Source organism: Novosphingobium guangzhouense (assembly GCF_002896965.1).
Classification (GTDB): domain Bacteria; phylum Pseudomonadota; class Alphaproteobacteria; order Sphingomonadales; family Sphingomonadaceae; genus Novosphingobium; species Novosphingobium guangzhouense.
The window spans coordinates 227,212-281,431 of record NZ_LYMM01000002.1 but is presented as its reverse complement, the minus strand read 5'-3'; the positions used below and the strand labels follow the sequence as shown (position 1 = coordinate 281,431).

At 62.1% G+C, this 54,220-nt stretch carries 70 protein-coding genes and 1 tRNA gene (2 of these 71 running past the window's edge); 51 read left to right on the top strand and 20 right to left on the bottom strand.

All coding sequences use genetic code 11. The features are described 5' to 3' along the window. The 8 genes from bamA to A8V01_RS02850 all read right to left on the bottom strand — a co-directional run. Window positions 1–1,750: the 5' portion of an outer membrane protein assembly factor BamA gene (bamA, locus tag A8V01_RS02885; protein ID WP_245892283.1), read on the bottom strand. 881 nt of this gene lie to the left of the window's left edge; 1,750 of the gene's 2,631 nt are visible here — the first part of the coding sequence; the start codon lies at window positions 1,748–1,750; its stop codon lies beyond the left edge, outside the window. A gap of 160 nt (window positions 1,751–1,910) precedes the next feature. Then, a complete protein-coding gene (rseP, locus tag A8V01_RS02880) occupies window positions 1,911–3,290 on the bottom strand; it encodes an RIP metalloprotease RseP (protein WP_103094442.1) in 1,380 nt (459 codons plus the stop codon). 13 nt (window positions 3,291–3,303) lie between these two features. Then, complete coding sequence (locus A8V01_RS02875) at window positions 3,304–4,455, bottom strand: 1-deoxy-D-xylulose-5-phosphate reductoisomerase (protein WP_103094552.1); 1,152 nt, start codon at window positions 4,453–4,455, stop codon at window positions 3,304–3,306. Window positions 4,456–4,463: 8 nt separating this feature from the next. Continuing rightward, window positions 4,464–5,237: a phosphatidate cytidylyltransferase gene (locus A8V01_RS02870; RefSeq protein WP_103094441.1), complete on the bottom strand. Its 774-nt coding sequence runs from the start codon at window positions 5,235–5,237 to the stop codon at window positions 4,464–4,466. Next, entirely contained in the window at window positions 5,224–5,928 is a 705-nt protein-coding gene (uppS, locus tag A8V01_RS02865) for a polyprenyl diphosphate synthase (protein WP_103094440.1), read from the bottom strand. The genes A8V01_RS02870 and uppS overlap by 14 nt, the downstream gene beginning before the upstream one ends. Window positions 5,929–5,959: 31 nt before the next feature. Beyond that, entirely contained in the window at window positions 5,960–6,517 is a 558-nt protein-coding gene (frr, locus tag A8V01_RS02860) for a ribosome recycling factor (RefSeq protein WP_103094439.1), read from the bottom strand. A 3-nt stretch (window positions 6,518–6,520) separates the two neighbouring features. Beyond that, window positions 6,521–7,240, bottom strand: coding sequence for a UMP kinase (gene pyrH, locus A8V01_RS02855; RefSeq protein ID WP_103094438.1), 720 nt, complete (start codon window positions 7,238–7,240; stop codon window positions 6,521–6,523). A 105-nt stretch (window positions 7,241–7,345) separates the two neighbouring features. Next, window positions 7,346–7,774: a winged helix-turn-helix transcriptional regulator gene (locus tag A8V01_RS02850; RefSeq protein WP_103094551.1), complete on the bottom strand. Its 429-nt coding sequence runs from the start codon at window positions 7,772–7,774 to the stop codon at window positions 7,346–7,348. Window positions 7,775–7,828: 54 nt separating this feature from the next. On the opposite strand from A8V01_RS02850, the gene A8V01_RS02845 reads away from it, so the two are divergent. Then, window positions 7,829–8,437: an NAD(P)-dependent oxidoreductase gene (locus tag A8V01_RS02845; RefSeq protein ID WP_103094437.1), complete on the top strand. Its 609-nt coding sequence runs from the start codon at window positions 7,829–7,831 to the stop codon at window positions 8,435–8,437. Between the two features lie 86 nt (window positions 8,438–8,523). Here A8V01_RS02845 and A8V01_RS02840 read toward each other — a convergent pair whose 3' ends face one another. The 5 genes from A8V01_RS02840 to A8V01_RS02820 all read right to left on the bottom strand — a co-directional run bounded on the left by A8V01_RS02840 (window position 8,524) and on the right by A8V01_RS02820 (window position 13,465). After that, complete coding sequence (locus tag A8V01_RS02840) at window positions 8,524–8,925, bottom strand: carboxymuconolactone decarboxylase family protein (protein WP_245892281.1); 402 nt, start codon at window positions 8,923–8,925, stop codon at window positions 8,524–8,526. 125 nt (window positions 8,926–9,050) lie between these two features. After that, a complete protein-coding gene (gene tsf / locus A8V01_RS02835) occupies window positions 9,051–9,974 on the bottom strand; it encodes a translation elongation factor Ts (protein ID WP_103094436.1) in 924 nt (307 codons plus the stop codon). Window positions 9,975–10,093: 119 nt separating this feature from the next. After that, on the bottom strand, window positions 10,094–10,849 hold the full coding sequence (gene rpsB / locus A8V01_RS02830; RefSeq protein ID WP_103094435.1) for a 30S ribosomal protein S2: 756 nt from the start codon (window positions 10,847–10,849) through the stop codon (window positions 10,094–10,096). Between the two features lie 1,012 nt (window positions 10,850–11,861). Continuing rightward, window positions 11,862–12,698, bottom strand: coding sequence for a CDP-diacylglycerol--serine O-phosphatidyltransferase (gene pssA, locus A8V01_RS02825; protein ID WP_103094434.1), 837 nt, complete (start codon window positions 12,696–12,698; stop codon window positions 11,862–11,864). Between the two features lie 17 nt (window positions 12,699–12,715). Continuing rightward, complete coding sequence (locus A8V01_RS02820; RefSeq protein WP_103094433.1) at window positions 12,716–13,465, bottom strand: phosphatidylserine decarboxylase; 750 nt, start codon at window positions 13,463–13,465, stop codon at window positions 12,716–12,718. A 357-nt stretch (window positions 13,466–13,822) separates the two neighbouring features. On the opposite strand from A8V01_RS02820, the gene A8V01_RS02815 reads away from it, so the two are divergent. From A8V01_RS02815 to A8V01_RS02805, 3 genes are all read left to right on the top strand, one after another. After that, entirely contained in the window at window positions 13,823–14,182 is a 360-nt protein-coding gene (locus tag A8V01_RS02815; RefSeq protein ID WP_103094432.1) for a thermonuclease family protein, read from the top strand. Next, entirely contained in the window at window positions 14,173–14,424 is a 252-nt protein-coding gene (locus A8V01_RS02810) for a hypothetical protein (protein WP_103094431.1), read from the top strand. Before A8V01_RS02815 ends, A8V01_RS02810 begins: the two co-directional genes overlap by 10 nt. 568 nt (window positions 14,425–14,992) lie before the next feature. Continuing rightward, entirely contained in the window at window positions 14,993–16,519 is a 1,527-nt protein-coding gene (locus A8V01_RS02805) for a KAP family P-loop NTPase fold protein (protein WP_103094430.1), read from the top strand. Between the two features lie 143 nt (window positions 16,520–16,662). Here A8V01_RS02805 and A8V01_RS02800 read toward each other — a convergent pair whose 3' ends face one another. From A8V01_RS02800 to A8V01_RS02790, 3 genes are all read right to left on the bottom strand, one after another. Then, window positions 16,663–17,478, bottom strand: coding sequence for a DNA adenine methylase (locus A8V01_RS02800; RefSeq protein WP_103094429.1), 816 nt, complete (start codon window positions 17,476–17,478; stop codon window positions 16,663–16,665). 140 nt (window positions 17,479–17,618) lie between these two features. Beyond that, the gene (locus tag A8V01_RS02795; RefSeq protein ID WP_103094428.1) at window positions 17,619–18,707 is read right to left on the bottom strand and encodes a phage portal protein; all 1,089 of its coding nucleotides are present in this window, start codon (window positions 18,705–18,707) and stop codon (window positions 17,619–17,621) included. A 14-nt stretch (window positions 18,708–18,721) separates the two neighbouring features. Continuing rightward, complete coding sequence (locus A8V01_RS02790) at window positions 18,722–20,743, bottom strand: terminase large subunit domain-containing protein (protein ID WP_211294942.1); 2,022 nt, start codon at window positions 20,741–20,743, stop codon at window positions 18,722–18,724. Window positions 20,744–20,827: 84 nt separating this feature from the next. Here A8V01_RS02790 and A8V01_RS02785 point away from each other — a divergent pair, with 84 nt between their 5' ends. The 27 genes from A8V01_RS02785 to A8V01_RS02660 all read left to right on the top strand — a co-directional run bounded on the left by A8V01_RS02785 (window position 20,828) and on the right by A8V01_RS02660 (window position 41,308). Next, window positions 20,828–21,670 carry a GPO family capsid scaffolding protein gene (locus A8V01_RS02785; RefSeq protein ID WP_170065815.1) on the top strand — a complete coding sequence of 281 codons (843 nt, stop codon included), beginning with the start codon at window positions 20,828–20,830 and terminating at the stop codon, window positions 21,668–21,670. A 52-nt stretch (window positions 21,671–21,722) separates the two neighbouring features. Continuing rightward, window positions 21,723–22,820 (top strand): phage major capsid protein, P2 family, encoded by a 1,098-nt coding sequence (locus A8V01_RS02780; protein WP_170065814.1) that lies wholly within the window; start codon window positions 21,723–21,725, stop codon window positions 22,818–22,820. 135 nt (window positions 22,821–22,955) lie between these two features. Next, window positions 22,956–23,720 carry a phage terminase small subunit gene (gene gpM / locus A8V01_RS02775; RefSeq protein ID WP_103094424.1) on the top strand — a complete coding sequence of 255 codons (765 nt, stop codon included), beginning with the start codon at window positions 22,956–22,958 and terminating at the stop codon, window positions 23,718–23,720. A gap of 108 nt (window positions 23,721–23,828) precedes the next feature. Further along, window positions 23,829–24,326 (top strand): head completion/stabilization protein, encoded by a 498-nt coding sequence (locus tag A8V01_RS02770; protein ID WP_103094423.1) that lies wholly within the window; start codon window positions 23,829–23,831, stop codon window positions 24,324–24,326. Then, window positions 24,326–24,544 (top strand): hypothetical protein, encoded by a 219-nt coding sequence (locus tag A8V01_RS28440; protein WP_103094422.1) that lies wholly within the window; start codon window positions 24,326–24,328, stop codon window positions 24,542–24,544. The genes A8V01_RS02770 and A8V01_RS28440 overlap by 1 nt, the downstream gene beginning before the upstream one ends. Further along, window positions 24,537–24,752 (top strand): tail protein X, encoded by a 216-nt coding sequence (locus tag A8V01_RS02760; protein WP_245892279.1) that lies wholly within the window; start codon window positions 24,537–24,539, stop codon window positions 24,750–24,752. The genes A8V01_RS28440 and A8V01_RS02760 overlap by 8 nt, the downstream gene beginning before the upstream one ends. A gap of 4 nt (window positions 24,753–24,756) precedes the next feature. Then, on the top strand, window positions 24,757–25,245 hold the full coding sequence (locus tag A8V01_RS02755) for a phage tail protein (protein WP_170065813.1): 489 nt from the start codon (window positions 24,757–24,759) through the stop codon (window positions 25,243–25,245). Between the two features lie 4 nt (window positions 25,246–25,249). Then, the gene (locus tag A8V01_RS02750) at window positions 25,250–25,732 is read left to right on the top strand and encodes a phage virion morphogenesis protein (RefSeq protein WP_103094419.1); all 483 of its coding nucleotides are present in this window, start codon (window positions 25,250–25,252) and stop codon (window positions 25,730–25,732) included. Between the two features lie 57 nt (window positions 25,733–25,789). Beyond that, entirely contained in the window at window positions 25,790–26,797 is a 1,008-nt protein-coding gene (locus A8V01_RS02745) for a baseplate assembly protein (protein WP_103094418.1), read from the top strand. Further along, window positions 26,794–27,417 (top strand): phage tail protein I, encoded by a 624-nt coding sequence (locus A8V01_RS02740; protein WP_146037164.1) that lies wholly within the window; start codon window positions 26,794–26,796, stop codon window positions 27,415–27,417. The genes A8V01_RS02745 and A8V01_RS02740 overlap by 4 nt, the downstream gene beginning before the upstream one ends. After that, window positions 27,417–28,484, top strand: a complete 1,068-nt coding sequence (locus A8V01_RS29090; RefSeq protein ID WP_103094416.1) for a phage tail protein — start codon at window positions 27,417–27,419, stop codon at window positions 28,482–28,484. The genes A8V01_RS02740 and A8V01_RS29090 overlap by 1 nt, the downstream gene beginning before the upstream one ends. 10 nt (window positions 28,485–28,494) lie before the next feature. Beyond that, window positions 28,495–30,654, top strand: coding sequence for an FAD-dependent oxidoreductase (locus A8V01_RS02730; RefSeq protein WP_103094415.1), 2,160 nt, complete (start codon window positions 28,495–28,497; stop codon window positions 30,652–30,654). 92 nt (window positions 30,655–30,746) lie between these two features. Next, window positions 30,747–31,799: a hypothetical protein gene (locus tag A8V01_RS02725; protein ID WP_146037163.1), complete on the top strand. Its 1,053-nt coding sequence runs from the start codon at window positions 30,747–30,749 to the stop codon at window positions 31,797–31,799. 21 nt (window positions 31,800–31,820) lie between these two features. After that, window positions 31,821–32,516, top strand: coding sequence for a glycoside hydrolase family protein (locus A8V01_RS02720; protein WP_103094413.1), 696 nt, complete (start codon window positions 31,821–31,823; stop codon window positions 32,514–32,516). 16 nt (window positions 32,517–32,532) lie between these two features. Further along, window positions 32,533–32,898 carry a phage holin family protein gene (locus A8V01_RS02715; RefSeq protein WP_103094412.1) on the top strand — a complete coding sequence of 122 codons (366 nt, stop codon included), beginning with the start codon at window positions 32,533–32,535 and terminating at the stop codon, window positions 32,896–32,898. Continuing rightward, the gene (locus tag A8V01_RS02710) at window positions 32,895–33,287 is read left to right on the top strand and encodes a hypothetical protein (protein ID WP_103094411.1); all 393 of its coding nucleotides are present in this window, start codon (window positions 32,895–32,897) and stop codon (window positions 33,285–33,287) included. Before A8V01_RS02715 ends, A8V01_RS02710 begins: the two co-directional genes overlap by 4 nt. Continuing rightward, complete coding sequence (gene lysC, locus A8V01_RS28030; protein WP_146037162.1) at window positions 33,214–33,492, top strand: Rz1-like lysis system protein LysC; 279 nt, start codon at window positions 33,214–33,216, stop codon at window positions 33,490–33,492. The genes A8V01_RS02710 and lysC overlap by 74 nt, the downstream gene beginning before the upstream one ends. Continuing rightward, complete coding sequence (locus tag A8V01_RS02705; protein ID WP_103094410.1) at window positions 33,489–34,043, top strand: phage baseplate assembly protein V; 555 nt, start codon at window positions 33,489–33,491, stop codon at window positions 34,041–34,043. The genes lysC and A8V01_RS02705 overlap by 4 nt, the downstream gene beginning before the upstream one ends. 197 nt (window positions 34,044–34,240) lie before the next feature. Then, on the top strand, window positions 34,241–34,582 hold the full coding sequence (locus A8V01_RS02700) for a GPW/gp25 family protein (protein WP_245892277.1): 342 nt from the start codon (window positions 34,241–34,243) through the stop codon (window positions 34,580–34,582). A 9-nt stretch (window positions 34,583–34,591) separates the two neighbouring features. Then, complete coding sequence (locus A8V01_RS02695) at window positions 34,592–35,746, top strand: phage tail sheath subtilisin-like domain-containing protein (protein ID WP_103094408.1); 1,155 nt, start codon at window positions 34,592–34,594, stop codon at window positions 35,744–35,746. 35 nt (window positions 35,747–35,781) lie between these two features. Further along, window positions 35,782–36,291, top strand: a complete 510-nt coding sequence (locus tag A8V01_RS02690) for a phage major tail tube protein (protein WP_103094407.1) — start codon at window positions 35,782–35,784, stop codon at window positions 36,289–36,291. Window positions 36,292–36,422: 131 nt separating this feature from the next. Then, entirely contained in the window at window positions 36,423–36,815 is a 393-nt protein-coding gene (locus A8V01_RS02685) for a phage tail assembly protein (RefSeq protein WP_103094406.1), read from the top strand. After that, window positions 36,779–36,916: a GpE family phage tail protein gene (locus A8V01_RS29665; protein ID WP_103094550.1), complete on the top strand. Its 138-nt coding sequence runs from the start codon at window positions 36,779–36,781 to the stop codon at window positions 36,914–36,916. The genes A8V01_RS02685 and A8V01_RS29665 overlap by 37 nt, the downstream gene beginning before the upstream one ends. Next, window positions 36,913–39,159, top strand: coding sequence for a phage tail tape measure protein (locus tag A8V01_RS02675; protein ID WP_103094405.1), 2,247 nt, complete (start codon window positions 36,913–36,915; stop codon window positions 39,157–39,159). The genes A8V01_RS29665 and A8V01_RS02675 overlap by 4 nt, the downstream gene beginning before the upstream one ends. Then, a complete protein-coding gene (locus tag A8V01_RS02670) occupies window positions 39,159–39,563 on the top strand; it encodes a phage tail protein (RefSeq protein WP_103094404.1) in 405 nt (134 codons plus the stop codon). Before A8V01_RS02675 ends, A8V01_RS02670 begins: the two co-directional genes overlap by 1 nt. Then, window positions 39,563–40,558, top strand: a complete 996-nt coding sequence (locus tag A8V01_RS02665) for a contractile injection system protein, VgrG/Pvc8 family (protein ID WP_103094403.1) — start codon at window positions 39,563–39,565, stop codon at window positions 40,556–40,558. Before A8V01_RS02670 ends, A8V01_RS02665 begins: the two co-directional genes overlap by 1 nt. 42 nt (window positions 40,559–40,600) lie before the next feature. Continuing rightward, on the top strand, window positions 40,601–41,308 hold the full coding sequence (locus A8V01_RS02660) for a hypothetical protein (protein ID WP_103094402.1): 708 nt from the start codon (window positions 40,601–40,603) through the stop codon (window positions 41,306–41,308). 139 nt (window positions 41,309–41,447) lie between these two features. Here the strand turns inward: A8V01_RS02660 and A8V01_RS02655 are convergent, their stop codons facing one another. From A8V01_RS02655 to A8V01_RS02645, 3 genes are read right to left on the bottom strand one after another with little or no spacing between them, the layout of a single operon-like run. After that, window positions 41,448–41,960: an Ltp family lipoprotein gene (locus A8V01_RS02655; protein ID WP_211294941.1), complete on the bottom strand. Its 513-nt coding sequence runs from the start codon at window positions 41,958–41,960 to the stop codon at window positions 41,448–41,450. 32 nt (window positions 41,961–41,992) lie between these two features. Then, the gene (locus tag A8V01_RS02650; RefSeq protein WP_103094401.1) at window positions 41,993–42,421 is read right to left on the bottom strand and encodes an HIRAN domain-containing protein; all 429 of its coding nucleotides are present in this window, start codon (window positions 42,419–42,421) and stop codon (window positions 41,993–41,995) included. Beyond that, window positions 42,418–43,092 carry an XRE family transcriptional regulator gene (locus tag A8V01_RS02645; protein WP_103094400.1) on the bottom strand — a complete coding sequence of 225 codons (675 nt, stop codon included), beginning with the start codon at window positions 43,090–43,092 and terminating at the stop codon, window positions 42,418–42,420. The genes A8V01_RS02650 and A8V01_RS02645 overlap by 4 nt, the downstream gene beginning before the upstream one ends. 118 nt (window positions 43,093–43,210) lie before the next feature. On the opposite strand from A8V01_RS02645, the gene A8V01_RS02640 reads away from it, so the two are divergent. From A8V01_RS02640 to A8V01_RS02550, 19 genes are all read left to right on the top strand, one after another. Then, complete coding sequence (locus A8V01_RS02640) at window positions 43,211–43,522, top strand: transcriptional regulator (RefSeq protein WP_245892275.1); 312 nt, start codon at window positions 43,211–43,213, stop codon at window positions 43,520–43,522. Next, window positions 43,519–43,980, top strand: coding sequence for a hypothetical protein (locus tag A8V01_RS02635; RefSeq protein ID WP_103094398.1), 462 nt, complete (start codon window positions 43,519–43,521; stop codon window positions 43,978–43,980). Before A8V01_RS02640 ends, A8V01_RS02635 begins: the two co-directional genes overlap by 4 nt. Further along, a complete protein-coding gene (locus A8V01_RS02630) occupies window positions 43,977–44,351 on the top strand; it encodes an ogr/Delta-like zinc finger family protein (RefSeq protein WP_103094397.1) in 375 nt (124 codons plus the stop codon). Before A8V01_RS02635 ends, A8V01_RS02630 begins: the two co-directional genes overlap by 4 nt. Before the next feature lie 67 nt (window positions 44,352–44,418). Then, window positions 44,419–44,571 carry a hypothetical protein gene (locus A8V01_RS28435; RefSeq protein ID WP_170065812.1) on the top strand — a complete coding sequence of 51 codons (153 nt, stop codon included), beginning with the start codon at window positions 44,419–44,421 and terminating at the stop codon, window positions 44,569–44,571. Further along, a complete protein-coding gene (locus tag A8V01_RS02620; protein WP_103094395.1) occupies window positions 44,568–47,225 on the top strand; it encodes a toprim domain-containing protein in 2,658 nt (885 codons plus the stop codon). The genes A8V01_RS28435 and A8V01_RS02620 overlap by 4 nt, the downstream gene beginning before the upstream one ends. Then, window positions 47,222–47,749: a hypothetical protein gene (locus A8V01_RS02615; protein ID WP_103094394.1), complete on the top strand. Its 528-nt coding sequence runs from the start codon at window positions 47,222–47,224 to the stop codon at window positions 47,747–47,749. Before A8V01_RS02620 ends, A8V01_RS02615 begins: the two co-directional genes overlap by 4 nt. Then, on the top strand, window positions 47,749–47,934 hold the full coding sequence (locus A8V01_RS28025) for a hypothetical protein (RefSeq protein WP_146037160.1): 186 nt from the start codon (window positions 47,749–47,751) through the stop codon (window positions 47,932–47,934). Before A8V01_RS02615 ends, A8V01_RS28025 begins: the two co-directional genes overlap by 1 nt. A 14-nt stretch (window positions 47,935–47,948) precedes the next feature. Then, window positions 47,949–48,134, top strand: coding sequence for a hypothetical protein (locus A8V01_RS02610; protein WP_146037159.1), 186 nt, complete (start codon window positions 47,949–47,951; stop codon window positions 48,132–48,134). Then, the gene (locus tag A8V01_RS02605) at window positions 48,131–48,310 is read left to right on the top strand and encodes a hypothetical protein (protein ID WP_103094392.1); all 180 of its coding nucleotides are present in this window, start codon (window positions 48,131–48,133) and stop codon (window positions 48,308–48,310) included. Before A8V01_RS02610 ends, A8V01_RS02605 begins: the two co-directional genes overlap by 4 nt. 2 nt (window positions 48,311–48,312) lie before the next feature. Beyond that, a complete protein-coding gene (locus A8V01_RS02600) occupies window positions 48,313–48,591 on the top strand; it encodes a LexA family protein (protein ID WP_103094391.1) in 279 nt (92 codons plus the stop codon). 2 nt (window positions 48,592–48,593) lie between these two features. Further along, entirely contained in the window at window positions 48,594–48,905 is a 312-nt protein-coding gene (locus A8V01_RS02595; protein WP_103094390.1) for a hypothetical protein, read from the top strand. Next, window positions 48,898–49,167: a hypothetical protein gene (locus A8V01_RS02590; RefSeq protein WP_103094389.1), complete on the top strand. Its 270-nt coding sequence runs from the start codon at window positions 48,898–48,900 to the stop codon at window positions 49,165–49,167. The genes A8V01_RS02595 and A8V01_RS02590 overlap by 8 nt, the downstream gene beginning before the upstream one ends. 26 nt (window positions 49,168–49,193) lie before the next feature. Further along, window positions 49,194–49,445, top strand: coding sequence for a hypothetical protein (locus A8V01_RS02585; RefSeq protein ID WP_103094388.1), 252 nt, complete (start codon window positions 49,194–49,196; stop codon window positions 49,443–49,445). Continuing rightward, window positions 49,442–49,951, top strand: a complete 510-nt coding sequence (locus A8V01_RS02580) for an ASCH domain-containing protein (RefSeq protein ID WP_103094387.1) — start codon at window positions 49,442–49,444, stop codon at window positions 49,949–49,951. The genes A8V01_RS02585 and A8V01_RS02580 overlap by 4 nt, the downstream gene beginning before the upstream one ends. Continuing rightward, complete coding sequence (locus tag A8V01_RS02575) at window positions 49,951–51,162, top strand: hypothetical protein (protein ID WP_103094386.1); 1,212 nt, start codon at window positions 49,951–49,953, stop codon at window positions 51,160–51,162. The genes A8V01_RS02580 and A8V01_RS02575 overlap by 1 nt, the downstream gene beginning before the upstream one ends. Next, a complete protein-coding gene (locus tag A8V01_RS02570; protein WP_103094385.1) occupies window positions 51,159–51,437 on the top strand; it encodes a hypothetical protein in 279 nt (92 codons plus the stop codon). Before A8V01_RS02575 ends, A8V01_RS02570 begins: the two co-directional genes overlap by 4 nt. Further along, window positions 51,434–51,664, top strand: coding sequence for a hypothetical protein (locus A8V01_RS02565; protein ID WP_103094384.1), 231 nt, complete (start codon window positions 51,434–51,436; stop codon window positions 51,662–51,664). The genes A8V01_RS02570 and A8V01_RS02565 overlap by 4 nt, the downstream gene beginning before the upstream one ends. A 64-nt stretch (window positions 51,665–51,728) precedes the next feature. Continuing rightward, complete coding sequence (locus A8V01_RS02560; protein ID WP_245892273.1) at window positions 51,729–52,550, top strand: DNA methyltransferase; 822 nt, start codon at window positions 51,729–51,731, stop codon at window positions 52,548–52,550. Window positions 52,551–52,745: 195 nt separating this feature from the next. Continuing rightward, entirely contained in the window at window positions 52,746–53,831 is a 1,086-nt protein-coding gene (locus A8V01_RS02550; RefSeq protein ID WP_103094381.1) for a tyrosine-type recombinase/integrase, read from the top strand. A 23-nt stretch (window positions 53,832–53,854) separates the two neighbouring features. Here the strand turns inward: A8V01_RS02550 and A8V01_RS02545 are convergent. Continuing rightward, window positions 53,855–53,940: transfer RNA gene (locus tag A8V01_RS02545), tRNA-Tyr, on the bottom strand. Window positions 53,941–54,129: 189 nt separating this feature from the next. Here A8V01_RS02545 and rlmB point away from each other — a divergent pair. Beyond that, on the top strand, window positions 54,130–54,220 hold the 5' end (the start) of the coding sequence (gene rlmB, locus A8V01_RS02540) for a 23S rRNA (guanosine(2251)-2'-O)-methyltransferase RlmB (protein ID WP_103094380.1). 749 nt of this gene lie beyond the right edge of the window; 91 of the gene's 840 nt are visible here — the first part of the coding sequence; the start codon lies at window positions 54,130–54,132; the stop codon falls past the right edge of the window.

The following is a 54,220-nucleotide window of genomic DNA, read 5'->3' as shown; positions in this document are numbered from 1 at the left end:
TTGCCTTGTCCAAGCTGACATCATCGTAGTTCAGCGTGTAGCTGGCCACGGCAGTCAGGTATTCGGTCAGCGGCACACCCGCACGGACCTGGAAGCCGGTAGTCGACTGTTCGTAGGTCGTGTTGCGATCGGAGTTGTAGTAGTTGAAGCTGTTGTAGTCGCGGCGATAGATGTTCACGCCCAGTGACACGTTCTTGTCGAACAGGTAGGGTTCGACGAAGCTGGCCTCGACGCTCTTCGAATAGCGCGAGATGCTGCCCGACAGGCCCACCGTCTGGCCACGGCCACGGAAGTTGCGCTGACGGATCGACGCCTGGAAGATGAAGCTTTCAAGGCTGGAGAAACCGGCGGAAAGCTGCAGTTCGCCGGTCGGCTTCTCTTCGACGTTGGCTTCCAGCAGAATGCGGTCATCAGCACTGCCGGGCTTCTGCTCGACCTCGAACTTTTCCTGGAAGTAGCCGAGCGACTTGATGCGGTTCGTCGAACGCTTGACCTGCAGCGAGTTGAACGCGTCGCCTTCAGCCAGACGGAACTCGCGGCGGATGACCTTGTCCTGCGTCAGCGTGTTGCCGTTAATGTCGATCTTCTCGACGTAGACGCGCGGCGCTTCCTGAATCACGAAGGTCAACCCCATGGTGAGGTTTTCCTTGTCGCGATCGTACTGCGGGCGCACGTCCGCGAAGGCGTAACCGAACGCGCCCGCAGTCTCGTTCAGGCTGTCGATCGTGTCTTCGACCTGCTTCGCGTTATACCAGTCACCCTTGTGCATCGGCAGGCGCGAAGCCATCTTTTCGCCGTCGAAATCGCGCAGCTGGCTTTCGACTTTCACATCGCCGAACTTGTAGCGTTTCCCTTCCTCCACCACGTAAGTGATGATGAAGTCCTTCTTGTCCGGCGTCAGTTCGGCCACAGCCGAAACCACGCGGAAATCGGCATAACCCTGCGTCAGATAGAACTGGCGCAGCTTCTGCTGGTCGAAGGCCATGCGATCGGGATCGTAGCTGGTGCCCGAACTGAAGATACGGGTGAAGCGCGCTTGCTTAGTCACCATCTGGCCGCGCAACTCCCCGTCAGAGAAGTTGTCGTTGCCGATGATGTTGATCTGGCGGACCTTCGACTTGTCGCCTTCGGTGATCTCGAAGACGATGTCGACGCGGTTCTGGTCGAGCGACACCATCTTGGGCTCGACGGTCGCCGCGTAGCGGCCCTGCCGCTTGTACAGTTCAATGATTCGCGCAACGTCGGCGCGGATCTTGGAGCGCGTGAAGATCTGGCGCGGAGCGACCTTGATCTCCGGCAGGATCTTGTCGTCCTTGATGCGCTTGTTGCCTTCAAGGATGATGCGGTTGACGACCGGGTTCTCCTGGACCGTGATCGTCACCACGCCGTTGTCGAACGCGACCTGCGCATCCTTGAACAGTTCGGTCCCGTACAGGTCCTTGAGCGCAGCGTCGGCGGAAACCTTGGTGTAGTTCTGACCGACGCGCATCTTGATGTAGGACAGCACCGTCTGCGGCTCGAGGCGCTCCGCACCCTTCACCACGATTGTCTGGATCGGCTGACCTTCTTCCACCGGCGCCACGACGGCCGGGGCAGGAGCGGCAGGCGCCGCCGGTACCGGCGCACGCTTTGCGCCCTGCGCGGAAGCCTCCATCGGCATTCCCGCAAGAATGGTGGTCCCGAGGAGCACCGCTGCCACGTGCGAACCCAAACGTGCTCCAGTGCCGCGAACCATTTCCCGTCCGATCATTCTACGCAAAATCCCGTATTCGCTTTCGCGATGAAAAACAGACCACCCGGCGAGGGCGCACCCAGCCTCGCAGGCAATCGCAGCCATCTGCCCGATGGAGCCGGCCCAATCAAGCAGACAAAACCCGGCAATATTGTGATCGCTTGAAAATCCCTTCAGGCTATCCCCCGAAAATAGGGAGAGAGGCGAGGTCATTGACCGTGACGAACACCATCAGCGCCAGCACCAGCGCCACGCCCGTCCTTATGGCCCATTCCTGACTGCGTACACCCAGAGGCCTGCGTCGGACCAGTTCAGCCGCGTAGAAAGCCAGATGTCCGCCGTCGAGGCCAGGAATTGGCAGGAGGTTGATGAATGCCAAGTTAATCGAAATCAGCGCCGCGAACTCCACGAAGGCTTCCCAGCCCAGCGTAAAGGATTGCCCGGAATACTGCGCGATCTTGATCGGGCCGCCCAGTTCGCGCACCGAACGGTCGCCTGTGAATATCTGCGTGATCCCCGTGACCATATTGGCCATGGCGCGCCAGCTTTGCTCGAAACCCAGAGCCACGGCGCTTATCGGACCGACATCTTCGAAGCGGCCGGCGCGCACACCAATCTGGCCGACCTTCTGCATCTTGCCTTGCGCATCCGGCACAGAGCCTTCGGTCACCTTGACCGCGAAGGTGCGCACGTCATTGCCGCGCCGCACGGAAAGGTCGACCGTGCGTCCGGCCTGCGGGCGGATAAGGTCGGGTATATCCTCGAAGCTGGTAATGGCAGTGCCGTTCACCGCGACGATACGGTCACCCACTTCGAGCCCGGCCGCTTCTGCCGGCGAATCGCCATAAAAACCGCCCACGACCGGCGGCATCATCCGCACGCCGAGGTCCCCGATCTTCGCCTTGTTGCCGAACTGGTCGCTGAATTCCTGCGTCGTCAACTTGACCGGCAACGTGATCGTGCGCCCTTCCCGCTCCACGGCGATCGGCAGCGTCTTGCCGGGGAAGTAGGCGACCCGCGCAGGAACTTCCGCGGCGCCGTCGACCTTGTCGCCATCGATCGCGATGATGCGGTCGCCCACCTGCATACCGGCCGCCTGCGCAGGCGAATTATCGGCAAAGCCGCTGATCTCCGCGTCATTCACGACGCGCCCGTAGATAGAGAAGAAGCCCGCGAAGATCGCCACGCACAACAGCAGGTTAGTCAGCGGTCCGGCGAAGACGATCAGGGCACGTTGCCACAGCGGCTTGGAATGAAATGTCTGCGACCGCTCTCGGGGGGAAAGGCGCGCGTCGTCCGGATTGGGCGCGCTTGTCGGATTCATGTCGCCCGCAAACTGCACATATCCGCCCAGAGGTAGTGCAGAGAGCTTCCAGCGGGTACCCCGCTTGTCGGTCCAGCCCGCAAGTTCCTTGCCGAAGCCTATGGAAAAGGCATCCGCCTTCACGCCGAACAGACGACCGACCAGATAGTGGCCCAGTTCATGGATCAGGACCAGCGGCCCCAGCACCAGGAGGAAGGCGAAAATCGTCGTCAGAATTCCTGGTGAACCGGTCAAGCTTTGCCTCTCTTCAGGTGCTGGTCACAAGTACGCGCGCCCTCGCCCGCGCTTCCATGTCCACATCAAGGACGTCGGAAAGGCTGCCCGGCGGAGGCGGTGCGTAGGAACCTAGCACGTCTTCCACTTGTGCAGAGATACGGGTGAACGAAATCTGACCGCCAAGGAACGCGGCAACCGCGATTTCGTTCGCGGCGTTGAGCACGGCCGGGATCGCCCCGCCCGCCTGGGCGGCCTCACGCGCCAGACGGGTGGCGGGAAAGCGCACTTCATCGGGCTTGCGGAAGGTCAGTTCACCGATCTCCGCAAGGTCGAGCGGCGCACACGGTGTATCCATCCGCGCAGGCCATGCCAGCGCGGAGGCGATCGGCACGCGCATATCCGAGGGGCCAAGCTGCGCCAGCGTCGAACCGTCGCGGTACTCCACCATAGAATGGACCACCGACTGCGGATGCACGATGATCCGCAGTCGATCGAGGCCGACGGGAAACAGGTAATGCGCCTCGATCAGTTCAAGGCCCTTGTTGAACATCGTTGCCGAATCGACGCTGATCTTTGCGCCCATGTCCCAGTTGGGATGGCGGATCGCCTCGGCCGGGGTGGCTGCACTCAGGCGCTCCCACGACCAGTCGCGGAACGGGCCGCCGCTGGCGGTCAGCGTGATCCAACGTACATGCGCGCGTTCGTTGCCCGTCAGGCACTGGAAAATGGCATTATGTTCCGAATCAATGGGCAGCAGCGTGGCGCCATACCGCTCGACAGCGGCCATCATCACCTCGCCTGCGGAGACCAGCGCCTCCTTGTTGGCCAAAGCGATGATACCGCCCTGCTCGATCGCCGCCATCGTCGGAGCAAGGCCCGCGCAGCCCACGATAGCCGCGACCGTCACGTCAGCGCCGCGCGCCGCCGCCTCGATCAGCGCCGCAGGGCCACCTGCCGCCTCGATCCCGGAACCGGCAAGCGCATCGCGCAGCGCAGGCAAGTGCGCCTCATCGGCAACAACCGCGATCTCCACGCCGAATTCACGTGCCAGCCCGGCAAGGTCGGCGGCGTTGGAATGCGCAGTCAATGCCACCACACGCCATTCGTCGCGATTGCGCCGGATCAGGTCGAGCGTCGATGCGCCGATGGAGCCGGTAGCGCCAAGCACCGTAAGGGAACGCACAGCACCCGTCATGACAACACCACGATACCCACTGCGAGCAGGAACAGCACCGCCAGCAATCCGTCAACCCGATCGAAAAACCCGCCGTGCCCCGGAATAAGGTTGCCCGAATCCTTCAAGCCCGCGCGCCGCTTCATCCAGCTTTCAAAGAAGTCACCCGCCTGCGCGCAGACGGCGACCAGCAGCCCCGCAATGAGACATGTGACGAAGAGCGGGGTCACTGCCGCCGTGGCGTACCAGCAGGGCTGCGTGCCGAAGCACGACACCGCGTTCGCCGCCGACACATCAGGCGTCAGCCGAATCGCGCCTTCCTGCCACAACCGTGCCGCAGTGAAGAGCGCCAGCGTTGCGCCCAGCGCCGCCCCCATCAGCCCCGACCAGGTCTTGGATGGGCTGATCGACGGGGCGATCTTGGGGCCGCGTAAGGTACGGCCAGTGAAATAGGCCCCCACATCCACCGCGATAACCGTCGCAAGCAGCGTCAGAATCGGCGCAGCAGTGAAAGCGTCGTTGTGCAAGAACAGCAGCATGGCCGCGCCGATTCCGACATAGAGCATGCCCACAAAGTTCCAGGCCGCGCGCGCGCCCGGCCCCGGCGTGATGCGGCGCGCGAGGCGGATCCATTCCCACAGCACGCCCACCGAAACGGCGCAGACGAAGGCGATCCACACCGGCCCGCCCAGCCACAATGCGACTCCTGCCACGGCGACCATCACGATCGCCGACAGTGTCCGCACCTTGAGATCGGACGTGCCCTTCGCAGGAGGCTCAGCGCCCGCCATAACGTCGCTCGCGGGTAGTGAAGGCGCTCAGGGCATCACGCAGGTGATCGGCAGTGAAGTCCGGCCACAGAACGTCAGTAAACAGCATTTCGGCATAAGCCGCCTGCCACAGCAGGAAGTTCGAAAGGCGCACTTCGCCTGACGTGCGGATCAGCAGGTCGAGCGGCGGCAGGTCCGCCGTGTCGAGTTCAGCAGCAATCGTCTCGGGCGTAATCGGCCCCTTGGCCGCCGCTCTCGTCGCCGCGCGGGCGATCTCGTCCTGTGAACCGTAATTCAACGCCACTGCCAGCGTCGTCCCGGTGTTGTGCGCGGTCTTTGCCATCGCACCTTCAACCAGTTCCACCAGTTCGGGCTTGAACGCCTTGTAATCGCCGATGATCTTGAGGCGCACGCCGGCCGCAGCGAATTCGTCGAGATCGGAAAGGATGAAGCGCTTCATCAGGCTCATCAGGTCCGATATCTCGTCCTCGGGCCGCCGCCAGTTCTCGGTCGAGAAGGCGTAAAGCGTCAGCGCTTCCAGCCCGAGTTCGCGTGCACCGCGCACCACCCGGCGCACAGCCTCTACGCCGCGCTGGTGCCCCACCGCGCGGGGAAGCAGGCGCTTCTTGGCCCAGCGCCCGTTACCGTCCATGATGATGGCAACGTGACGGGCGCGAAGCTCTCCCTCACCGGCTTTGACGTCCTTGGCCATCAGGCTCCCTTCTCGACGAAGCACAGTGGCCTCACTTGCCGAGGATTTCCTTTTCCTTGGCCGCGAAGACCTCGTCGAGCCCCTTCACCATTTCGTCGGTCAGCTTCTGGACTTCGGTTTCGCCGCGCTTGCGGTCGTCTTCCGAAATTTCCTTCTTCTTCTCGTCGGTCTTCAGCGCCTCGATACCGTCACGACGCACGTTGCGCACGGCAACACGGGCCTTTTCGGCGTAGGAGCTTGCCAGCTTTGCCAGTTCCTTGCGACGTTCTTCGGTAAGGTCGGGGATCGGCAGACGCAGGGTGTTGCCGTCATTGATCGGGTTGAGGCCCAGACCTGCCGAACGGATCGCCTTCTCGACGGGGCCGATGTTGGACTTGTCCCACACCTGCACCGAAAGCATGCGCGGTTCCGGCGCGGAAATCGTTGCGACCGAAGTGATCGGCATCGCGCTGCCATAGACAGTCACGGTGATCGGTTCCAAAAGCGCGGTGTTCGCGCGGCCGGTGCGCAGACCCGAAAGGTCATGCTTGAGCGCGTCGATCGCGCCCTTCATGCGGCGTTCAAGATCCGCCTTATCGTACTTTGCCATGGCTCAGGCTCCTTTCTGAACGACCGTCTTGGTGCCGCCACCGGCAAGAACAGTGGCAAGGTTGCCCTTCTCGCGGATAGAGAACACGACGATCGGAATTGCATTGTCGCGGCACAACGCCACGGCGGAAGCGTCCATCACCTGCAGATTGTCGGCGAGGACAGTGTCGTAATCGACGGTATCGTAACGCTTGGCGTCGGGATTGCGCTTGGGGTCGCTGTCGTAAACGCCGTCAACGCTGGTGCCTTTCAAAAGAGCATCGCAGCGCATCTCTGCTGCACGCAGCGCCGCACCGGAATCGGTGGTAAAATAGGGAGCACCGACGCCTGCGGCGAAGATGACCACGCGGCCCTTCTCAAGGTGCCGCTCGGCGCGGCGACGGATCACCGGCTCGCAGACCTGGTCCATCTGTACGGCCGACTGCACCCGGGTTTCCACGCCCAGCTGCTCAAGCGCGTTCTGCATCGCCAACGCGTTCATCACGGTCGCCAGCATGCCCATGTAGTCGGCCTGCGCCCGGTCCATACCGCGAGCGGCCCCTGCCATGCCGCGGAAGATGTTGCCGCCGCCGATCACAAGGCAAATCTCAAGGCCCGTTTCCTTGGCTGCCTTAACTTCCTTGGCAAGCTCCGCCACGAAATCAGGATCAATCCCGAACTGCTGGCTCCCCATCAGCACTTCGCCCGAGAGTTTCAGCAGGACGCGCTTATAGGGGGATGACATGCCGCTGGGTCTCCTGTTGGGGGCCGGAAATACTGGAACGGCCCCGGCTTTAGGAGGGCAAGCGCGAATTGCCAAGGGGCTTGGACTGTGGATGAGCGCGGTTCATCACGCGATCAAGGACAGTTCCTCCTCACGCCGGTCATAAGCGACTTGCGCCGACGCCACCGTTCCCATCCGCCGCTCCGCCCAGTCGATCATTGCCTGCAACGCGTCAAGCAGTTCGCGACCCAGCGGCGTGACGGCATAAGTGACCGACACCGGCACCGTGGGCACCACATCGCGCTGCACCAACCCGTCACGTTCAAGCGAGCGGAGCGTCTGGCTCAGCATCTTCTGCGAAATTCCATCGATATGGCGCTTGAGCCCATTGAAGCGCCTCTCTCCAGGTCCAAGCGTCGTCAGGATCAATACACTCCACTTGTCGGCGATGCGATCGAGCAGCAGGCGCGTCGGGCAATCGGCGGCATAGACGTTCGGCGCCGGGCGGGCGGTTTCTCCGGAGTAACCCGGTGCGGTAAAAGTGCCTTCTTGCATGACCACAACCGATATCACATCTGGTCACTATTAGATACCTGATGGAGAACGGGAATGAAGATCACAGTCCTCGGCGCCAGTGGACGGGCAGGATCGGAGATCACCAAAGAAGCTGCCGCCCGTGGCCATGAAGTCGTCGCGATCGCGCGCAACCCCGCCAAGATTCCCAGCATCCTCGGCGTCTCGGCCACCGCAGGCGATGCTTCAGACCCGGACGCCCTCGCCCCGCTGATCGCAGGCAGCGAAGCCGTCATCAGCGCCATGCATTTCGATGTTAGCGCCGAAACCCTGCTCGCCGCGATCCGCAAGGCCGGCATTGCGCGCCTGCTGGTCACCGGCGGCGCTGCCAGCCTCCGGGTCGGCCCCGACAAACGCCTGATTGACACCCCGGACTTCCCCGAGGAATGGAAACCCTTCGCCATGGGCGGCATCACATTCCTCGACGCATTGCGCCAGGTGAACGACGTCGACTGGACGTTCTTCTCTCCCGCTGCCCTGATCTTTGAAGGACCACGCATCGGAAACTACCGCTTAGGCGGCGATGAACTGGTTACGGACGAGGCCGGCGAAAGCAGAATCAGCTTCGCCGACTACGCAACCGCGATGATCGATGAACTGGAAGCCCACAAGCATTCACGGGCACGGTTTACGGCAGCATATTGAACTAGGGCCGGAAGGCCCGGTGCTTCAGGCCGCCTCCGCCAGCGCCCCGCCGATTGAACACACACCATCGACGCCGAGCACGTGGGCTACTCTGCCCAGAACGTTTCACCCTCAGGCAGCCCGCGCGGATCGGTGCCCATCTTTTGCGAATACCGGACGGCAAGCCGCTCCTTTTCCGTCAGCCCACTCAGATCACCGCCAAGTACGGCCTGATACATTGCCTCGCCCGGAGATTCAGCCTGTGCGATCACGCCACCTTCGTAACCCAAAATGCGCAAGTCCCGCTGCGCACGCCAGTTCATGCATACCGTACAGCCATTGATAACGGCCGTCGCGATGCGGACCGCCTCGAACAGTCGCAGCGACAGCCTGGAATACTGGTAAGGCGCCATGGTGAAAGCCCCGGCCGTCTGCACAATCTCCGGCGAATACTCACGCGACAGGTCTGGAATCGGATTGTGCGGCTGGGGAGCGAGTTCGACACGCATAAGGCCTCTCCGGTTGCGCGCGAATCTCGCCGGGCCGGTACGAGGCGATAGTGCGGAAACGAAACGGGCCGCAGAAGCTGATGCTTCTGCGGCCCACGCGTTTCTTCAGCAAGGAAGGGCTGAAATCAGCCAGCCACCGCAGCAGCCACTTCGGCTGCAAAGTCGGTGACTTCCTTCTCGATGCCTTCGCCCAGCTGGAAGCGGACGTAGTCCTTGAGGACGATCTTCGCGCCGGCTTCCTTGCCTGCCTGGTCGACGACCTGCTGGATCGGGGTCTTATTGTCCATGACGAAGATCTGCGACAGCAGCGCGTTTTCCTTGGCGTACTTGGCGACTGCACCTTCGACCATCTTGGCCTGCACGGCTTCGGGCTTGCCCGACTCGGCTGCCTTTTCCTGCGCGATCTTGCGCTCACGCTCAATCAGATCGGCGTCGAGGTCGTCCGCGTTGAGGGCCAGCGGGAAGGCAGCAGCGATGTGCATCGCGATCTGCTTGCCAAGTGCTTCGAGAACGTCGGCCGAAGCTTCCGATTCGAGAGCGACGAGCACGCCGATCTTGCCGAGGTTCGGAGCAGCCGCATTGTGCATGTAGGGAACGACGACGCCCTGGGCGACTTCGACAGTCTTCATGCGGCGAACCTGCTGGTTCTCACCGATGGTCGCGACATTGTTGGTCAGCGCGTCAGCAACAGTGGTGCCGCCCGGGTAGGCAGCGGCCTTGAGCGCTTCAACGTCGTCACCTGCAACGCCGAGGGCAGCTTCGGTGGTCTTGCGGACGAAGTCCTGGAACTGATCGTTCTTGGCGACGAAGTCCGTTTCCGAATTGACTTCGACCGCGACGCCCTTGGTGCCGGTCACGGCAACGCCGACCAGACCTTCAGCGGCGGTGCGGCTGGACTTCTTGGCTGCAGCAGCCAGACCCTTGGCGCGCAGCGCGTCGATCGCAGCTTCGATGTCGCCACCGGTTTCGTCGAGAGCCTTCTTGCAGTCCATCATGCCGGCGCCCGAGCGCTCGCGCAGGTTCTTCACGTCAGCGGCGGTGTAAGCCATCGCTCAAATCCTCTTGTTGAGTGGGGAGCCTTGTTCGGGCTCCTTGAAACAGGTGCGCGCCGGGCCACATGGACCCGGCGCGCGACAATTCCGTGACGAAAGTGTCGTCGGCCGGGCTATTAAGCCTCGACTGCCTCTTCGGCGACCGGCTCGTCGAACGAACCGATATCAGCACCGCTGTCGACCACGGCGGCACGACCACCCTTGGTCGCGGCCTGAGCGATCGCTTCGCAGTACAGACGAACGGCGCGGCTTGCGTCGTCGTTGCCGGGGATCGGGAACGCGATGCCCTGCGGGTTTACGTTGGTGTCGAGCACGGCGACAACCGGGATGCCAAGTACGTTGGCTTCCTTGATGGCCAGCTCTTCCTTGTTGGCGTCGATCACGAACATCACGTCCGGGATGCCGCCCATGTCGCGGATACCACCGAGCGACAGTTCCAGCTTGTCACGCTCACGGGTCAGCTGAAGGACTTCCTTCTTGGTCAGACCGGCGGTGTCGCCAGCCAGCTGCTCTTCAAGAGCCTTGAAGCGCTTGATCGAACCCGAGATGGTCTTCCAGTTGGTCAGCATGCCGCCCAGCCAGCGGTGGTTGACGTAGTGCTGGCCGCAAGCGCGAGCAGCCTGCGCGATCGGCTCCTGCGCCTGGCGCTTGGTGCCGACGAAAAGAACCTTGCCACCGGCCTGGACGGTCGACTGAACGAATTCGAGAGCGCGCGCGAAGAGCGGCACGGTTTGCGACAGGTCGATGATGTGGATCCCGTTGCGCGCGCCGAAGATGTACGGCTTCATGCGCGGGTTCCAGCGGTGGGTCTGGTGGCCAAAGTGGGCGCCAGCTTCAATGAGCTGCGACATGGTGACGACAGGTGCCGCCATAGTAGAATTCCTTTCCGGTTGAACCTCTGGAAGACAGGAACCCGGCGGAGACCCCGCCAAAGCACCGGTATTTGCGCCTTCCATGTGGATTGCCCGCCCCGAGTCGCACCGGGCAATCCGGCCGATCTCCAAGCGAACGGGGCGCCCTTAGACGGATTGACCCATAAAATCCAGCCCCAATTCGCCGCAAACCCTTGTCACCTCATCGTCAAAGTGACCGATTTCCGCCTTTCTCAAGGGCTTTCGTCGGAACTCACCGCGCCTTGCGGTTTTCTCGAAGCAAAGCTGGTGATAAGTTGGTTAACGAGCCAAACATCAGAAAATGCTCAGGTTTCGACCGAAAGGGGCGCCAAGAAAGGCGGGGTGGGCGCGAAACCGAAATAAGAAGGTCGCTCGCAAATGACTATCGTCACATCGATCCTGTTCGGCCTCGCTGCTGCAGCAGCCATGATCACGATCTGGAACAGCATCGCCACGGCCCTGCCCACACTCCGATCGTTGCACCGAATGCTCTGCGCCGGTGATGCTGCGCCGCCGGTTCGGATAACAACCCTCCAAACACGCGATGCTGCAGAGGCACGCCGATGCCGACGGGTGCACAAGCAACGCCATCCAAAGCCGGTCACGCACCGTCGGCATCGATATGCAAATCGTACACACGCCGCTTGAAGGTTGATTTCGGGCAGGATTCAAAAAGCGCTTGACTCAGTTGGAACAAAAAGTGAACTAAGCCCTATCGGAACATTATTAGAACAGATTTTTGATTTTCACAAGTTGTCCACAGCCCGCCGGCCAGGCAAGGGCGAAGGTTATAAAGGAACGGTCATGACTGCATTCGCTGCCTGTCTTTTTGCCCTCGCCGCGATGGCTTCGGCATTTTCGATCCTGATGACGATCCGCCGCTATGGCCCCCATGCCATCACATTTCCGACCCAACTCGCGGCCTGCCCCGGAACTATGGTTGTGACGTGGAAAGTGATCGAGCGCGTGCAGGTGCCCACGCTCGCATCGCTCAGGAAGCGCCAGGCCCGCCGTGTTCCGTCGCGTCTGGAATGGCCGGGTACAGCGCCGATGGATCTTGCCGCCTAACCCTGGTGTAAGTGACAAGGCCGACCGGGATCAGCAACAGATATACGATAGTCACCACCGCAAGGGTAAACCACGGCTCGATTAGCAGCGCCGCCATCGTCAAGCCAACCAGCGCAAGCACACCAAGCCGCAGATGCGGCGGAGGGCGCATGCGCGACCAGGCCAGCGTTGGAATGCTTGAAATCATCAGGAAAGCCACAAGGACCATCCATCCACTCACCAGGATCGGATTCGCGAATTCGGGCATTTGGCCGCTCGCCACCCACAGGTAGAGCGGCAGGAACGTAAGACCCGCGCCTAGCGGCGCCGGAACCCCGGTCAGGAAGCCCGCCGACTTGTGGGGCTGATCCAGCATGTCGAGCCGCGCATTGAACCGCGCAAGCCGAAGCACACAGCAGATCGCGAAAGCCAGCGCTGCGATCCACCCCATGCTGGGGAGCTGATGGAGCGTCCATAAGTAGACGATCAGCGCAGGAGCCACGCCAAAGGAAATCGAGTCGGCCAGACTATCGAGTTCGGCCCCGAAACGCGTCTGCGCCTTGAGAAGTCTTGCGGCCCGGCCGTCGATACCGTCGAGCAGTCCGGCAAGGATCACTGCCTGCACGGACTTCTCGAAATCCCCTGCGATCGCGAAGCGAATCCCCGTCAGGCCGGAGCAGAGCGCCGCTGCGGTGATCGCATTGGGAACCACGGCACGGACTGAAAGGCCGGGAGCGAGCCGCCGACGCGGCGCATTACCGGGAACTTCATCGAGATCCATTCCCGGTTGCTCGTCGGTCACTGGGCAATGCCCTCGATCAGCGGCGCGCTGCCGAGTTCAGCCAGCACTGTTTCACCCGCCACGATCTTCTGACCCATCAGAACCTTGGGCTCGACGCCCGCAGGAAGATAAACGTCGACACGGCTGCCGAAACGAATCAGGCCGATACGCTGCCCGGATGCGATGATGTCGCCCGGCTTCACGAACGGCACGATGCGGCGGGCGACCAGGCCGGCGATCTGCGTGAAACAGATACGCAGCCCATCGTTACGCTCCACCAGAATGTGTTGACGTTCATTCTCTTCGCTCGCCTTGTCGAGATCCGCGTTCACGAACTTGCCCGGGATATAGATCACCCGCTTGATCGTGCCGCTGATCGGTGAGCGATTGATGTGAACATCGAACACAGACATGAAGATGGAAATGCGCGTCACCAGATCAGTCGGCATCGGCGCGTTGCCGCTGCCATCATCCATGGTGAGTTCACGCGGGGGCGAAACCTTGCCGATCAGTGTAACCAGTCCATCGGCAGGCGCGACTATCGCTCGCTCATCCTGCGGAGTGACGCGGATCGGATCACGGAAGAAGGCAAGCACGCAAACCGTCAGGAAGGCCAGCGGCCAGCCGAACCACGGCCCCCACAAAATCCATACGATCGCAGCCACAACGCCTGCGATGGCGCCGAACTTGCGGCCTTCCTTGTGAATGGCGGGCCATTGCCACGACGCTTCGCCGCGACCTTGATTATCGAGAATGTTTCCGGGCATCGCTCTCGTCTAGCCAGTGTGCGTCAGTACCGCAATGCTACCGCGCGCGGGTTGTTCCCTGTCCACGGGAAAGGCTCGAAATGCCTGCACGGCTATCGCCCCCTCGCACCGGGACAGCATCGATTTTCAGAGTGAAAACCCTTAAGGGGGCCGGCGCTCATTCGCCGGGTCAGCTGGTGGTGGACAGGGCTGGTGTCCGACTTTTCCTATGTTTCAAATAGATGGTTTGTCACCCCTCAGTTTTCCACCCACGCATTTCTGCCGAGTCCCGAAGTAGTTGGCGAACCAATACCATAATCCATTTCAGCCCGCTCAACTCAGTTGCGCGGGCCGTTTTCATTTTGCTACCGGCCGGCGGTGTCACTGATTCTCGCCGCAGCCTGCATCGCTTCCGTCCATGATGGTGATACCGTCCGGCTTTGCTCCGGCGAGCGGGTGCGCCTGGCTAACATCGACGCGCCAGAAGTCGCTGGTTCACCTCGATGCACCGCAAGAAACCGAGCGCGCCTCGCGAATTCGAAAAATCCGCCGTGGTGCGATACCGAACGCGGCAGCGCGAGTCGCGACGCACTGCGCGCGTTCCTCTCCAGCGGCCTGCCATCGATCCAGCGCAACGGCTCCGATCGCTATGGGCGCACCCTCGCGACCTTATCCGTCAATGGCGTTGATGCGGGCAGCTACCTGATCGCGAGCGGCCTCGCCAAACCATGGCGATGATACCCTCCTCCTATTTCTATCTGGTCGACATCGAGACGGACGAGCCGCTGGCAATCTTCTCGGCGGCCGACTGCCGTACCTATGCAGAGCTGCACGCGCTCGAGGCCCGTATCCGCGCGAACCACGATGTCGATGATGTGATTAGCGGCCTTGCCTTGAGGGATAGCGTCAGCGCCCCGTTGCCGCCGGAACAGGCTCGCCACGTCATGCGCCAGCAAGCTCGCCGGTCTCGCAACCTCTGATCGCCGCTGCGCACTGTAGCGCACAAATCCGCACAACCTCAGTCGCACTGTCGGCCTTCGTTACGCTCAAAGCGTCGACGCACTGAAACCCGCAGTCTACCGTCACTCACCTGACAGTGGGGGGTATGCGTCGCAACCACATAATATTCCTAACATCGCCATTTTTTCAAAGGGTTGCGGCCTAATATATTCCTAATATTGTTATAATGAGATTATATGTAAGAGAGATAATATTAGCCGTGTCGGAAATCGCGTGTTTTCAATGATATAAGGTCGGAGCCAAAAAAATATTATGTCTGATTAGGTCCGCGACCTAATATCAAAAACGGCAGATTTCCGCCGCTTTTCGGGCCATTTTTTGGGCAGGTTAGGAATATTAGGCCTTTGCAAGGTCTGGGGTACTCTGCTGGCCGCGCGGAGCCCTGGCCCAAATGCACAATTTTCAACGAAGAAGGGGGAAGCGAGGCGTGGGGGCGAGCGCGGGCGCAGGTGGTTTAATTACGTCGTTTCGCTACGATCGGTGGCGAATCCGTTTGCCGCATGCGGCGATACAGAAGCCGAGGAACCGATGGAACAGAACACCGTGTTGGAAGATGACGACGTTTGGAAGGGCGATCTGTTCAGCCGCCGAGAAGAAGCTTTGCTTCTGCAAGCGTATATCGAAAGCGTTTCCGAGCGCCCTTCCTCACGGGAAGACAAGCGCGCCTTTACGATTGCCGTCGATGCAGGGTACGGCGAGGGAAAAAGCTTCTTCTTACGCCGCTTCGCTGATCACATGAGCCAAAATCACCCGGTGGCGTTCGTTGATGCTTGGGCAGATGATCTGGCCGACCAACCGCTCACCGCCTTGGCGGCCACTTTAAATACAGCCCTCAAGCCATTCATGACCGAGCCACTGATCCAAGGGAAAATGGCAACATTTCTGCGCAAATCTGGTCAGGTGGCAAAGATTGCAGGAATCGGCCTGCTTCGACGCGGGCTGGGTTTGGTGATCACCGGTGGAGCCGTCGATGGAATAGATAGTGTGCTCGCATCGACAGACCTCGCGGTTAAGGAAGTAATCGAAGATGGAATGGCGGACGTAGGCCAAGGACTGGTCGATGACACCGCGAATGGAATCACCAGCGTCGGAGCTAACGACCTCATGCAAACTCGAATTGATGAGTTTGAAGCCGGGCGAGCAGCGATCCAGTCTATGAAAGACAGTCTTTCCGGCCTTATTGACGCATTGGAGCACACAACATCACACCCGCCAATTATAATCATAATAGACGAACTCGACCGCTGTCGCCCAACTTATGCAGTAAAATTACTTGAGGAAATTAAGCACCTTTTCGACGTTAGCGGAATAGTTTTTATTTTAGGTATAAATACACAACAACTGTCTCATTCTGTTGCAGGGGCATACGGGTCCAAATTCGATGGAATTTCTTATCTGAAACGATTTATCGATCGGCAGTATAAACTAGCCAAGCCTGAATTTGACAAACTGGTAAGACAGCAGTGTTTGCAAGCCGGGATCGGCTCAGCACAGATAGCGTTTCCACAAATTATGAACTTTAAATCTCATCTGCAAGCGAAGGATCTAGCCGAAATTATTTCTTGGTATATGCAGATCTATCAGCTCACTGCTCGAGACAGCTTTCAGTTAATTGACATTCTTCAAACGTCAGTATCCCTGTCCGAGGGCAAACAACTGCATGGCGCTTTATTAGTCCCTCTTGCGATTGGTCATATGAAGGGTAAGCCGGCTGGCGAAATTCCTGACCGCCCAACCGATCACACGATCGGATATCGCAACCGCATAAACAACAACGGAAAGATACAAACTGAAGATATTTCTATACATAGATTGGCTGAAGATTTTATTTACTCGTCGAAGATATCTAAGAGCGAATTCTATAAATCATACAGTGAAAACAATGCATCTGTCGGAATTATAGCAGCATCTACCGCTATAGATTGGGATAATGAAAAACCACCTCTGAACGACATGACTCGATACCATGATTTAATTGAGGCTGTCGGACGCTTTAGAAATCCGAAAGTGGGCGAATCGGCTTGGCCAGTCGAGGAACCGCGATATCTCAGCTAGTGGTCAGTTTCAGCCGGATGGTTCCCTGAGGAACGGCGAAAATCTGCGCCTTTGAGCATCATTCAGTGGGGCTCATCCGTTGCGCTCATACCACTAGTGTATGAGGCGGGTGCATGGGAAACGTTCGCCCGCCTCATTGCTTGTCAGTTGGTGATGATGACTTCGCCCACGGCCTTCGCCTTCCCGTTGCCGCCCACGCTGTATGACAGCCGCTCTTCGCGGAAGGTGAACCCGGCGAAGATCCGGCGCACCTCCGGGTGATCGTTGAGCGAGACGATGAAGCGCCCCCGGATCGTGCGCAGCTGCTGCGCCATCAGCTCGAACTGGCTCCTGTCGAACAGATCACGGCCATAGTCGCCTTCGCAGCCGAAGTAGGGAGGGTCGAGGTAGAACAGCGTACCGGGACGATCGTACCGGCGAATGAAGTCGCTCCACCCCAGGCGCTCGATCACCACCCCGGTCAGGCGGTCATGAACGGCCTCGATCATCGGCCCGAGCTTCGTCACGTCGAATCGCGCCGGCCCGTCGATGACGACGCCGAAGGTCTTTCCCCTCACCTTTCCGCCGAATGCCAGGCGCTGAAGGTAGAGGAAGCGCGCCGAACGCTGCAGGTCCGTCAGTGAGCTGGGCTCTAATGCCAGTAACTTCTCAAAGTTGGCGCGCGTGGTGATCTGGAAGCGCAGCATGTCGAGGAAGGCGACGTAATGATGCTGGATAACGCGGAAGAAGGTTGCAACATCCTCGGACCAGTCGTTGATGACTTCGCCTTTCGGACGCTGATCGCGGCGCAGGAACACGCCGCCCATGCCGACAAACACTTCGGCATAGGTGGTGTGCTCGATCGAATTGATGAGGGCGACAAGACGCTTCGCGAGCTGGCGCTTGCCACCGATATAGGGCGCCAGCGGACGCGTGGGATCGACGGGTGTAAACGTGCATTCGGGGATCGACACTGACATGATCGTTCTCTATTTGTTCGCACGCCGATTCGGCAGGCGGGATGGTCCCGAGGCGGGACCGATCTGGATCATGACGAGCGTGGTTCGTCGGACTTGGGGCGTTGCCGCGCCCCGGTCCCCCGCCTTTCGACGGGGCGGGGTTAGAGGGTGCCGGCGGGCAGCTTACGGAAACCGTCGCCGGTCTGCCGGATGATGCTGCCGTCCGCGCAGACGTAGTCTGCGAATGCAAGTACCGGCGAGCCAAACCATTCGTTCATGCGCAACATGCGCCGCGCGATCGGCACGATCTCGGTTTCGTAGTAGGCATCGCGCGCTTCACTGATCTTGCCGAAGCCGCCATTGTTCTGCGGGATGATGCCGATCAGCTGGGGCGGGGTACGATGCGCCGCGAGCATGTCATCGCGACTGATGTTCTTCACCGCCGAGAATTCGTCCTTCGCCGTCACATCGGCGATCGGCATGATCTGGATGCCATCCTTCTTCCCATTCGGGATGTAGACCAGCATGTTCTTGAAGTTGCCCACGCCCTTGGCGGAGCGTAGCTTGTCCTCGAGCATATCGACCGTCTTCTGGTCCGCCAGGGCATCGCTCACGTAGAACACGAAGCCGGCATGCGCGCCGTTGAGGTAATAGCGGCGACGGAACAGCGTGGCGTTCTCGGCCAGCAGGCCCGACTGCAGCGCCGACAGCCATTCCGGCACCCCGTAGACTTCCTGCGCGACGTCGGGCTGCTGGAGATGGAAGATGCGCCCCGCCTGAAACTCGTGCTCCTGTCCGATAGCCTGATTGACGAACCAGTAGACGTCAGGTGCGATGCCGGCACGGGTATGGATAGCAGGAGTATGCTCGGCCCGCGCGCTGCGCCCCGCCATGTTGGGCACGTCCTCGAGATAGCCGTTGCCCATCTGCAGGAAGTCCAGGGCGAACCGCTCGAATGCGTCGGACGACAGCCAGCGCGAGGGCTGCTGCTGGGCCACCAGCAGATTGACCTTGAGAGCAATGGCGCTGCGATGGTGCGGGCTCATGTTGAACGCCTGCGCCAGCTTGCCCATGGGCATGGGCGGTTCGTACCAGCGCCCATTGTGCCACACCTCAAAATACATGCTGAGATCGCGGCGATCGAGCACGCCTTCGGGATCTCCGAACGAGAAGACAGCCGCGTGGGCCGGGTGCTTTACGGCATCGGCCGTCACGGTCTCCACCACTTCGGTTGCAAGGGCATCGGTCATGGAAGTGGCTCCTGTCAGTCTAGGAAGCGGATCGTGCCGCCGGTGCCCTCTGCGGCGGTGCCGACGTCGAGCGGTTCATTGGAAAGGGCGTGCAGAAGCGCCCACGCGACATCGGCGTGGCCGACCTCGCCGTTACGCGTGGCGATGTAGGTCACGCCCTTCTTGCTGCCGGTGAGCGCGGGGCGAATCGCCATGAGCGCGGCCATGAGGTCGCTCCACCCGGCATCGAATTCGATGCGCTGTGTGCGGAAGATGTTCTGCCCCTTGAGGACCAGCGCCGTCTTGCTCGCCACCGAGTATTCGATCTTGCGGGCCATCGGGAACCACTTGCGCACGTGTTCCCATACAGCGAGACCATGGCCGGTGGTGTCGATCGCGATATCGGTTACGCGGTAGCGGTCGTAGACCTTGCGAATCTCCGCAGCCTGCCCCGCGAAGTCGAGGTTTGGGAGCCGGATTTTCTCCAGCACACGGAACTTGCCCCGCCCTGCCTGCTCCGGCGGAGCGACGACGATCAGCGCTGCATCGTCACGGCCCTGCTTGTTCGGATCGTAACCCACCCACACCGGCTTGTCGCCGAAGGGGCGGCCGCCGGGAATCTCGATCAGGGCGGGCCGGAAGTCGCGCCAGCGATAGAAGCTGTCCACCCGCGCCGGGGCGATTCGCGCGAACGGGAAGCTGCTCTCCGAATCATCGACGTCCTCGCACTCATAGAGGTTGCGGAACGCCTCTTCCGAATACTTGGCCCGCTGCATCTCCACATCTACAAGGCGGCTCAGCCCCATCGCGCAGGCATCGTGGATCGTCAGGATTTGCTGCCAGCTGCCGTCGGGCATGATGGCACCGCGACGCAGGTTCTTCAGGCTGATGTCGAACGGCTTTTGCGCGCGCTTCTCGCGGCCCCGGTTCCACTCCTCACCCGCCCACCAGGCGTAGCTTTCATGCGTCTTGGTCGACGGCGTCGAGAAATACGTTTCCTTGTAGATCTTGTGCGTCGTCATGCCGCTGGCGACACGGTTCAGTTCAGCGAAGCCGTGGACCCAGGCATATTCGTCGAAGTAGAGGTCGCCGCTCTCTCCCTGCGCCGTCGCGGAGTTGGTCGACAGGAAATAGAAGCCCACCTGGTCCAGTGCGGGGCCGGTGGCGTCGCCCTCCTCGTCCTCGGGGTACTGACCCGCGAAGTCGAGGGTGATGATCTTGCCCTTGAGTTCGACGCCGGTGACGCGACGTACCCAACTGACGATCTCGCGCCGGAACTTGAGCGCCTGGCGCTCGGACGCGGAAAGGAAAATCTGGTTGCGCGGAGCGTCCTCGAGCGCGAAGCGATCCTTGCCCTGCCCCGCCAGCACAGCCTCGCCGACCTTGGCGAGCGCCTCACGCGCAAAATACCATGTCGCGCCGACCTGACGGCTCTTGCGGATCTTTCGCGTGCGCTGGTGGCGCTGCTCCCACCACAGCTCCTGATATTCGAAGTTGCGGTCGTGGAAATCGTCGAGCAGATCCTGCCACTGTTCCAGCGTCAGGAAATTCTTGCGCTTCTCCGCGCGCTTGGCCTTGGCCTGGTCGTTGTTCCGATTGCCGACCTTGGGGTTGAGGTCGCCCTCCCTGCCGGTTTCGTTGTACTTGCGGATCCGCGCCGTGCGCTCGAGCTGGCGGGTCAGGAAGTCGATCCGCTTCATGTCGCCTTCGGTGAGCGGATCCTTGTCGATCAGGTTGCCAACTGCCACCTCAATGCGATCGTCGATTATATCGACCGTGGGGTTCGTCTCCCACCCGTCGCGGCGCGACCAGCTTGCCAGCGTATTGTAGTTGATGCCCAGCTCTTCCTCGATCTGGGTCAGCCTCCACCCGCGCCAGAACAGCGAGCGCGCTTCGCGGCGCTGCGCGCGGGCAACCTGCCGGCTGATCGCGGCTCCTTCGCTTTTGGCAGGTTTGGGGGCGGCATGGGGCATGGGCATGCCATGCACCGCGTCTACCCCCTTCTGGCGATGGGCAGCGCGGGTGAAATCCAGCGTTACCGCGCCCGCGCGTTGCAAGATTGCCGCCGGTGGGGCCTGAACACGTCATCAGACGCCGGGCGCCGCAACCGCCCTTTTCAGGACCGAACGCGGAGCCGCCCCATGAAGACCAAGTCCTTCCTCCTCGCCACTGCCGGCTCGACCGTCGACGGTCGCACCATCGACGACAAGATGCTGCAGGAAATGGCCGACAGCTACGACCCGAAGACTTACGGCGCGCGGCTCAACATCGAACATCTGCGCGGCTTCACCGGCGACGGCCCATTCCGCTCCTATGGCGACGTGCTCGAACTTTCGACCGCCGAGGTCGAGGTGAACTTCAACGGCAAGAAGGAAAAGCGCCTCGGCCTCTATGGCGTGTTCGACGTCATGGACGATGCCAAGCAGCTCAACGACGCAGGCCAGAAGGTCTATCCCTCGATCGAGATCGAGCCCAACTTCGGCGGCAAGGGCTTCGCCTACATGATGGGCTGCGCACTGACCGACAGCCCCGCCTCGATCGCGACCGAACGCCTTCAGTTCAACCGCTCGCTTCCGGGCGTACTCAAGGTCGCGGGCGAAGAAGCCGCCCTGCTGGAGTTCGCCGAGGCGGGCGCCGACGATGCCGGTGACAGCTTCCTGACCAAGTTGAGCGGCATCCTGGACGGGGCATTTGCAAAATTCAGCGGCGGCAAGCCGGAGGAAAAGCCCGCAGCCGATCCCGCCCCCAAGGATCCGCCCGCACAGGGTCTCGATTTCGCCGCGTTCAAGCAGCTCTTCACCGATCACGGCAAGATGATCGCGGACGAGATCGGGTCGCTTCGCACCGAGCTGCGCACCGAAGTCGATGCGCTCGGCGTGAAGTTCACCAAGCTCGAACAGGAACGGGAGACCACTCCCTCCCACCAGTACAACCGTCGCCCTGCCTCGGATGGCAATGCCGGTGGCTACGCCGGCATCTTCTGACCTTCGCGCCCCTCTCCCGCCCGCCCCGCTAAATTCACACAGGACCATCATCATGGGTTACAATCTTTCCGATCGCGGCCGCAGGGCACTGGACGGCCTTTTCACGGCCATCGGGCAGGCCAACGGTGCGCGCGATGTCAGCCGCAACTTCGCCCTTGCCCCCACCAGCGAACAGCGTCTTGAGGATCTGCAGCGCGAACAGGTCGGCTTCCTCGAGCGCATCAACGTCATCGGCGTGCGCGATCTCATCGGCCAGGTCATCGGCATCGGTGCGAACAACATGATCGCAAGCCGCCGCTCGCGCGCCAACCTGCCTCGCCGTCCGCAGTACGTCGGTCGCCTGCAGGATCGGGAGTTCAAGCTGGAAACCACGCTGTTCGACAGCTGGCTGCCTTGGGAACTGGTCGATGCCTGGTCGAAGTTCCCGGATTTTGCACAGCGCTACGCCAAGCACGTCGCCACCTCTGTCGCCCTCAGCCGCATCATGGTGGGCTGGCATGGTATCGAGGCAGCGGCCGACACCGATCCCGAAGACAACCCGCTTGGCGAGGACGTCAATATCGGGTGGCTGCAGAAGCTGCGCCTCGAAAAGCCGGACCACGTCATGGGCCGCGCCACCGTCACGGCAGGCGACGTCACCACGGCTACCGGAGCCGCTGCGCCCATCTACATCGGCGCCGGCTCGGATCACGAGGACGGCGACTACAAGAACATCGACGCGCTCGCCTACGATCTCATCGCCGGCATGCCCAGCTGGGCGCGCAGCTCGACCGATCATGTCGTTGTCGTCAGCCAGGATCTGGTGGACGAGAAGTACTTCCCGATGATCAACCGCCCGCTGGCGGACACGATCGACGGCGGGAAGTCCACCAGCGACGAAACCGTCTCCGACATCGTCATGTCGGCGCGGCAGATCGGCGGACGTCCGGCGGCCATCGTGCCCTTCTTCCCCGAGGGCACGATGCTGGTCACCCCGCTCAAGAACCTCTCGATCTACTATCAGGAGGGTTCGCGCCGCCGCTTCATCAAGGATGAGCCGGAGAACATGGCACAGCTGGTGGACTACAACTCGGTCAACGAGGGCTATGTTTTCGAGGACACCGACTTTGCAGTCATGGCCGAGAACATCACCTTCGGCGCCCGTCCGTAATACCCGAGGGCGTCGACGGCGGAACCTGTCATCCGGGATGGCACCGCCAGAGCCAATAGAGAGGGGGTTCCGTTAACGCTCCCCCGCCCGCCGCCGGATAGAGCGGGCACCCGATAAACCACAGGAGAGCCCCGCATGGTCAGCCCCTTCCGACGTCACCAGCAGATGGTTCGCGGCCTCAAAAGCGCAGGGCCCAACCACGTCAGCCACCGCACCGACACGGCTCCGCCAGCCCTCGCCGCCGACACCGTTGCGGGGCAGGAATACTCCGCACTGCGCGTGCTGCTGCATGACAACCTGCGCCAGCTCGCCGACGTCGCTTCCATCGAGGCCCGTAATCCGATGAAGGCGGAGTTCGCCAAGGCGTTCGCCGACTGGATCGAAGGCGTGTTGCTCGCCGGTGAACAGGGTCGCGCGGCGCAGGACGAAATCGTCGTCACCAACATGGTATGGGCGATCGACTACCGGGACATCGAGTATGCGCTGCGCATCGGCGCACATGTGCTCAAGTTCAATCTCGTCATGCCCGAGCGCTACAACCGCACCGCCGCATGCTTCCTCGCCGAAGACATCGCCACCGTCTCGCTGGGCCAGCACGAACTGGTGACGCTCGAGCAGCTCCTGCAAGTGCTCGCCTTGGTCGAAGGCGCGGACATGCCCGACCCGGCCAAGGCCAAGCTCCACAAGGCCATCGGCCGCGCCTACCGCCGCAAGGCCGACGCGTTCGATCCGAGCGCTGACAACGCCCCTGCCGGCGGTAAGGCCGCGTTCGCATCGGAAGCACTGACGCACATGCAGCGCGCGCTCGCGCTGCATCGCGACGTAGGTGTGAAGAAGGACATTCAGGAACTGGAGCGCCAGCTCCGCGTGCTCTCCGCCGACGCCGAGCAACAGGCATAACCGAACGCCCCACGGCGCTCGGGGGGCGGACGGTCACGACGGGAACCGCTCGCGGCTTGCCGGTCAGACCGTCCCCACCCCCCGAAAACGTCTCCCGAGGAACCATCCATGAGTACCGGCCTCGTCTCCTATCCCGCACCCAAAGCCGATCCCGCTGACGCGCAAGTCGTTGCGGACGGGTGGTTTCCGCCGGTGAAGCTTGCAACGGCCCGCGAAATCCCGCGCCTCGGGGATGGCGTCGTCCCGACAGAACGGCTGATCGCGGCGATCGAGGGCGGCATGCTCCACGCCTTCCGCGAACTGTCCGCCTGGCGCAGCGCGCGCGCCGCCACCGGTGCGAGCGCGCTGGAGCAAGTGACCAGCCAGTCGATCAACACCCGCAACCTCGCCGTGGTCCTGTGGGAGCGGGTGGTCATCTACTTCGCGGCGGCCGAGTTGCAGGGCCAGTATCGCGACATTTCCGCGACCGATGACGGCCTCGACCGAGCTGCGGAGAAGGTCTTAACCGCCGACGATTCGCGTCGCATTGCGCTAGCGGCCGTTGCAGATTTGCTGAGCATTGGTTCGGAAGTAGCGGTCGGGCGAAATCGGGTGGAATTGATCTGATGAGAATCTTCCGCGTTGGCAACAAGGCCATCGTCATCGAAGAGATATCGCACTGGTGGGTCGCTGCGGCGGCTCCCGGTGGACGCCCGAAATTGTGCTTTTCGATGCGCAACGGCAAACAGATAAACTTCGGCCCTGACGATACTTCGAACGGTGACGACGGCCATGCGATCGAGCAGGCCTTCATCGAATTCGCACAGAAAGAAGGCCGTGCCTAACACCGCCACCGCTCGGCAGGGCGACACGATCGCCGCAATCTGCTGGCGCGAGCTGGGCCGCACGCGCGGCGTTACGGAGCAGGTGTTTGCCCTTAACCCCGGCATCGCCGCTCTCGGTCCCCGCCTGCCTGCCGGGACCGTCATCACCCTGCCCGATCTGACCGAGGCTGCCCCGGCCGTCCTCGAAACCGTGAAGCTGTGGGATTGATTGCGTGCGCAAGATCGACACCCTGAAAGCCGCCATCTTTGCCGCGCTTCCCGAACTGGGCACCGATCCTGATCGAATCCGGATCTGGATCGAGCGCGGGACCGCCAAGTCCACGCAAACCGGGACGCGCGGTCTTGCCTATGCCTTCCAGCTCAATGTCCTGGTGGTGGAAATGGCCAGCGACATCTCCATCCTGTTTCTAGCCGTGTTCCAGTGGATGCGCGTCAACCAACCCGATCTGATGATGCCGAATGCCGACGCCATAGGCTTCGACGCCGAGATCCTGGACAATGGCACGGCGGACGTTCTCCTGCAGTTACAGCTTGATCAGGCGGTGAGTGCGGCCCCGCGCGCCGACGGCGGTTTCGATCTGCAGTACCAGGGCGAGCCGGATCCATTCGACACCAGCATTATGAGCATTCTCGAACCCGAACCGGCCCCGGTGTTGACCGGATTTGAGGTGGACGAAGACACCCCGCCCTGGGAGCCGTGATCACGTGGCCGACAATGACCTTTCCCGCATGGATGAATGGTTCGGCCAGATCCTCGCTGGCATGGCCCCGGCTGAGCGCCGCAAGGCCGCCCTCAAGCTAGGCCAGGCGCTGCGACGCTCCAACCTCAAACGCGTCGCCGACAACGTCGAGCCTGATGGACGGCCGATGGTGCCGCGCAAACCGCGCCTCGATCGCCCCGGCAAACTGCGCAAGCGCCAGTCCGGCAAAATGTTCAAGGGCCTTCGCAAGTTGCGCAACTGGAAGATCATTGCCGATGCCGAAGGCGTAACAATTGCCCCTGCGGGCGGGAATGTAGATCGCGTCGCCTCAGTCAGTCATTACGGTGAAGTCGCGACAGTGGGCTACCTGCGGGGCGGAGCACCGATCCGCGCTCGCTATCCCGTCCGACGCATCCTCGGATTCGCCCCCGATGACGAGCATACCGCCCTTGAAATCGCCGCATCCCTCCTGCAGCCCGAAAATTAACGGGTAGAGTTCGGCTCTACCCCGGCATACCCTACCGCGCGCGCACGACGCTGGCCCATGCCTTTGGCCATGGTCGGCTCCATTGCATCCTCCCCCGCCGTAGATCTTTCGACGCTCCCCGCGCCGGTTCTGGTCGCGCAGCCGGATTTCGAAACCCGCCTCGCAGCGAAGATGGCGCGCCTCATCGCGCAAATGCCGGCATTCTCCGCGCTGGTGGAAAGTGACCCCGCCATGCTGCTGCTGCAGGCAGACACCTACGACGAGGTAGTTCTGGCGCAGGCGGTGAACGACATGGCGAGGGGCTTTCTGCTAGCCTTCGCCACCGGCGCCAACCTCGATCACCTCGGCGCGCTCATGGATGTTCCCCGCCTCACCGTCACTGCGGCAACCGATACCGCTGCTGCCGCCATGGAAGGCGACACCGCTTATCGGCAGCGCATTCAGCTCGCCCCGCATCGGTTCTCGGTGGCAGGACCGGAACTGGCCTACGTATTCCATGCCCGATCCGCTCATGGCGACATCGCCGATGTGAAGGCATTTGCGCCCAACCCGGACGACATAAAGGCTCTGGTGCTCGATCTCCTCGCGGACAACGAAGCCGCCGCAGACCTTATCGCCACAATGGCTGACGCGCTCGACGATGCCGACTGGCCGGGAGTGGTTCGGATTGCGGTGCTGGCGGCGAGTGGCGACGGCGTTCCCTCGCCCGATGTGCTGTCCGCCGTCGACACTGCGCTGCAAGGGCCGGTGCGCCCGATGACCGATATTGTAATCGTGCAGCCGGCCGAGCCGGTCGATTTTGCAATTGAAGCGCGCCTCTTTGTCTTCGCCGGTCCCGATCAGGGACTGATCCTCTCGACAGCGCAGGACTCCCTCGCGGCGCATCTTGAGGATATTCGCAAGCTCGATCGCGACGCCGCCCGCTCCGCGATCATCGCAGCGCTTCACGTCGGCAACGTCCAGCGCGTCGAGCTGCTCCAGCCCCCTACCGATGTCGTGGTTGACTGGTTTCAGGTAGGCAACCCGGTTTCGGTCTCGATCACGATAGCGGGCACAGAACTGTGAGCCTTCTACCCCCCAATTCCACCGCGGCTGAGCGCGCTATCGAAGACGCGATGCTCTCGCGTATCGACTTCTCCGCAATCGGCACCGAATGGAACCCCGCCACGTGCCTCCCCGGCGTGCTGCCCTTCCTCGCCTGGGGCCTTGCCATCAGCCATTGGGATTCCGCATGGACGTTGCAGGAAAAGCGCGATGCCGTTGCGAATGCCATGCGCTTCCACAAGATCAAGGGCACCCGCGCGGCTGTGGAGGAAGTCCTGGACCGGTTCCATCCGCTGCTGACGGTAGTGGAAGGCGACGGAATGGTTTCACCGCGTCCCCACACCTTCGAGGTGCACGCGCCCGCAATCGAAATCGGCGCGGACTTTCTGACGCCCCAGACCGCCGCAGCGATCATTCGCGACGTCGCGGCGGCGAAACCCCTGCGATCTCACTTCAACTTCGTCCAGCTGCTCGAGGTGCAAGCCACGCTGTTCATGGCTGCAGGCGGGATGGCGGGCACGATGTTTCGCGAAGACTACGCCGTCACTCATGACACAAGCCGGGACTGGTCGAAGATCCTCCAGACCGACGATGGTGAGCCGATCCGCGACGAAGACGGCAATTTTCTGGAGGATGAATAATGCCCGCGTTTGCGCTCAAGCTGACGGATGCGGGACTCGCCGCCGTACAAGGAGAGGCGGGATCCGACCCGGTTGTTCTTTCACACCTTGGCCTTACCGCCACCCCGTTCGACTATGCACCGACGCTGACCGCGCTACCGGACGAGTTCAAGCGGATCGAAGTGGCATCGGGCATCGCCGCTGCACCGAACATCACGCACCTGACCGCCTATGACACCTCGACAGACGTGTGGAGTGCAACCGGCTTTGGTCTGTTCATGGCCGATGGTGTGCTCTTTGCCGTCTATACCAGTCCCACGGTCATCATGTCGAAGTCGGAAATGGCGTTTGCCCTGTTCGCCCTCGACATAGCCTTCGATTCCGATCTCGCCGCCAATATCGAGTACGGAAACGCGGTTTTCGCCTATCCGCCCGCAACCGAGCAGACGCGCGGCGTTGCCCGACTGGCCACCGCAGCCGAAGCGCAGGCCGGCGAAGAGCCGCTGGCGGTGATTACCCCTGCCACTGGCAAGGAGGCCGCGCCATACTGGTTGGCAGATCGCGATCCAGCTTCCCCCGCACTGGATGCCGATCGCCTGAGCGGTCAGGCTGCAAGCTGGTACATGCCGCCTGGCTTCGTCGGGCAATTCGCGATGGCGGCGGCGCCTGCAGGCTGGCTGAAGTGCAATGGCGCTGCCGTGTCGCGCGCCGACTATCCCGCATTGTTCGCCGCTATCGGCACGGAGTTTGGCGAAGGCGACGGCGCAACGACCTTCAATCTTCCGGACATTCGCGGTGAGTTCGTGCGCGGCTTGGACGATGGGCGCGGCATCGATCCTGATCGTTCCCTCGGATCGGCACAGGATGACATGCTCCGTGAGCACGAGCACCTGATAGCTGCAAACGCAGCCACCGGCGGGATACTCACCGGGGATACCTATGTCGCGCTGGAAGGCACTGCGGGCGGCGACACCCAGTACATCCTTCACAGCACACTCACGGTACCGACGCTGGGTCGAACGTCCGCGACAGGCGGCAGTGAAACGCGCCCGCGCAACGTCGCCCTCCTTTTCTGCATCAAGTTCTGAAGGCGCACTGATGTCCAAGCTCAGTCAAATCCCCAAAGCCGCTGCGCTGGTCGACTATGACGGCCGCACCGTAGCCGCCACACTTGACGAAATTGAGCCGAAAGTTGCAGAATTCGTAGGCGCGGTCGACGTATTCATTCCCGGCTACCCGGACCTCTCCGTCTCGACCGGCGCGATCTTCAATGATGATCGTGCCGCAAAGTTCTCAACGGTAGATGGCCGGGAGTGGCGGTTCATCAATGGGCGCCTGTCAGCAATGCTGACGGACACCGCCGCCAATGATGTGGATGTGTTCGTTCCGGGCTTCACCAGCACGATCAGCGAAGTAACGGGCACGAACGATGATCGTACCTCGTACATCATCGACGCGGCCGGACGGCGTTGGTGGTATGATGCTGCGCGGGGCTGGACCTATGGCGCGGCGACGGCGGCAGGCATCCGGCATTTCGATGCGGTGATTTACGGCTCCAACCCGGCAGGCCTCATGGCAGCGGCACGGCTCAAGCTGCGTGGGAAGAGCGTTTGTGTTCTGGAGCCTTACACGATTTTTGGCGGCATGCACGCCTGCGGGCTCGGCATGGTCGATCGCCCGACAAATCTGCAGGGCGGCGCGGATAGCATCAAATGTATCGGCGGCCTGACGCGCTCGCTCTACTTCCAAAGCGTTGCCAACATCGTCGGCACCGAAGACCCTGACCTGAAATGGCAGGCGGCAGCACACGTCTATGAGCAGGTCGCCCAGAACATCCTGATTGAGTACGCCGACCTTGCCATCGCCGATGTGCAGATCGACGGCCCGCGCAGCCTGCGCATCGACACCAACGCAATGACGGGTGAGAAGACCATCCGGGGCGTTTTCACGCGCGAGGGCTACATCTCGGGCGATGTCTTCCTCGACTGTTCCTACGAAATGGACCTGGGCGCGGCGGCGCTCGGCAAGGCAGGTTACCGCGTGGGCCGCGAGAGCCAGGAGGAGACGGGAGAGGCATGGGCTGGCGTAGCCCCGCGCATCGTCTTCCCTCAAATGAGTTCGTCCTACGCCTATTACACCGGAGACGGCGCGCCGCTCGATTTCAGCAGCATCCCCACCGATCTGCCTGTGCTGATCGACGATCCGCAGGCGACGGCAGGGCAGGCCGACGGTAACGTCCAGGCGTTCAACTTCCGCCTCAACCTGACGCGCGATCCTGACCTTTACGTTCCATTCGAAAAGCCTGCAGGTTACGACTATCGCTATTGCCTGCCGTTCCTTGAACGCATCGCTCAGCGGATGAACCTCGCAGCGGGAGCCGGGGCATATCTCAAACCGACCATCTGCCGAGATTCAGACAGTTTCGGGTGGCGCTACCCTATGTTCAGCGCGCGCGGCGCTGATGGGCCGATCACCAACCGCTGGCAATTCAACGAACTGGATTTGCTCAATTTCCAGATCGGGCATGCTGAAGGCAACCGGGCCAAGCGTTCGACGATGCTCGATGAGCATGCCTTCATATCCAAGAGCCTGTTCTGGTTCATTGCGTTCGATCCGAAGGCGCGGGAATACGGACTGGCCGCCCTGCAGGACGATCTCAATGACGTAACCCAGCCTGACGGGTTTGCTCATGTCGGCCCTCTGGGCCTGTGCGCGGACGAGTTCCAGTCGTCGAAATTCGGCAATGGTTTTCCGCCGCACACATACGTTCGCGAATGCCGCCGGCTTATCGCCCAATACATCATGAGTTACTTCGATCAGGCGCCGGTCGCGGACGGCGGCACGCCGACGAAGGCCACCTCGATCGGCCTGTACGGTTACAGCTGGGACATGCATTCCCTGCTGCGCCAGTGGGTGCGCAACGGCAGCATCAATGCCAACGACCGCATCGCTGTCGAGGGTCCATGGCCCGGACAGGAAGCCAAGACCGCGCTTTACCAGATGCCTGCGGAAATGATGTGGCCTGCTCTTGCCCTGAAGAGCCGCAACCTCATCGTGCCCGTATGCGCGGGCAATACGCACCTTGCGTGGGCGCCTGATCGGCTTGAGCCAAACTACGGCATTCGCGGCGAAGCCGCTGGCGAAAATGCCGCATGGTATCTCGACAACCTCGTCTCGGGCGCGGCCGTCCACGATCAGCCCTACCCCAACCTCGCCGGTCGCCTGACCGAGCGCGGGTCCATTCTCTCTCTTTCCTGAGGACCATCTCCATGCCTTCGATCAAACGTACTGGCGCTGACAGCATCGACGAACAGTCGCTTCCGATGATCTACAATCAGGCGCTGGTACAGTTGCTGCGCAGCGGCAAGATCACCGCATGGTGGTCTGCAACCGGGATGGCGGAGGGCCTCAAGGAAGGCTCAACTCTCCCCGCGCGCTGGAAGCATCTGCTCGACACGGACATGTTCCCCAACAGCTTCCGGGCGGCAGGTTCCGCAAAGCCCACTTTGGGGCTCGATCTGCAGGTCGGTCGTAATTTCTTGCGCTTCGGATATGACGGTACCCGCCGCACCCTGAGGCTGGCGGGTTTGTTCACCATGGCCGGGGGCGCCGGGTATGCACCCGGCGATACGGTGGAACTTACTGGCGGAGTCGTGATCCGGAAGACCGGCGCGACCACCGGAGCCTTCAGCAACGACAGCAACTTCGTGATCGAGGATTACGGTGAGTTCGAGGAACAGCCCGCTGCGGTTCTTCAGCAGATCAACACCAGCGGAGCAGGAACGGGCGCAACCTTTCTGCCTCTGATGGCGACCGATTGCGGCTCACTGGAGTTGACCCCAACGGCACAGATGATCCCCGACAGTAGCTTTTCCATCGTCAAGGTTTTTCGTTGCCCTCTTGTCACAGAACAAGCCGAAAGCGGCGGATTTCTTTTCGGTGCCCAGCTCAACGAAAGCGAAATCTACGCGACTGGCAACGCCCGCTGGTGGGGAATGCGCGTTGGCAACCAGGCCGCAGGCGACGGAGTTCTCAACTTCCATGACAAGGGCGATGGTGCCCGTACCAGTGTGGGCGGCGACAAGCGCGATGGGCTGATCCACGTCGCTGCCGGCTGCGTGCCGGCTCCGGGCGGCATTCCGCGCTTGTGGGTTGATGGTGTTCTCGACGACAGCCGTGTTGGCGGCGCGTTCACCAGCCTTAATACAACGCTTGGCAATCGCTATCTGCGCGTCGGGGCTGCGGGCTTGCCGACGCAAGGTCCGACCGGCGGCTTCTGCGGTGATATCTTCGAGATCATCATTGTCCCGTTCGACCTGAACCTTCCCGCCAACGATGACCTGCGTATCGAGATCACGCAAGCGCTGCTCGACATCTACAAACCGGGGCTGGTGGCAGCCTGACGACGTCGAAGGAGGACACACATGACGTACCATCTCGACACGGCTGGCGCGACGCTCATCAAGAAATGGGAAGGCTGCGGGAAGAAGCGCGCCGATGGCCGCTTCGACGCCTATCCCGATCCCGGCAGCAAGGATGGCAAGCCCTGGACCATCGGATGGGGTTCGACCGGCCCTGACGTGAAGCCCGGTGTCATCTGGACGCAGGCGCAGTGCGATGCGCGGTTCGACGTGGACATCGTGGAGTATGTCGAGGAAGTCGCCGCGTTCCTTGGCGCTGCGCCGACAACGCAGAACCAGTTCGATGCGCTGGTGTCGTTCCACTACAATACCGGGGCCATCGCGTCGTCGACGCTGGGCCAGATGCACAAGGCTGGCCGGTTCGGCGATGCCGCCGATCAGTTCCCCCGCTGGATCTACAATGATGGCAAGCCGATGAACGGCCTCAAGAGCCGCCGCGCTGACGAAGCGGCACTCTACGAGAGCGCGGCGCCATCATGCGTCAAGCAGCCGCTACCCGTCGCAAAGGCCGATGTGCGCGTGGTCAACGCCGGTTCCGGTCTGAACGTGCGCAGTGGTCCATCAACCTCCGCCGCGAAGCTGGGATCGCTGAAGCGCGGCACGGCCGTCACCGTGCTTGAGGATACCGGCGACTGGGTTCGCATCACCTACCAGGGCAAGACGGCGTGGGTGAACGATCAGTTCCTCACCGCCGCATGAAGGATGCACGGGGCTAATGGAAAATTTCGATCTGGGCGCCTGGCTGACGGCGGTGGGATATACCATCCTCGCCGCGGTGGGGGGCCTGTTGGCCTATGTCATGCGCGAATACGACAAGGGTAACCCCCTTAACGGGTGGCGAGCGCTGAGCGAGGCCGTGTCGTCTGGCTTCGTGGGCTTCCTCGTCATGCTGATGTGCCAGGCCATGAAGATCGATCCTCTGTGGACCGGCCCTATCGTAGGCGTCTTCGGATGGCTCGGGGCGAACGTCACGATCGGCTTTCTGGAGGGCTTCGTCTATGAACGCTTTGGCGTGAAGCTGCGCGCAAACACTGACAAGCGCGTCCGTGCCGCCAAGGCTCAAGAGGAGGATCGCCCGTGAAGTGGCTTCTCAACCTACTGGCCCCGTGGAAATCCGAACTGTTCGCCATGGTGGGCGTGCTAGCCGTCTGCGGCATCGGCGCGACCGTGATCGGCTATCTGCACATCCAGCGCCAGAACGATCAAATGGCAGTGAAGGACCGGCAGATCGGCGATCTGTCCGATGCCAACAAGGGCTGGTCCGCCTACGCGGCCAAGCAGAACCAGCTTCGCGAACTCGAACAGAAGAACGTCCTGCTTTTGCAGGACAAACTCGCGCTGATCGAGGGGCAGAACGTCGCCGCCGCTGCGCAACTCAAGGATCTGGAGAACAGCAATGCGCAAGTTCGCGAACTCATGGCCCGTCGCCTGCCTGATGATCTGCGCCGCTTGCTCGAGCAGCAAAGGTGAAGTCGTCTCCGCCGCGCCGCCCTCCTATCAAGGCATACCGGCCGGCCTCATGGAGCCGTGCACCGTCCAGGACGTGCGGCAGGAGACGGTGGCGTCGGTAATCGAAAGCCGCAGCATCTACATCAAGGCATTCAAGCGCTGCGCCGCGAAGGTCGATGCGATCAGGGATCATGACGCCCGGATGCGGGCGGGGGGAGCCGAATGAAAGACCAGGAGGACATTCCCGCCGACCTTTCGGAGCTGATCCGTCTCGGAACGATCGCCTCTGTCGACCTGGCCGCGAAACGCTGCACAGTGCTCTACGGCGATGAAGACGACGAAGATAGTGGCGCAACCACGCCCCCGATCCGCTGGCTCGCCCCGCGATGCGGCAAGACGAAGGTGTGGAGCCCGCCCAGCATTGGCGAACAGGCCATCCTGCTTTGCCCCGATGGCCAGCTTGCTGCCGCCATCGCCCTGATCGGCATTGAGCAGGACGCATTCCCCTTGCCCGCATGGGGGCTGACCGAAGGCGTTGAATTCGAGGATGGTGCGCTGATCACCTATGACCCCGAGGCCCACGCCCTCACGGCTATCCTGCCGGCAGGTGGAACCGCAGCTATCGAAGCGCCCGGTGGGGTGACGATCCGGGGGGACGTGACGGTGGAGGGCACGATTACGACCAGCGGCGACGTTATAGCCGATGGCATCAGCCTCAAGAGCCATAAGCATTCCGGCGTGCAGGCCGGGGCCGCGCAATCCGGCCCGCCTGCCTGACATAAAAGACCCTCGCCGGACGTGGTGGAACGGCGAGGGTCAAGGTTTTCGGGTCGCATGCTATAGGGTTCGCAATGCTGTTGGAAATAACGGCCTATTGCGCCTGAGGTTCCCGTGCTTGGGTGAAGCCCGCCGTTACCACGCCCGCCCCTAGATAAAACGCGTGGCTTGGCGCTCTTGCTACTCCCATGATCGGGATGAACGCCACAACCGGACAGCAGCTCGACGGCACCGCGCACCTTGCGCAGTCGATCGGCAAGATCCTCACAACCCCGCTCGGCTCGCGCCAGATGCGCGAGGAGTTCGGTTCGGCGCTGTTCCACCTGATCGATTTTCCCGCCAACGCCGCCAACGTGATGCTCATGCGCGCCGCCACAGCGCTGGCGATCCGCAAGTGGGAACCCCGCCTCTCGATTGCGAAGATCGGCGTTGCCGGCAGTTTCGCGGACGGCACCCTTTCGATCTCGATTGCAGGCAAGCGCACTGACGTTGCCGAGCCGAATGCGCAGGTCACCCTCTCCATCCCGATCCCGAACTGAGGACGCGACATGACCCACGGTCTCACCCTTACCGAATCCGCTGACAGCACCGTCTCGGCCTCTCCCGCCAGCATGTCGATCATCGGCCTTGTCGCCACCTCCATGGCCGGCCCGGACGATGTTGCAGCCGAGATCGACGCGGCCTTCCCCCTCAACACGCCGGTTCTGGTGACCAGCGTGGATGCCGCCGCAGGCAATGCGGGTTCGCTGGGTACGCTGAAAAAGGCGCTCGAGGCGATCGGCGACCAGTCCAGCCCGATTGTCGTGGTAGTGCGCGTCGCGGAGGGCGAAACCGTCGCCGAGACCGATGCCAACGTCATCGGCTCCACCAACGGCAGCAGCTACACCGGACTGCAGGCCCTCCTTGCCGCCGAAAGCCTGCTCGGCGTGCGCCCGCGCATCATCGGGGCTCCCGGCCTCGATACGCAGGCCGTCGCGACCGAACTGGTCATCAGCGCAAAGAAGCTGCGCGGCTTTGCCTACGCTCGCGCGATCGGCGCCGACGTTACCGCCGCCGTCACCTACCGCGATCACTTCTCCTCGCGCGAACTTATGCTGCTCTGGCCGGACACCAACGACTGGACCGGCGATGCCGTCGCCCGCGCCCTCGGCCTGCGTGCCCGGATCGACCAGGAGATCGGTTGGCACAAGACGATCTCCAACGTTGCCATGGACGGTGTCCTGTCGATCACGAAGGATGTGCATTTCGATCTGCTGGACGCGTCAACCGACGCCGGCGTCCTCAACGACGCCCCGGTCACCACCATCATCCAGTCGGACGGCTATCGCTTCTGGGGCAACCGCACCACGGCTGGCGACGATCAACCCGACTTCGCTTTCGAAACCGCGACGCGGACCAGCTACGCGCTGCAGGACGTCATCGCCTCCACCATCAAGCCCTTCATCGACCACCCGATCGCGGTCGCGCAGGTCAAGAACTTCCTCGAGAAGATCAATACCGCGTTCCGCGCCCTGGTCCGCGACGGCAAGGTGGTCGGTGCCGAGTGCTTCTTCGACAAGGACGCCAACACCTCGGCTCAGCTCGCCTCCGGCAAGCCGAAGTTCCGCATCCGCTTCACCCCCTGCGCCCCGATGGAGAATCCCACCATCGATCTGCAGATCACCGACTTCTACTACTCGGACTTCGCGGACCAGCTGGTCTGAGCCGAACCCGACCTTCCCCCTGAAAGGATCCGGCCATGGGCCTCCCGCGCAAGCTCGTAAACCTCAACGCCCACGTCGACGGCGTCAGCTATCTCGGCCGCATCGCCGAATTCGAGCAGCCCAAGCTCGCCATCGCCACCGAAGACTGGCGCGGCGGCGGCATGCTTGGCGGCGTCAAGCTGGATATGGGCCTTGAGCCGCTGGAAGCGACGCTCACCTTCGGCGGCCATGAGCGCGCGCTAATCCGCTATTTCGGCACAACGGCGGTGGACGGCGTGACGATCCGCCTGGTCGGCGCGTACCGCGCCGACGACGGCACCGCCGCACAGTCGGTCGAAATCTACATCGGCGGCCGTTTCACCGAGATCGACGAGGGCAAGAGCAAGGCTGGCGACGGTACCGAGCACAAGTACACCGCACCGCTCTCCTACTATCGCCGCGTCGTGGATGGCGTCACCGAGGTGGAGATCGACATGGTCAACGGCCTTTTCATTGTCGATGGCATCGATCGCTACGCAGAGATCATGGCGATCCTGCTCGGCTGACCTTTTCGCATATTCCAGATCCACCGGGCGGTCCTGTTGCGGGGCGCCGTCCAGGTGGTGGGCCGGGGAGGATCGGCATTCTTTCTCCCCCTTCCCGGCCCTGACCGCCCCGCAGATCAGGAGCCCCGCACATGGCCGACAATGCCGATATCGCCGCCGCTACCGAGCCGCAGAGCCGCTTCAAGACGGTTACACTCGCCTATCCCATCGTGCGCGGCGAGACGCGCATCGAGACGCTCAACATTCGCAAGCCCAAGGCCGGCGAACTGCGCAACCTGTCCCTGCAGGACGTGCTCAGCACCGACATCACCGCCTTGCTCACGCTGATCCCGCGCGTGACCGACCCACCTTTGCACGAAGACGAGGTGGACAACCTCGAAACCGAAGACCTCTCGGAGATAGGCGGGATCGTGCGCGGTTTTTTTATGACGAAGGCCGAACTGGCGGCCGTGGAAGCGCTGATGGCGCAACATCGACCGAAGACCTCATCGCGCAAATCGCGGCGGTCTTCCATTGGCCGCTAAGCGAACTTGAGGCCCTGCCCGTCGATGCCCTGATCGCATGGCGTGAACGCGCCGTGGCTATCTGGAACCGGATGAACACGCCAAAGGAAGGCTCGACGTGAGCAACAAGCTCTCTTTGATCGTCAATTTCCTCGGCGTCGACAAAATGTCTGGGGCGCTGCGCAACATCGTGGGCCTCGGCCGCCGGGGCTCCACGTCGATCCGCTCGCTTACCGGCGAATCGAAGAAGTTGGAACGGGAGCTGGCGAAGGTTCGGCGGGAACTCGCGGGCAGCGCCGGAAACGTCACCGAACTGATGAACCGGGAGCGTGACCTAGAGCGCCGCCTGGCCGGTACCAACGAACAGCTGCAACGCCAGCGACGCATTCTCGCGATCAACGCCGATCGCGAAGCGATGATCTCGCGCGCTCGCGATCTGCGCTCAAAGGGCACAGAGGGCGTACTTGCCGGCGCTGCCATGTCCCTGCCGTTGATCGCGGCCACGCGTCAGGCGATGACCTTCGAAAGCGCCATGGCTGATGTGCGCAAGGTGGTGGACTTCCCCACGCCCAAGGCATTCGCGCAGATGTCGGACGATGTTCTCGATCTCAGCACGCGGATTCCCATGGCAGCGGAGGGCATCGCCGCGATCGTTGCTGCCGCAGGCCGCGCAAATATCCCGCGCGAGGAACTGCTCGGCTTTGCTCAGGAGGCGGCCAAGATGGGCGTCGCCTTCGATATCTCCGGCGACGAAGCCGGGGCGATGATGGCAAAATGGCGCACCGCATTCGCGATGAACCAGGACGGCGTGAACACGCTGTCAAACCAGATCAACGCCCTCACCAATGCCTATGGCGGCACTGCAACGGACGTGTCAGGCATCGTCACGCGCATCGGTGCCCTGGGCAAGGTGGCTGGTGTTACCGCACCTCAGGTCGCAGCCATGGCCCAACTGCTCAACAGCGTCGGCGTCGAGGAAGAGGTTGCCGCCACCGGCATCAAGAACATGATGCTTTCGCTGACCAAGGGGGATGCCGCGACGAAGAGCCAGGCAGCCGCCCTCAAGTCGCTGGGGCTCAATGCGACGGACCTTGCAGAGCGGATGCAGAAGGATGCTGGCGGCGCGATCACCGATGTCCTCCAGCGCCTCAGCAAAGTTCCCAAGGCGCAGCAGGCAGGCCTTCTCACTAACCTGTTCGGCTCCGAATCGGTGTCGGCCATTGCGCCAATGCTGACCAACCTCGACAAGCTGCAGACGAACTTCGCCCTTGTCGCCGACAAGTCGCAGTATGCCGGATCGATGCAGAAGGAGTACCTGTCCGCCATTGCCACAACCGAGGGTGCAACCGGCCTCGCGCTCAACGCCCTGAAAGCGGTCAATGTCACGCTCGGACAAGCGCTGTTGCCCACCGTCATGTCCGCATCCCAGCGGATCGTCACAATCGCCAATTCTTTCCGCGCCTGGGCAAAGGAGCACCCCCAGCTCTCCTCCGGCCTGCTTCAGTTGGTGACAGGCCTTGTCGCGCTGCGCGTCGGCCTTGGCGCTGCGCAGTTCGCGTTCGGCGGGTTGCTGGGTCCAATTGCCAAGCTTCTGCCCTACTTCCGCAAGGTCGAAGGCGTATCTGCGTTCGGGCGTCATCTAGGCGTATTCGCCCGCGTCGCCATTCAGGCAGGGGGCCTCGCGATGCGCGGCTTCGGGCTTATACGCTTCGCCGCCCTGTTCCTTGCCAGAGGCGTCATGCAGGCGGGCCTTATCATGATGGCAAACCCGATCGTGCTGGCGATCACGCTGATCGTCGCCGCGCTCGCGGGTGCCGCCTATCTCGTCTATACCCATTGGGATAAGATCAACGCGGCTTTCACTGCCGGCGTCGCGTGGGTGAAGGGCAAGCTGCAGGCGATGCCCGATTGGCTCAAGAACATCGGCTCGATGATGATGCAAGGCCTGCTCATGGCCATCAATCCTATGGCGCTGGCGGTGAAGCTGATCGACGTCGCGAAAAACGGCGTAACCGCCTTCAAACGATATTTCGGTATCAAGTCCCCCTCGCGGCTGTTCATGACTATGGGTGGCCACCTGACATCGGGCCTTGAGCATGGGATCGACAAGAACCGCCACGGCCCGGTGCGAGCGATTGGACGCATGGCGACTGGCGTTGCCGCTGCTGGGGCAATTTCACTGACGCCGATGCAAGCTGCAGCGCGATCGGGCGGCACCGGGATGTCGGCCGGCACCGGCGATACCTACCATATTTCGATCCAGCAGCTTCCCGGCGAGAGCAGCGAAGAACTGGCTAACCGTCTCGCTGACATCCTCGAGCGGCGAAAGGCCCGTCGCAGCCGCTCAGCGTTCGAGGACCGCTGATGGCTTCCAGCCCTGTCTTGTCCTCGGGCAACCTGCTGACGCTGGGCATGTTCCTGTTCGGCATGGACACTGCCGCGTATTCGGAGTTTCAGCGCAGCCAGGCGTGGCGCCATGAAGGGACCGATCGGCACATGGCCCGACCCGCCAGCCAGTTCGTAGGCCCCGGAGAGGATACCATTACACTCGCGGGCCTCCTCGTTCCCGAAATCTTCGGCACCTATGGCTCGCTCGATCGCCTGGTGGAAATGGCCGACACTGGCGACAACTGGCCACTGGTCGATGGCATCGGCCGCGTTCTCGGGCATTTCCGCATCGATCGGCTCGACACGACGCACCGGATGGTTCTCGCGGGCGGCATCCCGCGCGCCGTCGATTTCCAGATCCAGCTCACACGGGTGGACTGATGGCCGACGCCAACATCGCGGGACTGCGGCTCACGCTCGACGGGGTCGATCTGGCGGACAAGATAAATCCCCGATTTGTCGGTCTTTCCCTGTCTGAAAAGCGCGGCGGTGAGGCGGACGAACTGTCGCTCACGCTGCACGACGCGGACGGGCGACTAGCCCTGCCCGAACCGGGCAAGGTTATTTCGCTCGCGCTGGGGTGGAAGTCGGGCACGGATGTGACGGTCGGTCTGGTCGACAAAGGGCGATTCACCGTGGACGAAGTGGAACTGACCGGCCCGCCCGACCAGGTACAGATCCGCGCCCGCTCCGCCGACCTGAATGGCGAATATCGCAAACGCCGCACCACCGCATGGAAGAACACCACCGTCGGCGCGATCCTGCAGGACATCGCGTCCCGCAACGGAATCGCTGCGAAGGTCCATCCCGATCTGGCGGACAAGGCGATCACCGCAATCGATCAGCACGGCAAAAGCGACATGGCCTTCGTGAAGGATCTCGGCAGTCGCTATGATGCCGTGGCGACTTGGAAGGATCGCAACCTGATCTTCATGCCGGTGGGCAGCGCCACCACCGCCAGCGGTGCCACGCTGCGCTCCCTCGCCCTCACGAAGCGCGATGGGTGGTCCTGGCGCTTCACGCGCGCGCAGCGGGACGAATATGGCGGCGCGGAAGCCGCGTGGCACAATCAGGTCACCGGCAAAAAGGAGAAAGTATCCACCGGGAGCGGGAAAAAGAAGCGCCTGAAACGGGTCTATGCAAGCGAGGCCGATGCCCAGCAGGCCACGGATGCAGAGGCCGCGAAGCGCAAGCGCGGCGCATTCCAGTTCGAATACGAGCTGGCGACTGCCGACACGCGGCTCCAGCCTAACTTGCGGGTGACACTATCGGGCTGGAACACGACGATCGACGCCATCACATGGCTGGTAGCATCCGTTGATACCACCATGGGAAGCGCTGGATTGAAGCAACGCATCACGCTCGAGAGCGCTTGATATCTGCCAGCTTGACCGTCATCCACGCCTCAGGAGGACCAGATGGACCCGAAAACCTTTACCGATCTAGCCGCGTTGCCTTGGACCACTCAATTGGTCCTCGCCAGCGGATATTGCGGGTATCTGATCGCCTATCTCGGCATCCGCTACAATCATAAGGCGACCGATACGATCTTCGCCTCGCTGGCTTTTGGCTTGGTTGCACTGCTAGTGCTTACGTTGCCGTGGCAGATCGCAGGTTGGATACGCGGATCCACCGCGTTCTTCGCCAGCATCGGTGCCGGTATCTTCTGGCGGGCCGTGATCCGCTCCGGCTTGCGTCGGTTAGCCGCCAGGGCGAATTACTCCTGGTCAGATGATACGCCTAATGCATGGGATCGTCTGTTCGAAGTGACGGACCACGGCCCGACCCAACTAACAGTCGAACTAGACGATGGCCGCTACCTTTACTGCTCGAACGCTGCACGCGTTGGCCATCTCCCTTTCGGGCCTTACGTCTTGGGGACCACCGGCGACATCCTCATGTACGTAGACCGCACTACAACAGCAAAGGGAGAAGACCGCGAAGCCCTCGGGACTTTCAGCGACGATTGGGGCGCAATGGTCACTTACATCCCGAAGGATCGCGTTAGAAAGATCGCCGTGCGTCTGAACCCGATCAATCCCCGCGCTGAGGAGGAGGCGGGCTGGAAGGCGCGGGCGCGGGCATGGGTTGGGAATTTGCGCCACCCCCGCTCTCACGAGGAGTAGAGGGGCGCGGTTGATAGGAATGCTTTTGGTAATCGTCCCCGCTCATAAAAACGCCAAAGACACTTTCTTCTTCAGAATTATTCATTTCTCGCCCTTCCCTTTTGTAAACTCGTAACCGTCGATCAGTTTTGATTTCGGTTCAGCATGCCCCCGCTTGCTGAGCACCGTAGGTAGCTTCGCTTTTTGAAAACTGCGCCCCTGCATCTGACATTAGCTGCTCGATAAGTCCCCGACATGAGAACCCAGATAGTTCGAGGTAAGACTTCGCAGACCTCACAGCTTGCTCATTCCAGTTGATGTTCAGGCTATCCACTGCGATGGTTGCGTCAGAAACATCAAAACCCGCGCCATATTCGGACGACAACTGGTCGATGAGACCGCGTCGCGAGAACCCAGACAGTTCGATATACTGCGTTGCTGACCGTACTGCGTTTCGCTGAGGACCAGTTAGACTATCAGCTGGCTCCCCCACAATCTGGTTGGCTTGCTGTGCCTCCAGAGGTTTGCTTGATGATGCGATCGGTGTCGATTGATCCTTATCCTTGTCGCCTACGATCGCACCGAGCACACCCAAGCCGACAAAGATGCCCAAAACAACAAGGCATCCCATGCCGAGCTTCTTCCCTATGCCCGCCTTCTTGTTTTCACTCACGTAATGATCCCCCTTACGTAAACACCGAACGCTTAGTCGTCCGGCCAAACTTCATCAGGATAGAAATCTGGCTCTTCACGCACCGGCTCTGCCTCCGGTTCGTCATGATCTTCCAGCATCGCAGAGGTAAGCGCAGGCCGTTCCCCGTCGAACGCGACGCGGATCCACGCGCCAAATTTGGTCTTTCGTTGTAGAACGGCTTGGATTTCACGCCCGTCACGCAACAGCGCACTGATGCGAACTGCCCGCACAGAAGTAATGTAGCCGATCTGCATTCCGCCCGCGCTGTAGACAGCAACTGCATTTTCATCGGCGGGGTTATCAGGCTCAAGCCGAAGCTCAATTCGGTCGCCGACCTCACACATCGCGAGTGCAAAGCGACGGTTAGAACCATCACGATTGTCGAATTCAATGCCGACCACGGCGAGGGATACCGCGACAAGAGGGTTGTCGAACTTCATGATCCCGCCATCTTGCGAATGATTGCAACGACTTTTCCGATCGGGTGCAGTTCACCATCGTAAGCGACTTCTGATTCGACATGCGGGTTGTCCGACATGATCTTGATCCCGCCGCTAGGCAGAGGCCGAAGGCGCTTGATCAGCCCGAAGTTGCCGTAGGAAATTGCCCAGATCTGGTCACCCATGCCGACTAAAGTCTGTGCGGTATCGATGATTACGACGTCATCATTCTGGATGGTTGGCGACATCGAGTCCCCAATCCCTCGTGCGAGAAAAATCCGGCTGGCAGGGGAGTTGGTGTAAAGCCGCAGCCAATCACGCGCGATCTTCCGGCCCTTTTCCTTTACCGGAAGATCAAGGTAGCTCCCGCCACCCATGCCAAAAGCGAGATCAAGTTCCTTGATTTCTACAATTTCATCTTCATCAAGCGCCCTGACATCACGCGAAGTATGACGGGCAACATCGCCTGATATTTCTTCGCTATCACCTGACAGATATTCAGGGGTTACCCCAAGCGCCTTAGCGATTGCGTAAATGTGCGCGCTCTCGCGCGCTTCTCCGCGCGCCAGCTTGTTGATCATCGTCGAGCTCACGCCAACAGCGCGCGCGAGAGCCGCTTGGCTTAGATCCCGAGCTTTGAGAGCGGCATTAAGGCGATCCGGTAGTATCACGGGAATGCCCTACAACCGAAGTTGCAACTACGCTCTATGAATTTGGTGGTTGACGGCAACCTTAGTGTGCGACATAGCTGCAACCATGGTTGAAGACATGACGCCTTATGAGGCTTTGATGGCCGCAGTTGAGATCGCAGGATCGCAATCCGCTCTTGCGCGCATGGCGGAGGTGTCATCCACCGCCGTCTGGAAATGGGTCCAAAGCTCAAAGCGGCTTCCCGCCGAATATGTGCTCCGCGTGGAGGCCGCGACCGGCGTCTCTCGTCATCATCTTCGCCCCGATATCTACCCTGTCGAAATGCCCGAGGCGTCCTCTCGCTGGTCCGGCATCGATCAGCGCGCCGGTGCCCGCAGCAACGGCGTAGACGCGCGGACTCGCCGGGTCGCGGTCAATCGCCGCCAGATTTCGAACGGGGCGCGCCTGTGACCAAGGAACGCGAACCGCTTACTTACGAGCGAACGCTCACCGAGATCGCCGCGCAGATCGGGTGGGACCGTTGCGCCGCGATCTGCGGTGTCACTTCCGACCGCACCGTGCGCTACTGGTCCGATCCGGACTGCGAGAAGGAAATCCGGCTGATCGATGCCGAACGGCTCGACCGGGCCTTTATCGAACACGGTGGCGGTTACGCCCCGTTCCACCGCCTCCACGGCCTGCGCATCGATCTGGCGAACCGCGAAGCGCCCAACCCCTGCCTCATCACCGTCGCCGGCGACGCTGCGAAGGAAACCGGCGAGGCCATCGCCGCATTGATCGCCGCCGCCAGTTCGGGCGACCCGCGCGTGCGCCGCCAGGCGCAGCAGGAACTTCACGAAGCGATCCAGAGCCTGACCGATGGGCTCTCGATTCTGGACCAGCAGGAAGCGGAGGACACACGAAAATGAGTGGCGAGGGGATACTTCGCGGGGGGCCGCTGATCCATGCACCGCTGGAATTCCGCCTTCGCTCCGGGGGCGCGCTGTCGAAGGATAGTGCGCTCATCACCTGTCCGAAGTGCGAAGCACCGTGCTTTATCCGTCGCAGCACGCGGGTGACGGCGACGGTCAAGCACTTGCATGCCCACTGCACCAACACCGGCTGCGGACACACCTTCATGTCCGAAATCGTGTTCGTGCACAGCTTCAACCCCGGCCTGATCCACCGGCCCGACCTCGATCTGCCGCAATGCCCTGCGGAACAGATCCCGCACGTCCTGCCGCCTAGCCGCGACGGGCCGGACGATGACAGCCAGATAAGCATGTTCGCCTCGGCCTGACGGCCGGGGCCACCCACCCAAACCGATGACGATTTTTCACGGCCGCGCTGCGGCCGAGGGGGAAGCTTTGCCTAAGTTCCGCACATATTTGCCGCACCTCTCGCTAGTCGGCTGCACCATCGGTGCCGACGACTGGCAGGCCGAGGGGTGGACGCTAACCCTTCGCTGGCTCGGCATGGTCTTCGAATGGACTGTCGCTTGCGAGGACGCCACCCGGTGAGCCTGCAAGACGACATCATCCGCGATCTCAAGTCTCAGTTCGGTTTCCGAAAGGACACCGGAGAATGGCTGCGCGAGGGCAAGTGCCCGAAGTGCGGCAAGCACGAAGCCTTTTGCGCCGCCGTCGAACCCAAGATCGTGCGTTGCGGCCGGCAGGGAAATTGCCGCTGGGAAGACAGCGTCCGCAACCTACTGCCCGAACTGTTCGAAGAATGGTCCACGCGTCACCCCGTCACGCACGATGACCCCACCGCTGCGGCGGATGCGTACCTGCGCGACGGGCGCGGCCTCGATCTGCAGCACCTGCGCGGTAGCTATACGCAGGAAACCTATCGGGACGCCAAGACGGGCAACACCAGCGCCACCGTGCGCTTCAAGGTGGGCGATACCTATTGGGAGCGGATCATCGACAAGCCGGGCCGGTTCTCCGGCAAGGCCCATTTCGCATATGGCGGCAAGCCGGGCGGGCACTGCTGGATCCCGCCGAAGATCACGCTCGAGCAGCTGGCGCTCGCAGAAGACATCTGGATCACCGAGGGCATCTTCAACGCTGCCGCGCTTTACCAGGGCGCGGACATACTGGCTGTGTCCGGCATGTCCTGCATGTTTTGGCCCGAGCACTTCCTCAGCCAGCTTCGCGGGGAGTTGCAGCGCCTTAAGCGCGCCACCCGCCCCCGTCTCGTCTTCGCCTACGATCCCGGCGCCGCCGGCGTCGTCTGGTCGCGCCGCTTCGTAAAGCGGGCCAAGAAGGAAGGCTGGACGGCCACTGCCGCTCAGGTGCGCCCCGATGGCGAGGGCACCACGAAGGACTGGAACGACCTCCTCCTCGAGCATCTCGACTGGCGCGGCGACAAGGATCGCGCACCGCTCGGCCCTGAAACCATCCAGCGCTATCTATGGAATGGCGCGGTCACCGTGGCGGATTCGGCGCGGGCCAAGGCCAAGATGCTGCACGAGGGCCTCAAGTTCTCGTCATTCGACTTCCGTTTCGACGATCGCCTCTGGTGGTGCAAGGTCAACTACGAAGGCGACGACGGCGACCAGAAGCGCAACCTGCAGCTCGAGGAGATCTGCAACTGCGCGTTCCGGCTCCTCTACCGCGAGCGGGACGAGATCGCCGACGACACCAATTACTTCCTGCAGATCGACTTCCCCGATGACGACACGCCGGTAAAGGCACGCTTTTCATCGTCAGCTTGCGCCAACTCGGGCGAGTTCAAGAAGCGCCTCATGGCGTTCGCCGGCACGTGGATGGGATCCGGCGAACAGCTGGACCGGATCATCCGCAACCAGACCCGCGCCCTCAAGGTGGTCGAGCCCATCCCCTTCACCGGGTACTCCGCCACGCACAGCGCATGGCTGCTGGGTGACATGGCGGTGCGCAAGGGCCGTGTCGTCAAGCTCAACTCCGAGAATTACTTCGATTTCGGCAAGCAAGCCGTGAAGCTGCGCAGCGCGGAACGCATTCTCGACATCGAATACGATGCGGACAAGATCACCTATGACTGGGTAGAAGTGCTGTGGACCGCGTTCGGGCCGAAGGGCCTGATCGCCCTCGCCTTCTTCACCATGTCCTTCTTCGCGGTGCAGATCCGCGAAAAGCAGAAGTCGCTCGGCTTCCTGGAAATCACCGGCCTTCCCGGTTCGGGCAAATCCACCTTGGTGGAATTCCTGTGGAAGCTGGCAGGCCGCGCCGGATACGAAGGGTTCGATCCCAACAAGGGCACTACGGCGTTCCTCGCCCGCAGTCTGATGAAGGTCGCCAACCTTCCGGTCGGCCTGATCGAGGGCGGCCGCGATGATGACAAGGCCAAGGGCTATAAGCAGTTCGACTATAACGAGCTGCTGGTCCTCTACAACGGCCGATCCCCGCGCGGCACCGGCCAGAAGAGTGGCGGCTTCGAAACCTCCGAGCCTCCTTTCCTCGGCTCGATCTACCTCATGCAGAATGAGCGGATCGATGCGATCCCTGCCGTGTTGGAGCGCCTCATGTCGATGGACATCGACAAGTCGCGCTGGTCACCGGCCACCAAGACGGCAGCGGTGCAGCTGGAAAACTGGCCGATCGAGTCGGTTTCCGGGACCATCGTCCACGTTATCTGCAACGAGGCCAAGTACCTCAAATTCTATTTCGATCGCTTCGCCCATCACGACGCTGAAATGGGCAAGCGGGTGGAAGGGCTCAGCAACACCCGCCCCATCAAGTGCCACAGCCAGCTGGCGGCCGGCGTTGAGGCCCTCGTCCACCTGTTCCCCACCGTCCGGGCCGATTGGATTGCGGAGACGCTGCAGCTGGTCGATGCGATGGCGCTCGATCGCCAGAATTCGTGCGGCGGCGATCACCCCACGGTCTCCGACTTTTGGGACAAGGTCCAATACCTGCTCGAGCGGGAAAAGCCCGAGGACCATGGCGAAGGCAAATCGGTCAATCAGCACCGCGAACGCGACAGCTACATCGCGGTCAACCTGGTCGACTTCGAAGCCCGCTGCCGCAATGCCGGCATCGCCCCGCCCAACATGGACCAGCTCAAGAAGCTGCTGCGCAATTCAAAATCGCGCAAATGGATCGCGACGAAGAACGTCAACAACCCGGCAGGGCGCGTCATGTCCTGCTGGATGTTCGAACAGCCCAAGAAGGCGGAGCGGATCATATGAACCGCCCCCGCACCTTCATGGACCGCTTCACGGTCGGCATCTGGCGCAGCCTGACCGTAGAAGGTGACACGCCTTGGGCGGCCGGGGACTACCCGGATCTGCTCGCCATGGCCGAAAGCATGCTGGCCGCCCGCCAGAAGCGGTTCCCGGAACTGGTGAGGGCCGGGAAGATGGATCAGTCGCAGGCCGACAGCACCATCGCCATCTATGCCGCGATCGTCGCCGACTGGCGCTGGATCGTCACCGGCGAAGGCCAGGGCGCGTCCCTCCCCACGCTCGATGCCCGAAAAGCTGCGCTCGATGGGAGCCTCGACACGATCGCACAGATCGCCGGCGAACGTCGCGGCTTCACCCGCGAACTCGCGCTGCAGGCGCAGCATGTGATCGCGATGCGCTGGCATCTCGAGCCCGAGCGCGAAACCCACTTCTTCGCCGCCATCACCCACAAGATCCGCGCTGATCTGGCGCGCAAGAATGCCGGGGCGGCCAATGCCGCCCCGGCTCTGCTCCGGAGTGCTGCCTGATGTCCAGGGATCGTATCCATGCCATCTACTGCCGTTGTCCTCAGTGCGCCCCGCGGCACCCAAGCGCGGCCGACATATCGCCCGTCCTGCGCATCGCTTTGCTGACCACCGCGATCGGTATCGGTCTCGCTGCCGTGGCGTGGCTCGGCGCGGCGGTCATCGCCTCCCTTTCGTCCTGGTCCTGATCGTGGAGCCGTCGATGCGCCCCGAAATCCACCGCCACATCGTCGTGGTCAATGATCCCGACGTTGCCCGCCTACAGAGGCAAGTTACCTTGCTGTCCAACATCTACCGCCGCCGCATCCTTCCCACGCTCATGCTTGCGGCCTCGCTCATGGGTGCGGTGGTCATCATATCGCAGATCGCAAACTGGATCGCCCGATGATCCGGCCCGAGATCTACAAGCGCGAAGGGCGCGATGCCGTCGTCGCCGAACGACTGCAGAACGGCCCACCCGCTCGCAATCCCTATAGCTCACGGACGTTCCGCGCCCGGTACTGGTCCTACGGCGCGAATGCCGCCAGCCAGCGGATCGACGAACTCATGCGGATCGGAGCCTGACCATGGCCCCCACTGTCCGCCAGCTTGCGCTCCTGCGCTACGTCCACGGCTATCACCTCGCACATGGCGGTGTGTCTCCCAGCTATCAACGCTGCGCCGCTGATCTCGGGCTTGCGTCCAAATCGGGGATCCATCGCCTGCTGCATGGTCTGCAGATGCGCGGCCTTGTCTGTCTGCGCCCCGGCCATCCCTGCTCGATCGAAATCCTGCAGCCGCCATCCATTCCAACCTTCGCCGGCGCACCGCTCTACGCGGTACCGCTTCGCATGCCGGAAGCGTGACGATGGTACCCGTCATCATCACCGCACATGCGGTAACGCGTTATGTCGAGCGGATCGGCGGGACTGAGGACGCGGCCGTCTCGGCGCTCTCCAGCGCGACGATCAGGACCGCCGCCAGCTTCGGTGCCCGCGTCGTCCGTCTCCCCACCGCGCGTGTGCTGATGCGCTTTTGCGAGGTCGCTGCCTTCGTCGTCAGCGTCGTTCCGCTCACCCACTTCCCCCAGCAACTCATTCCCCACGCGTGGGGCGGGCCGCCGCACTCGCGCATCGACCTCGATTCCTTCCTCAACACGATGGAGACTGCCCATGGCTAAGGCCCACCTTTGCGATGTTCCCGGCTGCAATACCACGCGCAAGCGTTGGCAGCGCCTGTGCGAAAAGCACTACGCCGCACTCCCCGGCGATATCCGCACCGCGATCATCGACGCCCACCAGGCGCATCGCAAGGCCGACTGGCGCCGCGCCTGCCGCCGCGCGGCCGAGCACCTCGCCAGCGTCGCTGCCCCTGCCGTCGCGGCCGCGATCACGCCCCAGCGCGCATTCGAACTCAACCAGCGCCTCCTCGGCGAGCGCTGATCCTTTCCATCAGGAGTGCCCCGCAAATGACACACGGTCCGATTGATCCCCGCCACCGCGCCAACATGAACATGCTCGCATCTGCGATCGATGAAACGCTCAACGGCAAAGTGAAGCCCAAAAGGCTCGGCTTCGTCATGCTCGTGGCCGAGTTCGGCCAGATCGACAACGGCCGGGTCAACTACATCTCCAACGGCACCCGCGCCGACATGATCACCATGATGAAAGAATTCATCGCTCGGGCAGAAGGCCGGTATGCGGAAGGCGGCACGGCATGAAGGCGCTCACCATCTGGCAACCGTGGGCGTCACTGATCGTCGCCGGCGCCAAGCCCTATGAGTTCCGGGGCTGGCGCGCACCGCGCTCGCTGATCGGGCAGCGCATCGTCATCCACGCCGCCGCGCGCAAAATTGCGCTCCCGGAGGTGGTCGACCTGTTCGTCACCCTCCGCGATCGGGATCTCAGCAAAGATCACCGCGCCGATGCCGCCATGACATGCCTGCATGCGGAGAAGGCCCTCCCTATTCTTGCTCGCGCATGGTCACCAGGTGACAACCCGTTGCCCATGTCCGCTGGCATCGGCACCGCCATCATAGGCGAGCCGCGTAACGGGTTGGAGATCGCCGCGGAATTCGGTGTCCCCCGCGCCAACGACAGTGATCGGGACCAGCATGCGAATTGGGGCTGGCCCATGCTCGAGGTCGAGCCCTGGGACTTGCCCATCGCGATGAAAGGCCGGCAGGGCTTCTGGAACTGGCTGACGCCGGACGAGGTGATCGCCTGATGCCCGCGCACCGCACTCCTCGCTGGACTGTAGGCGAACTGGAAATCCTCCGCGCGCAATACCCGGAACTGGGTATTGACGTGGCTGGCCAGCTTCCCGGACGCTCCTGGCATTCCATCTACGTCAAAGCCAACAAGCTCGGGCTTAAATCAGGCCGGGTAGCCCAGGCACCCAAGCCACGCCTCTCCGGTACCGACCTCGAAGAGGCGATTCGCCTTCGCGAAGAAGAACATTGGTCTTTCGCCCGCATTGGCGCGAAATTCGGCGTGGCGGAAGCAAGTGCCAACAACGCTGTGCTGATCGCGCTATGCACTCGGCGCGGTTTCACCCCGGCCGAGCGCGACCCGCACGGCCGCCTGACGGAACAGGGTCGCGAACGCGTGCGCTATGCCTTGAAGAAGGGGCTCAAAGGCGTCGACATCCAGCTTCGCCTCGGCGTTTCAGCTTCCTGCGTTGCCGAACAGCGCCGCCGCTACAATCGTGACCTGCAGAACCGCGGCAAGGCCACTCTGCCGCCGCCGGGGGCTGGTGAAGCCTACTCGGGCGTGAAATTGACCAAGGCGAAACGCATCGAAGTAGAACAGTGCTTTCTAGAGGGGTTCGGCACCGCCAAAGTCGCACAGCACACCGGCGTGTCGAAAACTAGCTGCACGCGAATCCGCAACCGTCTGATCAAGCGGCTCAAACGCAAAGGCGAAACATTGCCTGGCTGTGACCTGGCCGGTAAGCGCTGCACCGTCGCCGAAAGCACGCTCTTCATTCCGCCTTCGCAACGCCAGGCGCTTTGCGACTTGCTGCTTGATCGCGTCCCGGTCCGCCGCGCAGCCGCAATGGCCGCGATAGGAACGTCCAGCGCGTATCGCATTCGGGATCAGCTGGCCGCCGAACTGGCCGCGCGGGGTGAGCGCCTTGCCGCGCCATCCCTACCCGGCCGCGTCCGGCCTGGCACTTATGACCAGGCGCACTGGCCGCCAAAGGGATCGGCCAGCCTCGCTGCCTTCCGCGCCCTCCTGCGCGACCACGACTTCGATGATGCGAAGGCTCTCTGGCGGCGACAACGGCGGGAGGAAGCGCAAACTGAAGCGCGGCGGCCGAAGTCGTTCGAGGAACAGCTCGCCCTGGTCGCCGCCGGAAAGTTGAAACTCGCTCCCACCATGAACCGCGCTCACCTCGAGCCGCAATTCCAAGAGACCAGGAGGACGCCTGCATGACGCCTCAGACGATCACCCCGGACGACGAAGCCATGGCCGAGTTCCTTTCGCACCTGAGCGATGTGCAAGCGCGCCGCGCTGCCGGCCGCACCCCGAAGCGGATAATGCACATCGACGGCGCCCGCGTTGCGGACGCCTTTCGCGCGAAGCCTCGCCGTGCCGAAAGGCCAGCTCCGACCCGCCAAGCCTCCAGCCCCGCCCCATGCCCGCACTGCAATACGCGCGGTAACATCGGCTGTGAACATTTCCTGCCCTACCGAGGAGGTACGGAGTGACGCACGATCACCTCACACCCGGAAGTCTGATCGAACTTGCCCGATCCGCACAGATGGTCCCCGTCGTTGCCGAAGATCGCGAGGAGTTCGGGCGCGCCCTGATCCTGCAGGGATATGCGCCCGAACGCGCAGCGCACATGGCTGCAGTCGGCATCTTGGACAACGACGGGGCGCTGCAGATGCTCGCGCGCCATCGCCTCCGCTATAGCTCGCAGGTGCAAGCATGAGCGAGCGCCGCAATCATCTCTTCTCGGCCGACGAAAGCGGCTGCGGGTGCATGGGGGTTGCTGCATGAAACCGTTCTGCCCCATTTGCGCAAACACCGGGTACAGGGACCACGCCGGCCTTTGCATGGACCTATGCGATTGCCAGAGCGGACACGGTGCGCCCGTCACGATCGGATACGACGCCGGCGAGCCCGGCGGCGACTACGGCGTGGTCCGGATCGGCCCCCACACCCTCTACCATGGCGACGCCTACCGCCTGCGCGACAGGCTCGGCTTCTTCGACGCTGAGTTCATGGATCCGCCGTACCGCTTCGACAACCGAGGCGGCGGCGCGTTCCGCAAAAGCCGCACCGGTGCAGATATGATCGTCGCGGAGAAGCTGGATCAGGGCTTTGACATTTCGATCATCAACCCGCTGCGCGCCGGATCCATCGTGATCTTCTGCCACAACGACCAACTGCCCGAGTTGCTCGAATACATCGACCGCCGATACCAGCGCTTCTGTTTGCTGGGCTGGATCAAGCGGAACCCCAGCCCGATGTGCAACAAGCACTACCTCGCCGATGTCGAGCCCTACGTGCATGCCTGGAACCACGGCCATCATCCAGTCGGCAAACATCACGATATGCACCGCTGGGTCACCTCGGGCACCATGCCCGCCAAGACCTTTAAACACGCCACCGTCAAACCGCTCGCTGTGATGGATAAGATCGTGCGGAACATGGCTGGCCGGACCATCATAGACCCGTTCATGGGTACCGGCAGCACGGGCGTCTCCGCGATTCGCCACGGCAAAATCTTCACCGGCATCGAGAAAAGTGCGAAACACTTTGCGACTGCGGTAGAACGAATTCGCTCAGCGTGGGAACAAAACGAGACCCCATGACATCCCGCGCTGGCATCCTCCAATCTGATATTGAGCGAGCACTACGCGCAGCTAAAAAGCTGGGCGCAGTGCTGATCGTTGAACCTCGTACCGGCCGGATGATAATTGATCCCGCCCCGGAGCCGCGAATCGTCCAGTCGCCTGCTGCGCCCGACGCTGCCGAGGAGCCTAACCCATGGGAGGAAGGTCTCGACGATGCCGCGTCGTAAAGCCCAGCGCTGGTTGCCCGACAATGTGACGGCCTACAAGGATCGCCACGGTCGGACCCGATACAGGTATCGGAAAACGGGCCAGCAGCCGTACTATTTCAAGGCGGAGCCGGGAACGATCGAATTCATGGACGAATATCGTGACGCTTCCGGCGCGGCGCCGATCGGCATCTCATCCGCAGATGCCGTCGCTCCGGGATCCATGGACGATCTCGCTCGCAAGCTCTTCGCCGCGCCGCGCTGGCTCCGCATGAAATCTTCTAGCCAGTATACATACAGGCGGATCATCGAACGGTACCTTGCTCGCGTAGACAAACGGGGTGTCCGATACGGCACCTACCCTGCAAAGCGAGCGACGGTCGGCGTCCTGGACGTGCATATCGCAGAGCTTGCTGCGACACCCGCGAGCGCGAACAACCTGCGCAAAGCACTCAAGAAGCTGTTCGACTATGCGATCAAGCTGGGGTGGATGACGGTCAACCCGGCCGAGAAGACTGATTCGTTTCGATCGGGTCCGGGCTTCCACACGTGGACTGACGAAGAAATCGACCGGTACCGCGCCTATCACGCGCTGGGTACGACCGCGCGCCTGACGCTCGAACTTGCCCTCAACACGGCAGCGCGCCGCTGCAACCTTGCAGAGCTGGAACGCAAGCAGCTGCAGGGCGGGCGCTGGAACGTCATCCATGCGAAGGGCACCGACGAAACCAGCGTGCCGATCACGGCGGAAACCCGAGCTGCGATCGAGGCCCTTCCCGCCGCTCCGATTCGCTGGCTCATCACCGGCGAACACGGTGGCCCGTACACGATCGAAAGCCTTGGCAATCGCTTTCGGAAATGGGCTCGTGCCGCCGGCTGTCCGGGGTCGCTGCACGGCCTGCGCAAAGCCATGTCACGCCAGCTAGCCGAGGCTGGCGCCACCGATGCGCAGGGACGTGCCGTCACAGGCCAAAAGAAGAACGCAACGTTCGCTCACTACGCGGCGAAGGCCGACCGTGGACGGCTTGCTGATGAGGCGATGCGAAAGCTGATTGGCGAACCCGGTTTGGCTAACCCGCCCAAAGGGCAGTAGTTCTGCGCCTTTGAGAGCAATGGTGGTGGACAGGGCTGGATTCGAACCAGCGTACGCTTGCACGGGCAGATTTACAGTCTGCTGCCTTTAACCACTCGGCCACCTGTCCACACCAGTTGTTGGCGGCTGGAAATCCTAGCAAAAGCTTGGAAATCCGGCGTTGGTCGAGGCCCCCGAAGGTGCCCCGTTGCCGAGGAGCCGCGCCTTTGCCGAAGCGAGCCTTGCCTGTCAATGCCCTCCCTGTCAGAGGGGGCAAGATTTTTGCATTTACCGCGTTTATTTTTCGAAAGGACGACAAATGACCAAGCGTGGCGAACACGCCGGCCCCCAGGGTAAAGACGAGGGGGAAGGCCGTCGGGGCAAGGCTCTGCGCGGCCGCGCGGGCCGGA

What these genes read in the sequence shown, in the direction of transcription:
- A8V01_RS02575 (WP_103094386.1), top strand. Translation starts at nt 49,951, where the DNA reads ATGCCCGCGCACCGCACTCCTCGCTGGACTGTAGGCGAACTGGAAATC.
- A8V01_RS02650 (WP_103094401.1), bottom strand. Translation starts at nt 42,421, where the DNA reads ATGAAGTTCGACAACCCTCTTGTCGCGGTATCCCTCGCCGTGGTCGGC.
- A8V01_RS02870 (WP_103094441.1), bottom strand. Translation starts at nt 5,237, where the DNA reads ATGGCGGGCGCTGAGCCTCCTGCGAAGGGCACGTCCGATCTCAAGGTG.
- A8V01_RS28440 (WP_103094422.1), top strand. Translation starts at nt 24,326, where the DNA reads ATGAGAATCTTCCGCGTTGGCAACAAGGCCATCGTCATCGAAGAGATA.
- A8V01_RS02820 (WP_103094433.1), bottom strand. Translation starts at nt 13,465, where the DNA reads ATGCCCGGAAACATTCTCGATAATCAAGGTCGCGGCGAAGCGTCGTGG.
- A8V01_RS02780 (WP_170065814.1), top strand. Translation starts at nt 21,723, where the DNA reads ATGGGTTACAATCTTTCCGATCGCGGCCGCAGGGCACTGGACGGCCTT.
- A8V01_RS02600 (WP_103094391.1), top strand. Translation starts at nt 48,313, where the DNA reads ATGGCCCCCACTGTCCGCCAGCTTGCGCTCCTGCGCTACGTCCACGGC.
- frr (WP_103094439.1), bottom strand. Translation starts at nt 6,517, where the DNA reads ATGGCAAAGTACGATAAGGCGGATCTTGAACGCCGCATGAAGGGCGCG.
- A8V01_RS02700 (WP_245892277.1), top strand. Translation starts at nt 34,241, where the DNA reads ATGAACGCCACAACCGGACAGCAGCTCGACGGCACCGCGCACCTTGCG.
- A8V01_RS02770 (WP_103094423.1), top strand. Translation starts at nt 23,829, where the DNA reads ATGAGTACCGGCCTCGTCTCCTATCCCGCACCCAAAGCCGATCCCGCT.
- A8V01_RS02795 (WP_103094428.1), bottom strand. Translation starts at nt 18,707, where the DNA reads ATGACCGATGCCCTTGCAACCGAAGTGGTGGAGACCGTGACGGCCGAT.
- A8V01_RS02690 (WP_103094407.1), top strand. Translation starts at nt 35,782, where the DNA reads ATGGGCCTCCCGCGCAAGCTCGTAAACCTCAACGCCCACGTCGACGGC.
- A8V01_RS29090 (WP_103094416.1), top strand. Translation starts at nt 27,417, where the DNA reads ATGCCCGCGTTTGCGCTCAAGCTGACGGATGCGGGACTCGCCGCCGTA.
- A8V01_RS02605 (WP_103094392.1), top strand. Translation starts at nt 48,131, where the DNA reads ATGATCCGGCCCGAGATCTACAAGCGCGAAGGGCGCGATGCCGTCGTC.
- A8V01_RS02550 (WP_103094381.1), top strand. Translation starts at nt 52,746, where the DNA reads ATGCCGCGTCGTAAAGCCCAGCGCTGGTTGCCCGACAATGTGACGGCC.
- A8V01_RS02695 (WP_103094408.1), top strand. Translation starts at nt 34,592, where the DNA reads ATGACCCACGGTCTCACCCTTACCGAATCCGCTGACAGCACCGTCTCG.
- A8V01_RS02730 (WP_103094415.1), top strand. Translation starts at nt 28,495, where the DNA reads ATGTCCAAGCTCAGTCAAATCCCCAAAGCCGCTGCGCTGGTCGACTAT.
- A8V01_RS02670 (WP_103094404.1), top strand. Translation starts at nt 39,159, where the DNA reads ATGGCTTCCAGCCCTGTCTTGTCCTCGGGCAACCTGCTGACGCTGGGC.
- A8V01_RS28025 (WP_146037160.1), top strand. Translation starts at nt 47,749, where the DNA reads ATGTCCAGGGATCGTATCCATGCCATCTACTGCCGTTGTCCTCAGTGC.
- rpsB (WP_103094435.1), bottom strand. Translation starts at nt 10,849, where the DNA reads ATGGCGGCACCTGTCGTCACCATGTCGCAGCTCATTGAAGCTGGCGCC.
- A8V01_RS02840 (WP_245892281.1), bottom strand. Translation starts at nt 8,925, where the DNA reads ATGCGTGTCGAACTCGCTCCCCAGCCGCACAATCCGATTCCAGACCTG.
- A8V01_RS02805 (WP_103094430.1), top strand. Translation starts at nt 14,993, where the DNA reads ATGGAACAGAACACCGTGTTGGAAGATGACGACGTTTGGAAGGGCGAT.
- A8V01_RS02560 (WP_245892273.1), top strand. Translation starts at nt 51,729, where the DNA reads ATGAAACCGTTCTGCCCCATTTGCGCAAACACCGGGTACAGGGACCAC.
- A8V01_RS02665 (WP_103094403.1), top strand. Translation starts at nt 39,563, where the DNA reads ATGGCCGACGCCAACATCGCGGGACTGCGGCTCACGCTCGACGGGGTC.
- A8V01_RS02660 (WP_103094402.1), top strand. Translation starts at nt 40,601, where the DNA reads ATGGACCCGAAAACCTTTACCGATCTAGCCGCGTTGCCTTGGACCACT.
- A8V01_RS02640 (WP_245892275.1), top strand. Translation starts at nt 43,211, where the DNA reads ATGGCCGCAGTTGAGATCGCAGGATCGCAATCCGCTCTTGCGCGCATG.
- A8V01_RS02720 (WP_103094413.1), top strand. Translation starts at nt 31,821, where the DNA reads ATGACGTACCATCTCGACACGGCTGGCGCGACGCTCATCAAGAAATGG.
- tsf (WP_103094436.1), bottom strand. Translation starts at nt 9,974, where the DNA reads ATGGCTTACACCGCCGCTGACGTGAAGAACCTGCGCGAGCGCTCGGGC.
- lysC (WP_146037162.1), top strand. Translation starts at nt 33,214, where the DNA reads ATGCGCAAGTTCGCGAACTCATGGCCCGTCGCCTGCCTGATGATCTGC.
- A8V01_RS02800 (WP_103094429.1), bottom strand. Translation starts at nt 17,478, where the DNA reads ATGTCAGTGTCGATCCCCGAATGCACGTTTACACCCGTCGATCCCACG.
- A8V01_RS02595 (WP_103094390.1), top strand. Translation starts at nt 48,594, where the DNA reads ATGGTACCCGTCATCATCACCGCACATGCGGTAACGCGTTATGTCGAG.
- gpM (WP_103094424.1), top strand. Translation starts at nt 22,956, where the DNA reads ATGGTCAGCCCCTTCCGACGTCACCAGCAGATGGTTCGCGGCCTCAAA.
- A8V01_RS02585 (WP_103094388.1), top strand. Translation starts at nt 49,194, where the DNA reads ATGACACACGGTCCGATTGATCCCCGCCACCGCGCCAACATGAACATG.
- A8V01_RS02705 (WP_103094410.1), top strand. Translation starts at nt 33,489, where the DNA reads ATGAAAGACCAGGAGGACATTCCCGCCGACCTTTCGGAGCTGATCCGT.
- A8V01_RS02785 (WP_170065815.1), top strand. Translation starts at nt 20,828, where the DNA reads ATGAAGACCAAGTCCTTCCTCCTCGCCACTGCCGGCTCGACCGTCGAC.
- A8V01_RS02715 (WP_103094412.1), top strand. Translation starts at nt 32,533, where the DNA reads ATGGAAAATTTCGATCTGGGCGCCTGGCTGACGGCGGTGGGATATACC.
- A8V01_RS02685 (WP_103094406.1), top strand. Translation starts at nt 36,423, where the DNA reads ATGGCCGACAATGCCGATATCGCCGCCGCTACCGAGCCGCAGAGCCGC.
- A8V01_RS02610 (WP_146037159.1), top strand. Translation starts at nt 47,949, where the DNA reads ATGCGCCCCGAAATCCACCGCCACATCGTCGTGGTCAATGATCCCGAC.
- A8V01_RS02745 (WP_103094418.1), top strand. Translation starts at nt 25,790, where the DNA reads ATGCCTTTGGCCATGGTCGGCTCCATTGCATCCTCCCCCGCCGTAGAT.
- A8V01_RS02580 (WP_103094387.1), top strand. Translation starts at nt 49,442, where the DNA reads ATGAAGGCGCTCACCATCTGGCAACCGTGGGCGTCACTGATCGTCGCC.
- A8V01_RS02810 (WP_103094431.1), top strand. Translation starts at nt 14,173, where the DNA reads ATGGCGATGATACCCTCCTCCTATTTCTATCTGGTCGACATCGAGACG.
- A8V01_RS02615 (WP_103094394.1), top strand. Translation starts at nt 47,222, where the DNA reads ATGAACCGCCCCCGCACCTTCATGGACCGCTTCACGGTCGGCATCTGG.
- pssA (WP_103094434.1), bottom strand. Translation starts at nt 12,698, where the DNA reads ATGGATCTCGATGAAGTTCCCGGTAATGCGCCGCGTCGGCGGCTCGCT.
- A8V01_RS02570 (WP_103094385.1), top strand. Translation starts at nt 51,159, where the DNA reads ATGACGCCTCAGACGATCACCCCGGACGACGAAGCCATGGCCGAGTTC.
- A8V01_RS02590 (WP_103094389.1), top strand. Translation starts at nt 48,898, where the DNA reads ATGGCTAAGGCCCACCTTTGCGATGTTCCCGGCTGCAATACCACGCGC.
- A8V01_RS02630 (WP_103094397.1), top strand. Translation starts at nt 43,977, where the DNA reads ATGAGTGGCGAGGGGATACTTCGCGGGGGGCCGCTGATCCATGCACCG.
- pyrH (WP_103094438.1), bottom strand. Translation starts at nt 7,240, where the DNA reads ATGTCATCCCCCTATAAGCGCGTCCTGCTGAAACTCTCGGGCGAAGTG.
- A8V01_RS02850 (WP_103094551.1), bottom strand. Translation starts at nt 7,774, where the DNA reads ATGCAAGAAGGCACTTTTACCGCACCGGGTTACTCCGGAGAAACCGCC.
- A8V01_RS02845 (WP_103094437.1), top strand. Translation starts at nt 7,829, where the DNA reads ATGAAGATCACAGTCCTCGGCGCCAGTGGACGGGCAGGATCGGAGATC.
- uppS (WP_103094440.1), bottom strand. Translation starts at nt 5,928, where the DNA reads ATGGCCAAGGACGTCAAAGCCGGTGAGGGAGAGCTTCGCGCCCGTCAC.